50 protein-coding genes (2 of these 50 cut by a window edge) are annotated in these 56,977 nt (G+C 72.7%); 35 read left to right on the top strand and 15 right to left on the bottom strand.

Features of this window, described 5'->3' with window-relative positions; genetic code table 11:
• The 3 genes from IQ279_RS10970 to IQ279_RS10960 all read left to right on the top strand — a co-directional run.
• On the top strand, positions 1–1,305 hold the 3' portion of the coding sequence (locus IQ279_RS10970) for a M20/M25/M40 family metallo-hydrolase (protein ID WP_206348197.1). 33 nt of this gene lie to the left of the window's left edge; only the last 1,305 of its 1,338 coding nucleotides appear in the window; the start codon falls outside the window, past its left edge; it ends in the stop codon at positions 1,303–1,305.
• Between the two features lie 163 nt (positions 1,306–1,468).
• Positions 1,469–1,702 (top strand): chaplin, encoded by a 234-nt coding sequence (locus tag IQ279_RS10965; RefSeq protein ID WP_093851602.1) that lies wholly within the window; start codon positions 1,469–1,471, stop codon positions 1,700–1,702.
• A gap of 167 nt (positions 1,703–1,869) precedes the next feature.
• The gene (locus IQ279_RS10960; RefSeq protein ID WP_206348196.1) at positions 1,870–2,733 is read left to right on the top strand and encodes a chaplin; all 864 of its coding nucleotides are present in this window, start codon (positions 1,870–1,872) and stop codon (positions 2,731–2,733) included.
• A gap of 88 nt (positions 2,734–2,821) precedes the next feature.
• On the opposite strand, the gene IQ279_RS10955 is transcribed toward IQ279_RS10960, so the two are convergent.
• Positions 2,822–3,010, bottom strand: a complete 189-nt coding sequence (locus tag IQ279_RS10955) for a DUF5703 family protein (protein ID WP_093662929.1) — start codon at positions 3,008–3,010, stop codon at positions 2,822–2,824.
• A gap of 47 nt (positions 3,011–3,057) precedes the next feature.
• Here IQ279_RS10955 and IQ279_RS10950 point away from each other — a divergent pair, with 47 nt between their 5' ends.
• Entirely contained in the window at positions 3,058–3,765 is a 708-nt protein-coding gene (locus IQ279_RS10950; protein WP_206348195.1) for a hypothetical protein, read from the top strand.
• A gap of 67 nt (positions 3,766–3,832) precedes the next feature.
• On the opposite strand, the gene IQ279_RS10945 is transcribed toward IQ279_RS10950, so the two are convergent.
• Positions 3,833–5,842, bottom strand: coding sequence for a helix-hairpin-helix domain-containing protein (locus tag IQ279_RS10945; RefSeq protein WP_206348282.1), 2,010 nt, complete (start codon positions 5,840–5,842; stop codon positions 3,833–3,835).
• 74 nt (positions 5,843–5,916) lie between these two features.
• Positions 5,917–6,900 carry an aldo/keto reductase gene (locus IQ279_RS10940; protein WP_206348194.1) on the bottom strand — a complete coding sequence of 328 codons (984 nt, stop codon included), beginning with the start codon at positions 6,898–6,900 and terminating at the stop codon, positions 5,917–5,919.
• A 75-nt stretch (positions 6,901–6,975) separates the two neighbouring features.
• Between IQ279_RS10940 and IQ279_RS10935 the strand changes: the two genes are divergently transcribed.
• Both IQ279_RS10935 and IQ279_RS10930 read left to right on the top strand, forming a co-directional pair.
• On the top strand, positions 6,976–8,028 hold the full coding sequence (locus IQ279_RS10935) for an LLM class F420-dependent oxidoreductase (protein ID WP_206348193.1): 1,053 nt from the start codon (positions 6,976–6,978) through the stop codon (positions 8,026–8,028).
• A 277-nt stretch (positions 8,029–8,305) separates the two neighbouring features.
• On the top strand, positions 8,306–9,214 hold the full coding sequence (locus IQ279_RS10930; RefSeq protein ID WP_206348192.1) for a ferritin-like domain-containing protein: 909 nt from the start codon (positions 8,306–8,308) through the stop codon (positions 9,212–9,214).
• Here IQ279_RS10930 and corA read toward each other — a convergent pair.
• Entirely contained in the window at positions 9,192–10,184 is a 993-nt protein-coding gene (gene corA / locus IQ279_RS10925) for a magnesium/cobalt transporter CorA (RefSeq protein WP_206348281.1), read from the bottom strand. The two genes, IQ279_RS10930 and corA, sit on opposite strands and share 23 nt — an antisense overlap.
• 98 nt (positions 10,185–10,282) lie before the next feature.
• Here corA and IQ279_RS10920 point away from each other — a divergent pair, with 98 nt between their 5' ends.
• The 4 genes from IQ279_RS10920 to mshC all read left to right on the top strand — a co-directional run bounded on the left by IQ279_RS10920 (position 10,283) and on the right by mshC (position 13,945).
• Complete coding sequence (locus tag IQ279_RS10920) at positions 10,283–10,987, top strand: histidine phosphatase family protein (protein WP_206348191.1); 705 nt, start codon at positions 10,283–10,285, stop codon at positions 10,985–10,987.
• Between the two features lie 87 nt (positions 10,988–11,074).
• Positions 11,075–11,665, top strand: a complete 591-nt coding sequence (locus IQ279_RS10915; RefSeq protein ID WP_206348190.1) for a DUF3090 domain-containing protein — start codon at positions 11,075–11,077, stop codon at positions 11,663–11,665.
• Positions 11,629–12,549, top strand: coding sequence for an SCO1664 family protein (locus tag IQ279_RS10910; RefSeq protein ID WP_206348189.1), 921 nt, complete (start codon positions 11,629–11,631; stop codon positions 12,547–12,549). Before IQ279_RS10915 ends, IQ279_RS10910 begins: the two co-directional genes overlap by 37 nt.
• Positions 12,550–12,715: 166 nt before the next feature.
• A complete protein-coding gene (gene mshC, locus IQ279_RS10905) occupies positions 12,716–13,945 on the top strand; it encodes a cysteine--1-D-myo-inosityl 2-amino-2-deoxy-alpha-D-glucopyranoside ligase (protein WP_206348188.1) in 1,230 nt (409 codons plus the stop codon).
• A 91-nt stretch (positions 13,946–14,036) separates the two neighbouring features.
• On the opposite strand, the gene IQ279_RS10900 is transcribed toward mshC, so the two are convergent.
• From IQ279_RS10900 to IQ279_RS10880, 5 genes are all read right to left on the bottom strand, one after another.
• The gene (locus IQ279_RS10900) at positions 14,037–15,104 is read right to left on the bottom strand and encodes a PAC2 family protein (RefSeq protein ID WP_206348187.1); all 1,068 of its coding nucleotides are present in this window, start codon (positions 15,102–15,104) and stop codon (positions 14,037–14,039) included.
• A 235-nt stretch (positions 15,105–15,339) separates the two neighbouring features.
• Positions 15,340–16,959: a glycerol-3-phosphate dehydrogenase/oxidase gene (locus IQ279_RS10895; protein WP_206348186.1), complete on the bottom strand. Its 1,620-nt coding sequence runs from the start codon at positions 16,957–16,959 to the stop codon at positions 15,340–15,342.
• A 5-nt stretch (positions 16,960–16,964) separates the two neighbouring features.
• A complete protein-coding gene (gene glpK / locus IQ279_RS10890) occupies positions 16,965–18,482 on the bottom strand; it encodes a glycerol kinase GlpK (RefSeq protein WP_206348185.1) in 1,518 nt (505 codons plus the stop codon).
• A gap of 70 nt (positions 18,483–18,552) precedes the next feature.
• Positions 18,553–19,341 (bottom strand): MIP/aquaporin family protein, encoded by a 789-nt coding sequence (locus IQ279_RS10885; protein ID WP_206348184.1) that lies wholly within the window; start codon positions 19,339–19,341, stop codon positions 18,553–18,555.
• Between the two features lie 384 nt (positions 19,342–19,725).
• Positions 19,726–20,490: an IclR family transcriptional regulator gene (locus IQ279_RS10880; protein WP_206348183.1), complete on the bottom strand. Its 765-nt coding sequence runs from the start codon at positions 20,488–20,490 to the stop codon at positions 19,726–19,728.
• A 223-nt stretch (positions 20,491–20,713) separates the two neighbouring features.
• Here IQ279_RS10880 and metH point away from each other — a divergent pair, with 223 nt between their 5' ends.
• The 4 genes from metH (at position 20,714) to IQ279_RS10860 (ending at position 28,864) form a co-directional block, all read left to right on the top strand.
• A complete protein-coding gene (metH, locus tag IQ279_RS10875) occupies positions 20,714–24,268 on the top strand; it encodes a methionine synthase (protein ID WP_206348182.1) in 3,555 nt (1,184 codons plus the stop codon).
• 100 nt (positions 24,269–24,368) lie between these two features.
• Positions 24,369–25,193: an HAD family hydrolase gene (locus IQ279_RS10870; RefSeq protein WP_206348181.1), complete on the top strand. Its 825-nt coding sequence runs from the start codon at positions 24,369–24,371 to the stop codon at positions 25,191–25,193.
• A gap of 387 nt (positions 25,194–25,580) precedes the next feature.
• Positions 25,581–27,179 carry an ABC transporter substrate-binding protein gene (locus tag IQ279_RS10865; RefSeq protein ID WP_206348180.1) on the top strand — a complete coding sequence of 533 codons (1,599 nt, stop codon included), beginning with the start codon at positions 25,581–25,583 and terminating at the stop codon, positions 27,177–27,179.
• A gap of 92 nt (positions 27,180–27,271) precedes the next feature.
• On the top strand, positions 27,272–28,864 hold the full coding sequence (locus tag IQ279_RS10860; protein WP_206348179.1) for an ABC transporter substrate-binding protein: 1,593 nt from the start codon (positions 27,272–27,274) through the stop codon (positions 28,862–28,864).
• Positions 28,865–28,969: 105 nt separating this feature from the next.
• Here IQ279_RS10860 and IQ279_RS10855 read toward each other — a convergent pair whose 3' ends face one another.
• Together IQ279_RS10855 and IQ279_RS10850 are read right to left on the bottom strand one after the other, a co-directional pair.
• Positions 28,970–29,641, bottom strand: coding sequence for a response regulator (locus tag IQ279_RS10855; protein WP_101257219.1), 672 nt, complete (start codon positions 29,639–29,641; stop codon positions 28,970–28,972).
• Between the two features lie 95 nt (positions 29,642–29,736).
• Positions 29,737–30,741: a RecB family exonuclease gene (locus IQ279_RS10850; RefSeq protein WP_206348178.1), complete on the bottom strand. Its 1,005-nt coding sequence runs from the start codon at positions 30,739–30,741 to the stop codon at positions 29,737–29,739.
• Between the two features lie 90 nt (positions 30,742–30,831).
• Between IQ279_RS10850 and IQ279_RS10845 the strand changes: the two genes are divergently transcribed.
• The 3 genes from IQ279_RS10845 to IQ279_RS10835 all read left to right on the top strand — a co-directional run bounded on the left by IQ279_RS10845 (position 30,832) and on the right by IQ279_RS10835 (position 33,934).
• On the top strand, positions 30,832–32,061 hold the full coding sequence (locus tag IQ279_RS10845) for a site-2 protease family protein (RefSeq protein ID WP_206348177.1): 1,230 nt from the start codon (positions 30,832–30,834) through the stop codon (positions 32,059–32,061).
• Between the two features lie 122 nt (positions 32,062–32,183).
• Positions 32,184–33,083, top strand: a complete 900-nt coding sequence (locus tag IQ279_RS10840; RefSeq protein ID WP_206348176.1) for a tRNA (adenine-N1)-methyltransferase — start codon at positions 32,184–32,186, stop codon at positions 33,081–33,083.
• Positions 33,084–33,247: 164 nt separating this feature from the next.
• On the top strand, positions 33,248–33,934 hold the full coding sequence (locus IQ279_RS10835) for a hypothetical protein (protein ID WP_307792301.1): 687 nt from the start codon (positions 33,248–33,250) through the stop codon (positions 33,932–33,934).
• A gap of 47 nt (positions 33,935–33,981) precedes the next feature.
• Here IQ279_RS10835 and IQ279_RS10830 read toward each other — a convergent pair whose 3' ends face one another.
• The gene (locus IQ279_RS10830; protein WP_206348175.1) at positions 33,982–34,293 is read right to left on the bottom strand and encodes a ferredoxin; all 312 of its coding nucleotides are present in this window, start codon (positions 34,291–34,293) and stop codon (positions 33,982–33,984) included.
• A 278-nt stretch (positions 34,294–34,571) separates the two neighbouring features.
• Here IQ279_RS10830 and arc point away from each other — a divergent pair, with 278 nt between their 5' ends.
• From arc to prcA, 5 genes are all read left to right on the top strand, one after another.
• A complete protein-coding gene (gene arc / locus IQ279_RS10825) occupies positions 34,572–36,338 on the top strand; it encodes a proteasome ATPase (RefSeq protein WP_206348174.1) in 1,767 nt (588 codons plus the stop codon).
• Positions 36,339–36,597: 259 nt separating this feature from the next.
• The gene (dop, locus tag IQ279_RS10820) at positions 36,598–38,109 is read left to right on the top strand and encodes a depupylase/deamidase Dop (RefSeq protein ID WP_206348173.1); all 1,512 of its coding nucleotides are present in this window, start codon (positions 36,598–36,600) and stop codon (positions 38,107–38,109) included.
• A gap of 206 nt (positions 38,110–38,315) precedes the next feature.
• Positions 38,316–38,534 (top strand): ubiquitin-like protein Pup, encoded by a 219-nt coding sequence (locus IQ279_RS10815; RefSeq protein ID WP_206348172.1) that lies wholly within the window; start codon positions 38,316–38,318, stop codon positions 38,532–38,534.
• A 125-nt stretch (positions 38,535–38,659) separates the two neighbouring features.
• Positions 38,660–39,505 carry a proteasome subunit beta gene (gene prcB / locus IQ279_RS10810; protein ID WP_206348171.1) on the top strand — a complete coding sequence of 282 codons (846 nt, stop codon included), beginning with the start codon at positions 38,660–38,662 and terminating at the stop codon, positions 39,503–39,505.
• 22 nt (positions 39,506–39,527) lie between these two features.
• Positions 39,528–40,328, top strand: a complete 801-nt coding sequence (prcA, locus tag IQ279_RS10805) for a proteasome subunit alpha (protein ID WP_206348170.1) — start codon at positions 39,528–39,530, stop codon at positions 40,326–40,328.
• Positions 40,329–40,380: 52 nt separating this feature from the next.
• Here the strand turns inward: prcA and IQ279_RS10800 are convergent, their stop codons facing one another.
• Entirely contained in the window at positions 40,381–41,475 is a 1,095-nt protein-coding gene (locus IQ279_RS10800) for a LacI family DNA-binding transcriptional regulator (protein WP_307792300.1), read from the bottom strand.
• 147 nt (positions 41,476–41,622) lie between these two features.
• On the opposite strand from IQ279_RS10800, the gene IQ279_RS10795 reads away from it, so the two are divergent.
• From IQ279_RS10795 to IQ279_RS10745, 11 genes are all read left to right on the top strand, one after another.
• A complete protein-coding gene (locus IQ279_RS10795) occupies positions 41,623–42,918 on the top strand; it encodes an MFS transporter (protein ID WP_206348169.1) in 1,296 nt (431 codons plus the stop codon).
• 9 nt (positions 42,919–42,927) lie between these two features.
• A complete protein-coding gene (gene pafA / locus IQ279_RS10790) occupies positions 42,928–44,289 on the top strand; it encodes a Pup--protein ligase (protein ID WP_206348168.1) in 1,362 nt (453 codons plus the stop codon).
• A 199-nt stretch (positions 44,290–44,488) separates the two neighbouring features.
• On the top strand, positions 44,489–45,499 hold the full coding sequence (locus tag IQ279_RS10785; RefSeq protein WP_206348167.1) for an FKBP-type peptidyl-prolyl cis-trans isomerase: 1,011 nt from the start codon (positions 44,489–44,491) through the stop codon (positions 45,497–45,499).
• Positions 45,500–45,578: 79 nt separating this feature from the next.
• A complete protein-coding gene (locus IQ279_RS10780) occupies positions 45,579–45,950 on the top strand; it encodes an FKBP-type peptidyl-prolyl cis-trans isomerase (protein WP_101257209.1) in 372 nt (123 codons plus the stop codon).
• A 114-nt stretch (positions 45,951–46,064) separates the two neighbouring features.
• Positions 46,065–47,048: a helix-turn-helix transcriptional regulator gene (locus IQ279_RS10775; RefSeq protein WP_206348166.1), complete on the top strand. Its 984-nt coding sequence runs from the start codon at positions 46,065–46,067 to the stop codon at positions 47,046–47,048.
• Positions 47,049–47,139: 91 nt separating this feature from the next.
• A complete protein-coding gene (locus IQ279_RS10770) occupies positions 47,140–48,102 on the top strand; it encodes a helix-turn-helix transcriptional regulator (protein WP_206348165.1) in 963 nt (320 codons plus the stop codon).
• A gap of 84 nt (positions 48,103–48,186) precedes the next feature.
• Positions 48,187–48,384 carry a hypothetical protein gene (locus IQ279_RS10765; RefSeq protein ID WP_206348164.1) on the top strand — a complete coding sequence of 66 codons (198 nt, stop codon included), beginning with the start codon at positions 48,187–48,189 and terminating at the stop codon, positions 48,382–48,384.
• Positions 48,385–48,655: 271 nt separating this feature from the next.
• Complete coding sequence (gene tatA / locus IQ279_RS10760) at positions 48,656–48,949, top strand: Sec-independent protein translocase subunit TatA (RefSeq protein WP_206348163.1); 294 nt, start codon at positions 48,656–48,658, stop codon at positions 48,947–48,949.
• A gap of 136 nt (positions 48,950–49,085) precedes the next feature.
• Complete coding sequence (gene tatC / locus IQ279_RS10755) at positions 49,086–49,994, top strand: twin-arginine translocase subunit TatC (RefSeq protein WP_241027927.1); 909 nt, start codon at positions 49,086–49,088, stop codon at positions 49,992–49,994.
• Positions 49,995–50,011: 17 nt separating this feature from the next.
• Positions 50,012–50,929: a diacylglycerol kinase gene (locus tag IQ279_RS10750; protein ID WP_206348161.1), complete on the top strand. Its 918-nt coding sequence runs from the start codon at positions 50,012–50,014 to the stop codon at positions 50,927–50,929.
• Between the two features lie 45 nt (positions 50,930–50,974).
• Positions 50,975–53,779, top strand: coding sequence for a DEAD/DEAH box helicase (locus IQ279_RS10745; protein WP_206348160.1), 2,805 nt, complete (start codon positions 50,975–50,977; stop codon positions 53,777–53,779).
• A gap of 83 nt (positions 53,780–53,862) precedes the next feature.
• On the opposite strand, the gene IQ279_RS10740 is transcribed toward IQ279_RS10745, so the two are convergent.
• Both IQ279_RS10740 and IQ279_RS10735 read right to left on the bottom strand, forming a co-directional pair.
• Positions 53,863–54,762 (bottom strand): siderophore-interacting protein, encoded by a 900-nt coding sequence (locus tag IQ279_RS10740; RefSeq protein WP_206348159.1) that lies wholly within the window; start codon positions 54,760–54,762, stop codon positions 53,863–53,865.
• A 99-nt stretch (positions 54,763–54,861) separates the two neighbouring features.
• Positions 54,862–55,770 carry a 5'-3' exonuclease gene (locus IQ279_RS10735; protein WP_206348278.1) on the bottom strand — a complete coding sequence of 303 codons (909 nt, stop codon included), beginning with the start codon at positions 55,768–55,770 and terminating at the stop codon, positions 54,862–54,864.
• A gap of 432 nt (positions 55,771–56,202) precedes the next feature.
• Here IQ279_RS10735 and IQ279_RS10730 point away from each other — a divergent pair, with 432 nt between their 5' ends.
• The gene (locus IQ279_RS10730) at positions 56,203–56,643 is read left to right on the top strand and encodes an OsmC family protein (RefSeq protein ID WP_307792299.1); all 441 of its coding nucleotides are present in this window, start codon (positions 56,203–56,205) and stop codon (positions 56,641–56,643) included.
• Positions 56,640–56,977, top strand: partial view of a helical backbone metal receptor gene (locus tag IQ279_RS10725; RefSeq protein ID WP_206348158.1) — the 5' end (the start) only. The gene runs 421 nt beyond the window's last position; 338 of the gene's 759 nt are visible here — the first part of the coding sequence; its start codon is at positions 56,640–56,642; its stop codon lies beyond the right edge, outside the window. Before IQ279_RS10730 ends, IQ279_RS10725 begins: the two co-directional genes overlap by 4 nt.

Below are 56,977 nucleotides of genomic sequence, written 5' to 3'. Positions count from 1 at the left end.
GACGCGGTCAGGGGCGAGGACGAGGTCGTCGACCTGTGCCGCGACCTGATCCGGATCGACACCAGCAACTACGGCGACCACTCGGGACCGGGCGAACGGGCCGCGGCCGAGTACGTGGCGGAGAAGCTCGCGGAGGTGGGACTGGAGCCGGAGATCTTCGAGTCGCACCCGGGCCGGGCGTCGACCGTCGCCCGGATCGAGGGCGAGGACCCCTCCCGGCCCGCGCTCCTCATCCACGGGCACACCGACGTCGTCCCGGCCAACGCCGAGGACTGGACCCATCATCCGTTCTCCGGCGAGATCGCCGACGGCTGCGTGTGGGGCCGCGGAGCGGTCGACATGAAGGACATGGACGCGATGACGCTGGCGGTCGTGCGCGACCGGCTGCGCAGCGGCCGCAGGCCTCCGCGCGACATCGTGCTGGCCTTCCTCGCCGACGAGGAGGCGGGCGGCACCTGGGGGGCGAAGCACCTGGTCAAGCGGCATCCGGAGCTCTTCGAGGGCGTGACCGAGGCGATCGGCGAGGTCGGCGGCTTCTCCTTCACCGTCAACGAGAAGCTGCGGCTGTATCTGGTGGAGACCGCCGAGAAGGGCATGCACTGGATGCGGCTCACCGTGGACGGCACCGCCGGACACGGCTCGATGACCAACGACGACAACGCGATCACCGAGCTGTGCGAGGCGGTCGGGCGGCTGGGCCGGCACAAGTTCCCGGTCCGGGTGACCAAGACGGTGCGCTCCTTCCTCGACGAGCTCTCCGACGCCCTCGGCGTGGAACTGGACCCGGAGAACATGGACGAGACCCTGGCCAGGCTCGGCGGCATCGCCAAGCTGATCGGGGCGACGCTGCGCAACACCGCGGCCCCGACGATGCTGGGCGCCGGCTACAAGGTCAACGTCATCCCCGGCCAGGCCACTGCCCATGTCGACGGGCGCTTCCTGCCCGGTCACGAGGAGGAGTTCCTGGCCGACCTCGACCGGATCCTGGGCCCGCGCGTCAGGCGCGAGGACGTGCACGCCGACAAGGCGGTGGAGACCGGCTTCGACGGCGGCCTGGTGGACGCCATGCAGTCCGCGCTGAAGGCCGAGGACCCGATCGCGCGGGCCGTGCCGTACATGCTCTCCGGCGGCACCGACGCCAAGTCCTTCGACGACCTGGGCATCCGCTGCTTCGGCTTCGCCCCGCTGAAGCTCCCGCCGGAGCTGGACTTCGCCGGGATGTTCCACGGAGTGGACGAGCGGGTGCCGGTGGAGGGGCTGAAGTTCGGCGTGCGGGTGCTGGACCGCTTCCTGGACCAGTGCTGACCGGCGCCCGGCGCCGTACGGACCGGCCTTACCGGCAATCGTCCATGTGTGCGCGTGTGACCGGAACGGGTGAATGCGTCATCGGGCCGTAGCCCGCTTCCTCCGGTGTCGTTACAGGGAGTGCGGTCCGCGGCTGGGATCGCATTGCCAACAAGGAGGAAGAATGATCAAGAAGGTCGTCGCCGTCGCGGCTGCCACCGGTGGTCTCGTGCTCGCGGGCGCGGGTGTGGCCGCCGCCGACTCCGGTGCCCAGGGCGCTGCCATCGGTTCCCCCGGTGTCATCTCCGGCAACGTCATCCAGGCGCCGATCCACGTCCCGGTGAACGTCTGCGGCAACACGGTCAGCGTGATCGGGCTGCTGAACCCCGCCTTCGGCAACTTCTGCGTCAACGACTGACGTCGCGTCCGGGCCCGAGAAGGGCCTGTGCGCGGCGGCCCCGGAGCGCGCGCCATGCGCTCCGGGGCCGCCGTTTCGGCGGGCGGGGAGTCGAGAAGTGCCTCCTGTCCGCGCACAACCCGTAGACCGCAAGCCACCCGCACATCACAGGGCAAGGGGAAGTACACATGCGACAGGTCACAAGGAAGGGCCTGATCACCATCGCCGCGGCCGGCGGCGTGCTGGCCATGTCGGGCGGCCACGCCGCCCACGCGGACGCCGAGGCCCGGGGTGTGGCCGCGGGCTCGCCGGGCGTGCTGTCCGGCAACACCGTCCAGGCCCCCGTGCACGCGCCGGTGAACGCCTGCGGCAACACCGCGACCGTCGGCGGCGGCCTCAACCCGGCCTTCGGCAACAAGTGCGCCAACGTGGACGACCACCGCGGCGGCCACCACCAGGGCGACCGCGACGGCGGCGGGCACCGGGGCGGGCACGAGGGCGGCCACCAGGAGGACCGGGGCGGGCAGCACTGGGAGCAGGGCGGCGAGCAGGGCAAGAGCCACGGCGAGAACAAGAAGCAGCACGGGAAGCACGCCGGCGACGGCGGCGCCAGGGCCGAGGGTGTGGCCGCGGGCTCGCCGGGCGTGCTGTCCGGCAACACCGTCCAGGCCCCCGTGCACGTCCCGGTGAACGTCTGCGGCAACTCCGTGAACGTGGTGGGCGCGCTCAACCCGGCCGCCGGCAACGAGTGCGCCAACGTGAGCGACCACAAGCCGTCCCCGGAGAAGCCCGGGCCCGAGCACCCGGAGAAGCCGAAGCCGGAGAAGCCCGGGCCCGAGCACCCGGAGAAGCCGAAGCCGGAGGAGCCCAAGCAGCCGGAGAAGAGGGACGAGCCCCGTGCCGAGGCCCCCGAGAAGCCCGCTCCCCAGGTCATGGGCGGCGAGCTGGCCCAGACCGGCAGCAGCGGGCTGGGCACGGTCGTCCCGGTCGGCGCCGGGGTGCTGCTCGGCGGCGCCCTGCTCTACCGGCGCGCCCGCGCCATGCGGGGCTGACCGGCGCCGGGAATCACGGCCGGAAGCACGGCGAGGAGCGGGCTCCGCCCCTTACGGGGGTCGGGGTCCGCTCCTTCCGCTTCGCGCGTCACCAGGTGGCGCGCAACTGGCGGATGATCCGCCGCCGCAGCCGCACCTGGCGGCTGCCGTCGGAGTTGAGCCTGAGGCGGTCCAGTTCCCAGTGTCCGTACTCGGCGTGTTCGGTCAGCAGACGTGTGGCGGCCTTGCGGGAGACCCCACGCGGGACGTACACATCACGAAATTCGTATTCCGGCATCACAACCATTGTGCGTGCGGGGCCCCGGTACGGATAGCGTCTGCACTATGTCTGATGCTGCGCAGCCCGGTGCTGCCGAGGTACGAGCCGCCGCCGAAGCGTTGAAGACCGCGCTGGACCGTCACCTCGAAGCCGTCGAACGACGGTCCGCCGAGGGGGGCTCGGGCGCCGGGGCCGCTCGGGCCGAGGCCGCCGTCCACGCCGCCTTCGACGAACTCGCCGCGGCGGGCGAGGCGTACGACGAGCTGTTGTACGACGTCTACGACGAGGTCACACCCTTCGAGATCCCGGGCGGCGACACCATGCCCGCCTACGCGGGGCCGGAGGAGCCCAGCACCATCGGCGTCCTCATCCGCCGCGACTACACGGTGGTGGAGCCGCGGCGGCTGATGGCCCAGGCGCAGCGCGTCACCGCGCTCGACCCGGACTCGGCCGACGCGGACGAGGAGGCGCTGGAGGGCCCCTTCGCCGGGAGCGGGGTACACGCCGCCCTCAGTGTGCTGTTCGGCGAGTACGAACCCGACGAGATCGCCACGCGGCACGAGGAGTTCGGCCTGGAGGAGGGCGACTCCACGCTCTGGGTGATCGCGGGCGACGAGCCCGCCGAGCCGGGGGAGTGGCTGGGCTCGCCCTTCGACGGGGCCGACCCCGAGCAGGTCGTGTGCCGCTTCGACGTCAGCACCGTCTTCGACGAGGAGGAGGACCTCTACGGCGAGGACGGGGACGCCGGGCCTGTGGTCCGGGCCGCGCACTGACCCCGGCCCGCTCCCGCCGCCGGGGCGCCGGTCCGCGCCCCGGCGGAAGGAGCGCGCCGCCGGCGGGTCAGTCCACGGCCTCCGGCGGCGGGGCCGCCTGTGCTGCTTGAGCCGCCTGCGCGCGCAGCAGCGTGCGCAGGCGTGTCGTGCGCTCCGGTGCGGGAATCCGTTCCACCGCCCGCGGCAGCGCCTGATCCACACCGTGCACCACGGACAGATGCCGCTCGCCGCGGCCGAAGGCCGTGTACACCCAGGCGCGGTCGAGGGCCGGGACCGCATCCCCCGGAAGCACCACCACGGCCGCAGGCCAGCGCGTCCCGACGGCCTGGTGAGCGGTAATGGCCCAGCCGTGCCGCACCGTCCGCGCCACCCGCTCGCGCGGGACGGTGACGGCGCGGCCGCAGCAGTCCAGACGCAGCCCCTCCTCGTCGCCCGACACCACCGTGCCCAGCACGGTGTGCCCGGGGGCGGGGGAGTGGGCCACCCGGTCGCCCGGGTCGAAGCCGCCGAACCGGCCGGGACCGGGGTTGAGCCGCTCCTTGAGCGCGGCGTTGAGGACCCGGGTGCCCGCGGCGCCGCCGTGGCCGGGCGTGATCACCTGCGTCAGCCCGGCGGGCACCCCCAGCGCCCGTGGCACCGAGTCGGCGACGAGCTGCACAGTTCGGTGCACCGCCTCCCCGGCGTCGCGCACCGGGACGATCACCACCTCCCGGCCGGGCGCCTCCACCTGGTTCAGCTCGCCGATCCCGATGCCCGAGACCAGCTCGCCGACCGGCCCGGGGTCCGGGGTGCGGGAGACCACCTGCGGGCAGACGCGCGCCGCCAGCAGATCGGCCGGCACCTGGCCGGCGCCCGCGGAGCCGAGCAGGTGCGGATCGCCGCTGAGGACCAGCCGCGCACCGTCCGGCACCGCCTCGACCAGCATCGCCGCGCGTTCGGCGTCGAGCTGGGGGGCGTCCAGCACGGCGAGCAGGTCCAGCGCGTACGCGCCCTCCTCGTCACGCCCCGGGCCCTCCCGGCCGGCCAGCAGCCCGTCGACGGTGACGGCCGCCGGACCCATGCTGCCGTCCGGGCCGTCCCCGCCCTGACCGTCCCCCGGATCGCCGTCCCGGCCGCTCCCGCCGCCGCCCTCGGTGTCCAGCAGCGCCGCCAGCCGCCGCCTGCCGTCCTCGCTGTGCGCGGCGGCGTACGCCCGCAGCCCCAGTGCCCGGGCCACGGCCACCAGCGCCGCCGGCTCGGCGCGGGCGGCCTCGCCGCCGGTGTGCGCCACCAGGCCGTGGCGGGCGGCGGCGCGCACCAGTTCGGCCGCGGACGGGCCGGGCGCCCTGCCCGCGGCCTCCTCCCAGCGGGCCGCCTCCTCCTCACCGGGCGGGATGAAGGTGCTGCTCAGCCGGGCCAGGCCCTCGGCCAGGCTCTCCTCGGCCAGCGCGTGGCGCTCCAGGCCGACGAGCAGCCGTACGGGCCGCCCGCCCTCCTCTTCATCCCCGTCCGCCCCGGCGCTCCCGGCATCGGCCTCCCCGGCGGCGGCGCCCTCCTCACCGGCGTCCTCGAAGGCCAGCACCGCGCCCGCGTCGACCGCCTCGCCCACCGCCGCCTCCGGCTCCGGTACGCCGTACCGGGCCAGCCCCTCGGCCAGTGTCCGGGCGCCGAGCACCGTGTGCCCGGACAGCGCAGCCCGCTCCAGCAGCCACACCGCCAGGGCCCGGCAGCGCCGCTCGTCGCCGGGGCCGCCCCGGGGCCCCAGCAGCGCCCGCGCGAAGCCGTCCGCCTGCTCCGGCGCCACGCCCGGAACGGCCAGCAGCTCCCACGGGTCGGCGCGCAGCACCTCCTCGGCGCCCTCGCCGAAGGTCTCCACCACGGCCGTGCCCAGCGCCGCGGGCGCGCCGCCCTCGGCCAGCAGTGCGGTGACGCCCTCGGGCACCGTCACCGGGCCGCCGCCCGGTGCGGCCTGCGGACCGCCGGGGACGCCGGGCCGGGCGGCCGGGGCGGCGCGCCGGGGCCGGGACGCGGGCTTCGGCTCGGCGAAGAACTCGGCGGCCGAGCGCTCGCCGCTCTCCACGGCCCGTACGGCGGCCATGAGCTCCGCGGCCTTGTCCGGGGCGCCGGGTGCGGTCTGGTGAGCCTGATCGGCGTTGTCGGCGCCGGACGCGGTCAAAGCGTGCTCCAGTCGTGATCGGGATAGCGGTGCACCGGGGCCGACACATCGTCCAGCGCCCGGCAGATCTCGTCGGGAAGCGTAAGGCCCTCCACTGACAGAGCCTCGACGAGCTGCCGCGAGGTACGCGGGCCGATGACCGGCGCGGCCACTCCCGGCCGGTCGCGCACCCAGGCCAGCGCCACCTGGAGCGGGGTGACGGCCAGCCCGTCGGCGGCCGTGGCGACCGCGTCGACGACCCGTGCCGCCGCGTCGTCCAGATAGGGCTCCACGAAGGGCGCCAGATGCTCCGACGCCCCGCGCGAGTCCGGCGGGGTGGAGTGCCGGTACTTGCCCGTGAGCACGCCCCGGCCCAGCGGCGAGGACGCCAGCAGCCCCACCTCCAGGTCCAGCGCGGCCGGCAGCACCTCCCGCTCCACACCGCGCTGGAGCAGGGAGTACTCCATCTGGACACCGGCCAGCCGGGTGTGCGCCCCCGGGGCGGCGAGCTGCCAGGCGGCTGCCTTGGCCAGCTGCCAGCCGCAGAAGCCCGCCACCCCCGCGTAGCGGGCGCGGCCGCTGGCCACCGCGGTGTCGAGGGCCTGGAGGGTTTCCTCCAAAGGGGTGAAAGGGTCGTAGGAGTGGACCTGCCACAGATCGACGTAGTCGGTGCCCAGCCGCTCCAGGGAGGCGTCCAGCGCGTCCAGCAGATGGCCGCGAGAGCAGTCGGAGCGCCGCTCGGGGTCGGGCACGCCGCCCGCCTTGGTGGCGATCACCAGGTCCCGGCGGGGCACGAGGTCCTGCACCAGCCGGCCCAGGAGGTACTCGGCACCGCCGTCGGCGTACACGTCGGCGGTGTCCACCAGCGTCCCGCCGGCCTCCCAGAAGGCCTTCAGCAGGTCCGCCGCCTCCCGTTCCCCGGTGTCCCTCGCCCAGGTGAGCGTACCGAGCCCGATCCGGGATACGCGGAGGCCGGTGCGGCCCACGTGCCTGTGCTTCATGGGCGTTGAGAGTACTTGCGGCCGCGCGCTAGAGTCCCGGCGACGGGCACGTTACCGATCGGTAAGGGGACGCGGATGAGGCTCGGGATCAACCTCGGTTACTGGGGCGCCGGGATGGACGCCGACAATCTCGCGGTCGCCCAGGAGGCCGACCGGCTGGGCTACTCCGTGTGCTGGGCCGCCGAGGCCTACGGATCGGACGCCCCCACCGTCCTGGCCTGGGTGGCGGCCCGGACCGAGCGGATCGACGTCGGCTCGGCCATCCTCCAGATTCCCGCCCGCGCCCCCGCCATGACGGCCATGACCGCCGCCACCCTCGACTCCCTCTCGGGCGGGCGCTTCCGCCTGGGCCTGGGCGTCTCCGGGCCGCAGGTGTCCGAGGGCTGGTACGGGGTGCGGTTCGACAAGCCGCTCGCCCGCACCCGCGAGTACGTGGAGATCGTCCGCAAGGCGATGTCCCGCGAGCGGCTGACCCACTCCGGCGAGCACTGGACGCTGCCGCTGCCCGACGGTCCCGGCAAGCCGCTGAAGCTGACCGTCCACCCCGTCCGCGAGCGGATCCCGCTGTACATCGCCGCCATCGGCCCGAAGAACCTGGAGCAGACCGGCGAGATCGCCGACGGCGCCCTGCTGATCTTCTTCGCCCCCGAGCACGCCGAGGAGACCACGCTCGGCGCGCTGCGGGCCGGGCGCGAGAAGGCGGGTCTGACGATGGAGGGCTTCGACGTGGCGCCCACCGTGCCGCTGGCCGTCGGGGAGGACATCGACGCCCTGGCCGACACCTTCCGCCCGTACACCGCGCTGTACGTCGGCGGCATGGGCAGCCGCGAGCAGAACTTCTACAACCGGCTCGCCCGGCGCATGGGATACGAGAAGGAGGCCGCCGAGATCCAGGACAGGTACCTGTCCGGCGACAAGGACGGCGCCGCGGCCGCCGTGCCCCGGCAGCTCATCGACTCCACCACGCTGCTCGGTCCCGTCGAGCGGATCGCCGACCGGATGCGGGCCTACGCCGAGGCCGGGGTGACCACCCTGTCGCTGACACCGGCCGGCTTCACCCTGGAGGAGCGGATCGCCGCGCTGCGAGTCGGAGTGGAGGCCCTGGAGCGGTCCGGGGCCGCCTCCTAGGAAGCCGCCGCGCCCGTCGTGAACGCCACGCGGGGTGCGGCCGGACCGAGCCGTCCGGCCGCACCCCGCGCCGGGGCGTGTCCACGGCAGTGGTGGGGGCTCGGGGGTCCTCCCCGCCACGGCCGTCTCCCGGCACAACGGCACGGAGCCGCCGGGGTTACGCCCGGCACGGCGGACACCTCCGTTCGGCGCAGGGGCGGAGGTGAGCTGTTGCCGCCGCCCGCCCGCACCGGTTGACTCGGATTTCTGCGGATACGTCCACGGAAGGTGTCGGGCCATGCTGCGCAGAAGGGACCTGGTGCGGGAGGTCCTCGACGACGACGCGTCCTTCCGGCTGCTGTGCTCGCTGGCCGTCGCGGCCCAGGCGCGCAACGGCCGGGAGAACCGCCGGATCGCCGCCCTCGTCCCCCGGGGCCGTCGCGACCTCGCCCCCGCGATGGCCCGGTACGGCGAGCTTCAGGAGCGGCACGCACGGCTGCTGGCCGGGCTGCTCGCCGCCTGCGGTCCGGAACCGGCCGAGGTGCCCCCCGAGGCGGACCACGCCGCACTCCTGGAGCGGCGGGGGAGCTGCCCGGCACACGTCCGGATGAGGTGCGGGCAGCCCCTGAGCGAGCGGGACGTCCTCGCCCACCTCGCCCACGGGCACGCGGCCGCGGCCCGTGCCACCGCTTGGCTCGCCCGTCTTGCCGGGCACGCCTTCGTCCGCCCCGGGGCCGGCGAGGCGGTCCGGGAGGTCTTCCGCGCCGAACGGGAGTACCTGGCCTGGTGCCGCGAGGGGATGCTGGGCTTCGCCCGCGCCGGCCACGTCGCCGCCGTCGAGCTGGTGCTCAGGGAGAACGCGCTGGCGGAGGCCCGTGCCCACCGCGATGCCGCCCTCGCCGTACTGGCCCGCACCGGCCACCTGCTGGGCTGGAGCATGGCCAGGTCGGTGGTGCTGGAGGGGGGCGTCCAGGCCCGGTACGTCCACGAGCGGCTGGTCGCCCGGCGCCGTGCCGTGTGCCTGGACCCGCTGCCCGCCCTGCCCGAACCGGAACCCGGGCCCCGGCGTGAAACGGCGCGGCCCGATCCGGGCGCCGGGTCCGATGCGGAGTCCGGAAACGGTGCGGAGTCCGGGTCCGGCGCGGCGCCCGGGACCGGGACGCGCGCCCCGTCCGGGGACGCGGCTACAACCAGCCCCGGCGCTTGAAGAGCCGGTAGAGGCCGGCGCTCACCGTGACCATCACCACCACCACCCCCGGGTAGCCCAGCGGATGGGCCAGCTCGGGCATGTGGTCGAAATTCATGCCGTACACCCCGGCGATCATGGTGGGCACCGCCGCCATGGCCGCCCACGCCGAGATCTTGCGCATGTCGTCGTTCTGCCGGACGCCCACCTGCGCCAGATAGGCCGACAGGATGTCCGACAGCAGCCGGTCCAACGCTTCCACCTGCTCGTTCGCCCGGGTCAGATGGTCGCTGACGTCGCGGAAGAACGGGCGCGAGTCGGCGTGCACGAACGGTACGCCGATGCCCGCCAGCCGCTCCATCGGTTCCGCCAGCGGCCCGGTGGCCCGGCGGAACTCCAGCACCTGGCGCTTGAAGGCGTAGATGCGGCTCGCCACGGTGCCGCGCGCGGTCCCGCCGGGAGTGAAGACCTCCTCCTCCAGCTCCTCCAGGTCGATCTGCAGTTCGGAGGCCACCTCCATGTAGTGGTCGACCACCGCGTCGCTCACCGCGTACATCACGGCCGTCGGACCGTGCTGCAGCACCCCCGGGTCCCGCTCCAGCCGTTCGCGCACCGAGCCCAGCGGGTTGGTCGCACCGTGCCGCACCGACACCACGAAGGAGTCGCCGAGGAACAGCATCAGCTCCCCGGTGGCCACCGTGTCGGCCGCCTCGTCGTAGTCCACCGGCTTGAGCACCAGGAACAGCGAGTCCTCGTAGACCTCCAGCTTGGGCCGCTGGTGGGCCGACAGGGCGTCCTCCACCGCCAGCGGGTGCAGCCCGAACTCCCGGGAGACCTGGCCGAATTCCTCCTCGGTGGGCTCGTGCAGCCCGATCCACACGAAGGCGTCCCGGTCCGCGCGGGCCGCCCGGAGGGCCTCGGCGAGACCGGACGGATCCCCGGTGCGGCGCCCGTCCCGGTAGATCGCACAGTCCACAATCACACCCACGATTCTCCCCCGCCGACCCGGCGGCGTGTGCGGCGGCCGCCCGCCCGGTCCCCGCGCCCCGCCCCTACTCGGCCCCACCGCCCTCGCCTACGCTGGCTGCCATGCCCACGCTGCTCCTCGTCCGGCACGGCCGGTCCACCGCCAACACCTCCGGACTGCTGGCCGGACGCACCCCCGGCGTCGAGCTGGACGAGCTCGGCGCCGCCCAGGCCGCCGCCCTCCCCGCGCGCCTGGCGGCGCTCCCGCTGGCCGCCGCCGTCCACAGCCCGCTGGAGCGCTGCCGCCAGACCCTGGCGCCGCTGGCCGCCGCCAGGCCGGACCTGCCGCTGCACACCGAGGAGCGCGTCGGCGAGTGCGACTACGGCGACTGGACCGGCCGCAAGCTCGCCGAGCTGAACGAGGAGCCGCTGATGGCCACCGTCCAGCAGCACCCCTCGGCCGCGGCCTTCCCCGGCGGCGAGACGATGCGCGGTATGCAGGCCCGGGCGGTGGAGGCCGTACGGGAGTGGAACGAGCGGATCGAGCGGGAGCACGGGCCGGACGCCACCTATCTGGTGTGCTCGCACGGCGACATCATCAAGTCGCTGGTCGCCGACGCCCTCGGCATGCACCTGGACCTCTTCCAGCGCCTCCACGTCGAGCCCTGCTCGGTCACCGCCGTCCGCTACACCCCGCTGCGCCCCTTCCTGCTGCGGCTGGGCGACACCGGCGACCTCGCCTCGCTCGCCCCGCGCGAGGCGGACGCCGCGCACGGCACGCCGCAGGCGGGCGGCGACGGCGGCGCGGTCGTCGGGGGCGGCGCCTGACACGGTGGCGGGTGCGGTGGTCGGCACGGTGATCGCCGGGCGCAGTAGGGTGCCAGTGTCCCAGCAGTCGACCGATGGAGCAGGAACGTGTCCCGTCAGGTGTTCCTCTACGACCCCCCGGAACGCTTCGTGGCCGGCACGGTCGGGCTGCCTGGCCGCCGGACGTTCTTCCTCCAGGCGTCCGCGGCCGGCCGCACCACCAGCGTCTCCCTGGAGAAGGCGCAGGTCGAGGCGCTGGCCGAGCGCATAGACGAACTCCTGGACGAGGTCGTGCGGCGTACCGGCGGCAGCGCCCCGGTCCCGGCCGTCGCGCCCGCCGAGACGGCCGACAACGCCCCTCTGCGGACTCCGGTGGAGGAGGAGTTCCGGGTCGGCACCATGGCGCTGGCCTGGGACGGCGAGGACGAGTGCGTGATCGTGGAGGCGCAGGCGCTCGTCGAGATCGAGGCCGACTCCGACGAGGACCTGGCCGAGGCCGAGGAGAGGCTGCTGAGGGACGACGAGAACGGCCCGCCGGTGCTGCGTGTGAGGATCAGCGGCACCATGGCCCGGGCCTTCGCCAAACGCGCCATGGAGGTCGTCAAGGCCGGCCGTCCGCCCTGCCCGCTGTGCAGTCTGCCGCTCGACCCGGAGGGACACGTATGCCCGCGCCAGAACGGATACCGCCGCGGCCTGTGAGGCCGGAGGCGGACCCCGGCGGCGCACCGCCGGCCGAACTGCTCGCCCGCGGTGAGCTGACGGTGCGCGGACGCCTCGGTGGCGCCTCCAACACGGTGCTGTACTGCACGGTCGCCGAGGCGGACGCGGAAGACGGGGACGGCGGGCGGGAGGTGCCCTGCGTCTACAAGCCGGTGCGCGGGGAGCGCCCGCTGTGGGACTTCCCCGACGGCTGCCTCGCCCGGCGCGAGGTGGCCGCCTACGAGGTCTGCGAGGCCCTGGGCTGGCATCTGGTGCCGCCGACCGTGCTGCGCGACGGCCCGTACGGCGAGGGCATGTGCCAGCTGTGGATCGGACCCCGGCCGGACGGGGCGCGGGAGCGGGACGGGCGGGAGGAGCCGGGAGGCGGCGGGCCCGCCGCCGCCGAACTGCTCGCGCTCGTGGAGGAGGGAGAGCCGGGACCGGGCTGGAAGCCCGTCGTCCCGGTCGGCGTGGACGGGGACCGCACCGCGCTGCTGGTGCACGCCGACGATCCCCGCCTGCGCCGGCTGGCCGTCCTCGACGCGGTGATCAACAACGCCGACCGCAAGGGCGGGCATCTGCTGACCGGCCCGGACGGAGAGCTGTACGGCATCGACCACGGTGTGACCTTCCACACCGACGACAAGCTGCGCACCCTGCTGTGGGGCTGGGCGGGCGAGCCGCTGTCGAAGGAGGCGCTTCAAGCGCTGCGCGGCCTGTCCGCCGCCCTGGCCGACGGCGGGCCGCTCGCCACCCGGCTGGCCGAGCTGATCACCTCCGCCGAGCTGGACGCCCTGCGCAAGCGGACCGGCGCCCTGATCGCCGCCGGCCGCCACCCGCTGCCCGGCGGCGACTGGCCCGCGATCCCATGGCCGCCCGTCTGACCCGCCCGGTCCCGCCGCCCGGTCGCCTTTCCGCCCGGCCGCCCGTGCGGATGGATCCGGCCGGCGACGCCTCGTCAAGCGGGCCACACCGGCCGCGGCACCCGGTTCAGGCCATTGCGCGCATCCCGTTCGTGGACGGCATCGCGTGCCGGTTACGCTCATGACCATGCATGCCTGGCCCGCTTCCGAGGTGCCCGCCCTGCCAGGTCAGGGCCGAGACCTCAGCCTCCACGACACCGCGACCGGCGGACGGGTGACCCTCGCCCCCGGTCCCGTCGCCCGCCTCTACGTCTGCGGCATCACGCCGTACGACGCGACCCACATCGGGCACGCGGCGACCTACAACGCGTTCGACCTCGTGCAGCGCGTGTGGCTCGACACCAAGCGGCAGGTCCACTACGTGCAGAACGTCACCGACGTCGACGACCCGCTGCTGGAGCGGGCCACCGCCACCGGTGAGGACTGGACGGCGCTGGCCGAGCGCGAGACGGCCCTCTTCCGCGAGGACATGACCGCCCTGCGGATGCTCCCGCCCAGGCACTACATCGGGGCCGTGGAGTACATACCCCGGATCGTCCCCGTCATCGAGCGGCTGCGGGAGACCGGCGCCGCCTACGACCTCGACGGCGACGTCTACTTCTCCGTCGCCTCCGACCCCCACTTCGGCGGGGTGTCCGGTCTGGACGCCGAGACGATGCGGCACCTGTCGGCCGAGCGCGGCGGTGACCCGGACCGCCCGGGCAAGAAGAACCCGCTCGACCCGCTGCTGTGGACGGCCGCCCGCGAGGGTGAACCCTCCTGGGACGGCGGCTCGCTCGGCCCCGGCCGTCCCGGCTGGCACGTCGAGTGCGTCGCCATCGCGCTGGACCACCTGGGTATGGGCTTCGACGTCCAGGGCGGCGGCTCCGACCTGGCCTTCCCCCACCACGAGATGGGAGCCTCGCACGCGCAGGCGCTCACCGGTCGGTACCCCTTCGCCCGCGCCTACGTCCACGCCGGGATGGTCGCCCTCCACGGCGAGAAGATGTCCAAGTCCAAGGGGAACCTGGTCTTCGTCAGCGCGCTGCGCCGCGACGGGACCGACCCGGCCGCCGTCCGCCTGGCCCTGCTGGCCCACCACTACCGCGCCGACTGGGAGTGGACGGACGCCGTCCTCGACGAGGCGGTGGCCCGGCTCGGGCGCTGGCGGGCGGCCGTCTCCCGGCCCGACGGCCCGTCGGCCGACGCGCTGGTGGAAAAGATCCGCGCCGCCCTCGCCGACGACCTCGACGCCCCCGCCGCGCTGGCCGCGGTCGACCGCTGGGTCGAGCGCCAGAACGCGGACGGCGGTACGGACACCGGCGCGCCCGGTCTGGTGTCACGGGCCGTGGACGCCCTGCTGGGCGTCGCGCTCTGAGCATCCGGTCGCGCGACGGAAGGTGTCGGGGGCGCCCGCCGAACGGCGGGCGCCCCCGACACCTCGTGCCGTACCGCTGCGCCCTGTTTGCTCAGCGATCCTTCTCCGGGCCCTGAGGGCCGCCCTCCTCGCCTTCCGCGCCGTCCCCGCCTTCCGCACCGCCGTCCCCGCCTTCGGAGCCCCGCGCCCCGCGCTCCGGACCGCCCTCCGGCGGCCTCGCCGGACGTGTACGCCCCCCGGCCGAGGTGTCGCGCAGGTAGGAGCCGCCCTCGGCGGCCGTACCGCCCCCGGCGTGGCCGCCGGGCTGGCCGTCCCGCCGCCGCAGATAGCGCTCGAACTCCTTGGCGATCGCCTCGCCCGACGCCTCCGGCAGCTCCGCGGTGTCCCGGGCCTCCTCCAGCGACTGCACGTACTCGGCCACCTCACTGTCCTCGGCGGCGAGCTGGTCCACGCCCAGCTGCCAGGCCCGGGCGTCCTCCGGCAGCTCGCCCATCGGGATCCGCACGTTCAGCAGGTCCTCCAGCCGGTTGAGCAGGGCGAGGGTCGCCTTCGGGTTGGGCGGCTGCGAGACGTAGTGCGGCACCGCGGCCCACAGGCTCACCGCCGGCACGCCCGCGTGACCGCACGCCTCCTGGAGGATGCCGACGATGCCGGTGGGGCCCTCGTACCGGGACTCCTCCAGATCCATCGTGCGGGCCAGGTCCGGGTCGGAGGTGACGCCCGTGACCGGGACCGGCCGGGTGTGCGGGGTGTCACCGAGCAGCGCGCCGAGCACGACGACCATCTCCACGCCCAGCTCGTGGGCGAATCCCAGGATCTCGTTGCAGAAGGACCTCCAGCGCATGCTCGGCTCGATACCGCGCACCAGCACCAGATCACGGGCGCGGCCCCGGCCGTCGGAGTCGCCGACCCGTACCACCGACAGGCGGGTCGTCGGCCAGGTGATCCTGCGCACACCGCCCTCCAGCCACACCTGGGGGCGGTTGACCTGGAAGTCGTAGTAGTCCTCGGCGTCCAGCGCCGCGAACACCTCGCCCTTCCACTCCCGCTCCAGATGCGCGACCGCGGCGGAGGCGGCGTCACCGGCGTCGTTCCAGCCTTCGAACGCGGCCACCATGACCGGGTCGACCAGCTCGGGAACTCCCTCGAGCTCGATCACCCAGTGCCTCCTTCCGGCCGACCGGAGCACTCGCTCCGTACCGGCTGACGTTCCATTACCGTGCGGGCCCAGCCTACGGCGTGACCGTGCCCGCGCCGCAGCCATGGCACTCCTTCCCGGGCGGTTGCGGCGGTGATCCGTCCGGATAACGCCGCAACCGCCCACGGCGCGCGGGCCCGTACGGCGGGCGGCGAGCCGCGCCGTACGGGCCCGCGGAGCACCGGGGCGCGGGAGGTCAGGGCCGGCGCCCCTCCAGCACCTTCGCGACCCCGTCGCGGACCTCCCCGGTGTCCAGACCGCGGACGGTCAGCGTGGTGCGGCGGCGCAGCACGTCGTCCGCCGTCGCGGCCCACTCGCGGTCGCGGGCGTAGACGACCTGCGCCCAGATCTCCGGGGCGTCCGGGTGGACGCGCTCGCCCAGCGCCGGGTCCTCGTGCACCAGGCGTGCGATGTCGAACGCCAGCGCTCCGTAGTGGGTCGCCAGGTGCCTGGCGGTCAGCGGGTCGAGCCGGGTGCCCGGCTCGCGGTCCACCAGCAGCCGGTGGGCGACCGCGTCCGGGTTGGCCACACCCGGCAGCGGCACCCGCCGCACCAGCTCGGAGACCGGCACGGCGTCCTCGGCGAAACCGGTCCGCGCGGTGCCCGGCAGCGCCGCCAGCTTCCGCAGGACGGTGCGGCCGATGTGCCGGTAGGTGGTCCACTTGCCGCCCGCGACCGAGAGCATCCCGCCGCGGCCCTCGGTGAGGACCGTCTCCCGCCTGGCCGACTCCACACCGCCCGGGCCGCCGGGCAGCACCCGCAGGCCCGCGAAGGCGTAGGTCACCAGGTCCGGTGAGAGCTGCTCGTCGCGCACGGAGAAGGCGGCCTCGTCCAGGATCTGCCGGACGTCGGCGTCGGTGGCCGACACCTCGGCCGGGTCGCCCTCGTATGCCTCGTCGGTGGTGCCCAGCAGCAGATGGTCCTCCCAGGGGAGGGCGAAGGTGATGCGGTACCTGTCGACGGGCGTGGCCAGCGCCGCCCGCCACGGCGCCGTACGCCTCAGCACCAGGTGCGCGCCCTTGGACAGCCGGACGCTGGGCGCCGCGCCCGCGTACTCCATCCGCCGCAGGTGGTCCACCCACGGTCCGGTGGCGTTGAGCACCAGCCGGGCGTCCACCTTGAACTCCGTGCCGTCCAGCCGGTCCTTCAGCTCCGCGCCGGTGACCCGGCCGTGGGTGAAGCGCAGACCGGTGACCTCGGCGTGGTTGAGGACGACCGAGCCGCAGTCCACGGCGGCGCGGACGGTCATCACCGCGACCCGGGAGTCGTTCATCTGGTGGTCGCCGTAGACCGCGACCGCCTTGAGGCCGTCGGTGCGCAGCGCCGGGTTGTCGGCGGCGGCCTTCGCCGGGGAGATCAGCCGGCCCACTCCGTCCCCGAAGGCGGACAGGGCGGAGTAGGCGAAGACGCCCGCGCCGAGCTTGGCCGCGCCGTGCGGGCCGCCCCGGTAGACCGGCAGGTGGAAGGTGAGCGGGCTGACCAGGTGCGGGGCCACGTCCTTGGCCAGCACCCGCCGCTCGTGGTGGTTCTCGGCGACCAGCCTCACCGCGCCGGTCCGCAGGTAGCGCAGCCCGCCGTGGACCAGTTTGGAGGAGGCGGAGGAGGTGGCGCCGGCGAAGTCGCCGGCGTCCACCATCGCCACCCGCAGCCCCGACTGCGCCGCGTGCCAGGCGACCGAGGTGCCCAGGATGCCGCCGCCGACGACCAGCAGGTCGAAGACCGCGCTCTCCAGCACCTCCCGCCTCTCGGCACGGCCCGGGTCCGGGCCGGCGGCCGGGCGCGCCCCGAGGGTGGGGGCGCTTTTGAGGGTGTTCATGTGGATCAGTTCTCCTCTTCGAGCCAGCCCATGGTCCGCTCCACGGCCTTGAGCCAGTTCTTGTACTCGCGTTCGCGGGTGCCCGCCTCCATCCGGGGCGTCCACTCCGCGGCCCGCCGCCAGTTGGCGCGCAGGGCGTCGGTGTCCGGCCAGAAGCCGACGGCCAGGCCGGCCGCGTAGGCGGCGCCCAGGCAGGTGGTCTCGGCGACCATCGGCCGGACGACCGGGGCGTCCAGGACATCGGAGATGCACTGCATCAGCAGGTTGTTGCTGGTCATGCCGCCGTCCACTCTCAGGGCGGTCAGCTCGACGCGGGAGTCCTTCTCCATCGCGTCGACGATCTCGCGGGTCTGCCAGGCCGTCGCCTCCAGCACCGCGCGGGCGATGTGCGCCTTGGTGACGTAGCGGGTCAGGCCCGCTATGACGCCCCGGGCGTCAGAGCGCCAGTAGGGGGCGAACAGCCCGGAGAAGGCGGGGACGAAGTAGGCGCCGCCGTTGTCCTCGACCGAACTGGCCAGCGTCTCGATCTCGGCGGCGCTGTTGATCAGGCCCATCTGGTCGCGCATCCACTGGACCAACGAACCGGTGACCGCGATCGATCCCTCCAGCGCGTACACCGGGTCCTGGTCGCCGATGCGGTACCCGACGGTGGTCAGCAGGCCGTTGTAGGAGTTGACGGCCTCGGAACCGGTGTTGAGCAGCAGGAACGTACCGGTTCCGTACGTCGACTTGGCCTCGCCCGGTGAGAAGCAGGTCTGGCCGAACAGCGCGGCCTGCTGGTCGCCGAGCGCGGAGGCCACCGGAACGCCCGCCAGTGCCCCGCGGGCCTCGCCGTAGACCTCGGCGGAGGAGCGGATCTCGGGCAGCACCGCCATGGGCACGCCCATGGACTCGCAGATGCGCGGATCCCAGTCCATGGTGCGCAGGTTCATCAGCAGGGTGCGGGAGGCGTTGGTGACGTCGGTGACGTGCACGCCTCCCTCCGTGCCGCCGGTGAGGTTCCAGATCACCCAGGAGTCCATGGTGCCGAAGAGAATCTCGCCGGCCTCGGCGCGCTCGCGCAGTCCTTCGACGTTGTCCAGCAGCCAGCGGATCTTCGGGCCCGCGAAGTAGGAGGCGAGCGGCAGGCCGGTCTCGCGGCGGAAGCGGTCCTGCCCGACGTTGCGGCCCAGCTCCCGGCAGAGCGCGTCGGTGCGGGTGTCCTGCCAGACGATGGCGTTGTGGACCGGCTCGCCGGTGGCCCTGTCCCACAGCAGCGTCGTCTCGCGCTGGTTGGTGATGCCCAGCGCCCGTACGTCCTCGCGCGTGATGCCGGCCTTGTCCAGGGCCTCGGTGATCACCTCCTGGACGTTGGTCCAGATCTCGGCGGCGTCGTGCTCGACCCGGCCGGGCTCGGGGAAGATCTGCTCGTGCTCCTTCTGGCCGACCGAGACGATGCGGCCGTCCCGGTCGAAGACGATGCAGCGGCTGGAAGTGGTGCCCTGGTCGATGGCGGCGATGAACTCGCGGCGGGTGTCGCTCATGTCGGGGTGCTCCAAGGGTGGGCGGCGGGATGGTGCCGGGGGATCGGAGGGAGTGGGGGCGGGGAGGAGGTCAGGCGAACGCGAGCCGGTAGAGGAGGCCCGCGATCGCTCCGCCCAGCAGGGGGCCCGCCACCGGGACCCAGGCGTAGCTCCAGTCCGATCCGCCCTTGTTGGGCAGCGGGAGCAGGGCGTGCACGATGCGCGGTCCGAGGTCGCGGGCGGGGTTGATCGCGTACCCGGTCGGGCCGCCCAGTGAGAGGCCGATGCCGACGACGACCAGGGCGGTGACGAGGACGCCGGTGCCGGACAGGGCCAGCCCCTCGGTGAGGCCCTGGGTGAGGATGGCCAGGACCAGCACGGCGGTGGCGATGGTCTCGGTGGCCGTGTTCTGCACGGGGTTGCGGATCTCGGGGGCGGTGGAGAAGACCCCGAGCACCGGGCCGGGGGCGTCGGAGCGCCGCCGGTCGGCGGCGGCCGTCGTCTGGGCGCCGGGGCCGCCGACGACCTCGCGGTCGGTCAGGTGCGCCAGGAACTGGCCGTAGTAGGAGACCCACACCAGGACGGCGCCCGCCATGGCGCCGAGCAGCTGGCCGGCGAAGTAGACGGGCACCTTGTCCCACTCCCCGCTCTGCACGGCGATGCCCACGGTGACCGCAGGGTTGAGGTGGGCGCCGGAGAGGCCCAGGGAGATGTAGGCGGCGGTGAGGACGGCGAATCCCCAGCCGAAGGTGATGGCGGCCCAGCCGGCGCCGGCGGCCTTGGATCGTCTGAGCGTGACGGCGGCGCAGACGCCGCCGCCCAGCAGGATCAGGACGGCGGTGCCGATGACCTCGCCCAGGAATATGTCGGAGCTGGACACCCGCGACTCCTTTGCTCTTGTCCGGAGGGAGCCAGATGGAAGAGGTGGGGGAGGCGGACCGAGTTCCGTTCGCTGTTCGACATTGTCGACCGCCGAACGGCAGTTTTACCTCAGTCGAACATCTCGTCAAGGGCGTGGGTGGCGGATCGTGACGGCGGACACGGGCCGCACGGCCGAAACCGTGCTGAAGCGGCCGGACGGGACCGGGCGAGCGGGGGTGTGCACGGGGCGCCTTCGGACACTGCCCAGGGGCGACTGCTCCGAACCGGGCGGAGACTCGAATCGAAAAATAATATGCCAAGCAGATGAATGAACTTCCGATGCCGACGGACCGGGGCGAACCGGGCGGGCCGGCGAGAGCGGGACGAGGTGAAGCGCGACGGGTCAGAAACGGCCCGCGCCCAGGTCGCGCGACACCGCCCGCGCGCAGTCCCGCACGGCCGCCACCAGCCGCGGCTGTATCTCCCCGTCCGAGCACACCCGCTCCACCGCGCCGGTGACGGCCACGGCGCCCACCGGCATCCGGCGCCGGTCGTGCACGGGGGCGGCGATGGAGGCGACCCCCTCCCAGGTCTCCTCGACATCCGCGGCCCAGCCGCGGGACCGGGTCAGCTCCAGGACCTCCTCGAACGACTCCGGATCGGTGATCGTGTGCGCGGTCAGCGCCTCGCGCCCGGAGTCCATCGCCTCGCTGTGGGCCACCGGGTCGTACGCCGCCAGCACCTTGCCCAGCGCGGTGCTGTGCAGTGGCTGCATCGCACCCACCTCCAGTACCTGCCGGCTGTCGTCGGGGCGGAAGACGTGGTGCACGATCAGTACACCCTGCTGGTGGAGCACGCCCAGGTAGACGCTCTCTCCACTGGAACGGGCCAGGTCGTCGGTCCACACCAGGGCGCGGGCCCGCAGTTCGTGGACGTCCAGGTAGCTGTTGCCCAGCCGCAGCAGCTCCGCACCCAGCTGGTACCTGCCCGAGGCGGGATCCTGCTCGACGAAGCCCTCCTGCTGGAGGGTGCGCAGCAGGCCGTGGGCGGTGCCCTTGGCCAGGCCCAGGGTGGAGGCGATGTCGGACAGCCCGAGGCGCCGCTCGCCCCCGGCGAGCAGTCGCAGCACCGCCGCCGCCCGCTCCAGCGACTGGATGGTCCGGGCCATCGCGCACCTCTCCTCTGTTCGCTTCTCCAGGTGGGCCTGAAGACGGCATTCGACAATGCCGAACGCTATCGGATCATGCCGATACCGCGGTAGCCGTCCGAAGTCCGGCGTCCACGCCTCGGGACACTTGCGGCTCTCACGGTGCCGACGGATACCCTGACCCGGTGCGCTTCCCGATGGAAGACGCAAAGCCGACAGCCGTCGCATCTCTGGGAGCCCTTCCATGGCAGCTTCGCCGACCCCGCACGACCTCGACCCGACGCCGACCGCCGGACCCGCCTCCGCCGGTACGTCGAAGACCCCCCGCGCCGATGCCCTGCGTGAGGCGCTGTCCTCGCGGGTGGTGGTGGCCGACGGGGCGATGGGCACGATGCTGCAGGCGGCCGATCCGTCGCTGGAGGACTTCCAGCAGCTGGAGGGCTGCAACGAGGTCCTCAACGTCACCCGCCCCGACATCGTGGCCTCGGTGCACGAGGCGTACCTCGCGGTGGGTGTGGACTGTGTGGAGACCAACACCTTCGGCGCCAACCACGCGGCGCTCGCGGAGTACGACATCGCCGACCGGGTGTACGAGCTGTCCGAGGCCGGGGCCCGGGTGGCGCGCGAGGTGGCCGACACCTTCACGCGGGACACGGGGCGCCAGCGGTGGGTGCTGGGGGCGATGGGGCCGGGCACCAAGCTGCCCACCCTCGGCCATGTCGAGTACCGCACGCTGCGGGACGCCTATCAGCGCAATGCCGAGGGTCTGCTGGCGGGCGGGGCGGACGCGCTGCTGGTCGAGACGACCCAGGACCTGCTGCAGACCAAGGCCGCGGTGCTGGGGGCGCGCCGGGCGCTGGATGCGGCCGGGCTGTCGGTGCCGGTGATCTGCTCGGTGACGGTGGAGACGACCGGCACGATGCTGCTGGGCAGTGAGATCGGTGCGGCCCTGACGGCGCTGGAGCCGCTGGGCATCGACATGATCGGGCTGAACTGCGCCACCGGCCCGGCGGAGATGAGCGAGCATCTGCGGTATCTGGCCCGCCACTCCCGCGTTCCGCTGTCCTGTATGCCGAACGCGGGGCTGCCGGAGCTGACCGCCGACGGTGCGCGCTATCCGCTCACGCCGGGCGAGCTGGCGGATGCGCAGGAGTCGTTCGTGGCCGAGTACGGGCTGTCGCTGGTGGGCGGGTGCTGCGGGACGACGCCGGAGCACCTGAGGCAGGTCGTCGAGCGGGTGCGGGGGGCGGCGCCGGCCGGGCGGGAGGTGCGGCCGGAGCCGGGGGCGGCGTCGCTGTACCAGGCGGTGCCGTTCCGGCAGGACACCTCGTATCTGGCGATCGGGGAGCGCACCAACGCCAACGGGTCGAAGAAGTTCCGCACCGCCATGCTGGAAGGGCGGTGGGAGGACTGCGTGGAGATCGCGCGGGAGCAGATCCGCGAGGGTGCGCACATGCTGGATCTGTGCGTGGACTACGTCGGGCGTGACGGTGTGGCGGACATGGCCGAGCTGGCCGGGCGGTTGGCGACGGCCTCCACGCTGCCGATCGTTCTGGACTCCACCGAGCCGGCGGTGATCGCGGCGGGGCTGGAGAAGCTGGGCGGCCGCGCGGTGATCAACAGTGTGAACTACGAGGACGGCGACGGGCCCGGCTCCCGGTTGGCGAAGATCACGGCTCTGGCGGCCGAGCACGGCGCGGCGCTGATCGCGCTGACCATCGACGAGGACGGGCAGGCCCGCTCGGCCGGGCACAAGGTGGCGGTGGCCGAGCGGCTGATCGCCGACCTGACAGGGAACTGGGGCATCCGGGAGGAGGACATCCTCATCGACTGCCTGACGTTCACCATCTGCACCGGCACCGAGGAGTCCCGCCGCGACGGGGTGGCCACCATCGAGGCGATCGGTGAGCTCAAGCGGCGGCATCCGCGGGTGCAGACCACGCTGGGGCTGTCGAACATCTCCTTCGGCCTGAACCCGGCCGCCCGGATGGTGCTCAACTCCGTCTTCCTGGACGAGTGCGTGAAGGCCGGCCTGGACTCGGCGATCGTGCACGCCTCCAAGATCCTGCCCATCGCGCGGATCCCCGACGAGCAGGTCCAGGTGGCGCTGGATCTGATCCACGACCGGCGGGCGGAGGGCTACGACCCGCTGCAGCGGTTCCTGTCGCTGTTCGAGGGCGTGGACACCAGGAGTGTGCAGGCCTCCCGGGCCGAGGAGTTGGCCGCGCTGCCGCTGGAGGAGCGGCTGCGGCGCAGGATCATCGACGGGGAGCGGAACGGCCTGGAGGCCGACCTGGACGCGGCCCTGGAGACGCGTCCGGCTCTGGACATCGTCAACGACACCCTGCTGGCGGGCATGAAGGTGGTCGGGGAGCTGTTCGGTTCCGGGCAGATGCAGCTGCCGTTCGTGTTGCAGTCGGCCGAGGTGATGAAGACGGCCGTCGCCTACCTGGAGCCCCACATGGAGAAGACCGAGGGCGAGGAGGGCAAGGGCACGATCGTGCTGGCCACGGTGCGCGGAGACGTGCACGACATCGGCAAGAACCTGGTCGACATCATCCTGTCCAACAACGGCTACAACGTGGTCAACCTCGGGATCAAGCAGCCGGTGACGGCGATCGTGGAGGCGGCCGAGGAGCACCGCGCGGATGTGATCGGCATGTCCGGGCTGCTGGTGAAGTCCACAGTGATCATGAAGGAGAACCTGCAGGAGCTCAACGCCCGCGAGCTGGCCGCGAGGTATCCGGTGATCCTGGGCGGGGCCGCGCTGACCCGTGCCTACGTCGAGCAGGACCTGCACGCCCTCTATGAGGGCGAGGTCCGCTACGCCCGTGACGCCTTCGAGGGGCTGCGGCTTATGGACGCGCTGATCGGCGTCAAGCGCGGCGTGCCGGGGGCGAAGCTGCCCGAGCTGCGGCAGCGCCGGGTCAGGGCGGCGGCCGCCCAGCCGGCCGAGCCGGCCGAGACCGGCCCGGTGCGCTCGGACGTGGCCACCGACAACCCGGTGCCCACCCCGCCCTTCCTCGGCACGAAGGTGGTCAAGGGCATCCAGCTCAAGGAGTACGCGAGCTGGCTGGACGAGGGCGCGCTGTTCAAGGGCCAGTGGGGGCTGAAGGCACCGCGTACCGGGGACGGGCCCACCTACGAGGAGCTGGTCGAGCGCGAGGGCCGCCCGCGGCTGCGGGGCTGGCTGGAGCGGCTGCACACCGAGAACCTGCTGGAGGCCGCGGTGGTCTACGGCTACTTCCCCTGCCACGCCGAGGGCGACGACCTGGTGGTGCTGGCCGAGGACGGGTCCGAGCGGTGCCGGTTCACCTTCCCCCGCCAGCGCCGCGGGCGCAGGCTGTGCCTGGCGGACTTCTTCCGCCCCGCCTCCTCCGGCGAGAAGGACGTGGTGGGTTTCCAGGTGGTCACCGTCGGCTCCCGCATCGGGGAGGCCACCGCCGACCTGTTCGCCGCGGACGCCTACCGCGACTACCTGGAGCTGCACGGCCTGTCGGTGCAGCTGGCCGAGGCGCTGGCCGAGTACTGGCACGCCCGGGTCCGTGCCGAGCTCGGCTTCGCCGGCGACGACCCCGACGCGATCGAGGACATGTTCGCCCTGAAGTACCGCGGCGCCCGCTTCTCGCTGGGCTACGGGGCCTGCCCGGACCTGGAGGACCGCGCCAAGATCGCCGAGCTGCTCCGGCCGGAGCGGATCGGGGTGAAGCTGTCCGAGGAGTTCCAGCTCCATCCCGAGCAGTCCACCGACGCCATCGTTCTGCACCACCCCGAGGCCAAATACTTCAACGCGCGATAGTTCGCGGGCCGACGTAGACTGATCTGTCCGGTACAGGCCGGTCGTCCGCATCCGTCAGGTGCGGGCGACCGGCCTTCGCGTCCCCGTAGGAGGCACACGGATGACTCGTCCCCTATCCCGCGCCGAGGTCCCGCCCGCCTTCGGCGGCAGCGCTCCGGCTCCCGTCTCCGCGCCCGTACGGGTTCCCGGCGGAGGGGGGAGACCGGCCGCGGCGGGCGCGTCCGCCGCCGCTTCGCCCGCAGCGTCCACCGTGGCCGGGGCCGCCGCGGCCGGTCTTCAGGCCGTTCTGCTGGACATGGACGGCACGCTGGTGGACACCGAGGGATTCTGGTGGGAGACCGAGGTCGAGGTGTTCGCCGAGCTGGGGTACACGCTGGCCGACGAGCACCGTGAGGTGGTGGTCGGCGGGCCGATGTCCCGGAGCGCGACCTATCTGATTCAGGCCACCGGGGCGGATGTCTCCCTGGGAGACCTGACGGTGCTGCTCAACTCCAAGTTCATCGAGCGGGTCGAGCGCGGGGTGTCCCTGATGCCCGGTGCCCGGCGGCTGCTGACGGAGCTGGCCGCGCACGACGTGCCCGCCGCCCTGGTGTCGGCCTCGCACCGGCGGGTCATCGACCGGATGCTGGTCTCCCTGGGGCCGGAGCACTTCGCGCTGACCCTGGCGGGGGACGAGGTGGAGCGGACCAAGCCGCACCCGGACCCGTATCTGCTGGCCGCCTCGCGGCTGGGGGCGCACCCGGGGCGCTGTGTGGTGGTGGAGGACACCGCGACCGGTGTGGCCTCGGCGGAGGCCGCGGGCTGTCATGTGGTGGCGGTGCCGTCGGTGACGCGGATCGAACCCGCGCGCCGGCGCACGGTCGTGCCGTCCCTGGAGGAAGTGGATCTGCCTTTTCTGCACTCCCTGATCGCTTCCGCGTACTGAGCGTGCGCCGTTCGCTGCACGATGAATGCATCGAAAACCGTGAGCAGCGGGCCGTTCATTATCAGTGACGAATGCGGTGGCCGAATTCCTGCTTTTCGCCTGGCGGTTGAACGCGTGACTTTCATCACGCGATGCCGGGGCGCGGGACGGGGGCCGGGGTGGCGCCGAGGGCGGTTGGCCCCTTTTCCGTGCTTCCATGTGTCCCGTTTGATGCCCACTCGCGCCGATCGCTCCGGCGTCCGGTTATCGGATCGTGCGATGGAGTTATCGGAGCGTGATAATTCCACGCCGGTGGTCCCGGGAAGTGGCGGACCCCACGGCTACTAATGTCTGTGTCCCGGCCGGAGAATTCGGCGACAACCCGGCTGGACGAGGAGACCGTCACCGATGAACCGCAAGACGCTGCTGCTGCCCGCCCTCGCGGGCCTGCTGGCCCAGCTGATCGTTGCATGCGGCAACGACAGCGCCGGCGGCGGAAACGGCGGAACGATCGTCGTCGGTACCACCGACCTGATCGAGGCCACGGCGAAGGCGCCCGCTCCGCTCGACCCCGCGGCGGTCTACGACGTCAGCACGTGGAACATCTTCCGCAACACCTTCCAGACCCTCCTGCGTCTGCCGCGGGCGGGCACCCAGCCGGAGCCGGAGGCCGCGCAGGAGTGCGGATTCGCCGACCAGCGCAGTACGCAGTACCGCTGCACCCTCCGCGAGGGACTCACGTTCTCCAACGGGCACGAGCTGACGGCCGAGGACGTGGTGTTCTCCGTCAACCGCATGCTCGGCATCGACGACTCCGGCGGCCCCGCGTCGCTGCTGAGCAACCTCGACCGGGTCGAGGCGCCCTCCGGAAACGAGGTGGTCTTCCACCTCAAGAAGCCCGACGCCACCTTCCCCCAGAAGCTCGCCACCCCCGCGGCGGCGATCCTGGACAGCGAGGTCTACTCGGCCGACAAGCTCCACGAGGGGTACTCGCTCACCGGCTCCGGCCCCTACGTCCTGGAATCCTTCGACGCCGAGGGCGGCCGGGCGGTCCTCGCTCGCAACGAGGGCTACAAGGGCGACCTGGAGCTGCGGAACAACCGTGTCGAGCTGCGCTTCTTCGACGACTCCAAGGCGATGGAGAAGGCCCTGCGCGACGGCGACATCGACGTGATGAACCGGAGCCTGTCGCCCGAGCAGATCGACCGGCTCGGGAGCGACAAGGGCGACGGCATCGACGTCGTCGAGATGTCCGGCCAGGAGATCCGCTACCTCGTCTTCGCCACCGACGACCCGGTCGTCGGCCGCAAGGCCGTGCGCCAGGCCATCGCCCGGACCGTCGACCGCGGCGAGCTGGTGCGCGATGTGTACGCCCGGACCGCCGAGCCCCTGTACTCCATCGTCCCCAGCGGGCTGACCGGCCACCACAACTCCTTCTTCAACGTCTACGGCGAGCCCGACGTCAAGGCGGCCCGCACCGTCCTCGAACGCGCCGGCATCGACACCCCGGTCGAGGTGGAGCTCACCTACACCACCGACCACTACGGCCCCGCCACCGCCGAGGAGTTCGAGGTGCTGGCCGAGCAGCTCAACGACTCCGGACTGTTCCGGGCGGAGACCAAGGGCGTGCCGTGGAAGACCTACCGGCCCGCCTCGGCCGAGCAGGAGTACGCGGTCTACGGCATGGGCTGGTTCCCGGACTTCCCGGACCCGGACAACTTCGTCGCGCCCTTCTTCGCCGAGGACAACTTCCTGGGCTCCCCGTACGAGAACAACGAGATCCGCGAACAGCTCATCCCGCGCACCCGGGTCGAGGAGCGGCGCGACGAGGCGGTCGACGACTTCGTCCGCGTCCAGGACATCGTCGCCAAGGAGGTGCCCGTGCTGCCGCTGTGGCAGGGCAAGCAGTACGTCGCCGCCCGCGACGGGGTCACCGGGGTGGAGTGGGCACTCAACTCCTCCTCCGTGCTCCAGTTGTGGGAGCTGGGCAGAGGCGTCCAGGACTGAGCTTCTCCCGCGCCGCCCCCGGGGCCGGGGGCGGCGCGGGGCTGTGCGAACGGGGGTTCGGAGAACGGCACACCACGGATGAGGATGCGAACGTGAGGAAAAGGGCCCGTTTCCGGGCGCTTGCGGTAGGTACGACCCTGGTCGCCGCACTGCTCACCGGCTGCGGTGACGAGCAGGGCACGGGCGCCGGGCAGGGGGAGCGGATCGTGATGGGCATGACCGACGAGGTCATGGCCGTCGACCCCGCCTCCGGTTACGATCCGGGGTCCTGGCTGGTCTTCAACAACGTCTTCCAATCGCTGCTCAGTTTCCCCAGGAACGGGACGGAGCCCCAGCCGGAGGCCGCGCGGAGCTGCGAGTTCACCGACGACGGCAGCCAGGTCTTCCGGTGCGTCCTCAAGGACGGGCTGAAGTTCACCAACGGCAACGCGCTCACCTCGAAGGACGTGAAGTTCTCCTTCGAGCGGACCCTGCGCATCGACGACCCCGACGGCCCGGCCGTGATGCTGTCGGGCATCGAGAGGATCGAGACCCCGGATGCGGGGACGGTCGTCTTCCGCCTCGCCTCGCCCGACGCCACCTTCCCGCAGAAGATCGCCTCCGGCGCCGGCTCGATCGTCGACCACCGCGCGTACCCGGCCGACGAACTGCGCACCGACGGCAAGGCCGTCGGCTCGGGCGTGTACCGGCTGGACTCCTACGGCGACAAGGAGGCCGTCTTCTCCGTCAACCCGGACTACGTCGGGCCCGCCGAGGTGAAGAACTCCGGTATGACCATGAGGCTCTTCCACGGCGACCAGGCGGCGCTGAAGGAGGCTCTCAGCGACGGCGAGGTGGACCTGGCCTACCGCGGCCTGGCCATGGACGACATCGCCGACCTGGACGCGGCGGCGAGCGCCGAGAACGGTGTGGAGGTCGTCGAGGGCACCAGTGCCGAGGTCCACCACCTGGTCTTCAACACGGAGCACCCGGTCACCGGCAAGCCGGGGGTGCGCAAGGCCATCGCGCACCTGCTGGACCGCTCCACGCTGATCCGCGACGTCTACCGGCGCACCGCCGAACCGCTGTACTCGATCGTGCCCGCCGGGATCACCGGCCACAACACGGCCTTCTTCGACGCCTACGGCAGTCGCCCGCAGCCGGCCGAGGCCAAGGCGGCCCTGCGCGCCGAGGGCATCACGGAGAAGGTGGAGCTGACCCTGTGGGCCACCCCCGTGCGCTACGGCCCCGCCACCGTCCGGGAGTTCGAGGAGATCGCCCAGCAGCTCAACGCCAGCGGCCTGTTCGAGGCCAAGGTCGAGAGCGTGGAGCTGGATGAGTACGAGAAGGGCATCGAGGCGGGCGAGTACGGGGTGTACGTCAAGGGCTGGGTCCCCGACTACCCCGACGCCGACAACTTCACCGCGCCCTTCTTCGGCGAGGACAACGTGCTGGGCAACGGCTACGAGGCCGGACGGATCACCTCCAAGCTGCTGCCGCGCACGGCCGCGGCGAGCGACCGCGCCGCCACCGTCGAGGACTTCGGCGAGATCCAGGACATCGTCGCCCGGGACCTGCCGATCCTGCCCGTCTGGCAGGGCAAGCAGTACGCCGTGGCGCACGAGGACATCTCCGGGCTGGAGTGGACGCTGGACGCCTCCACCGTCTTCCGCTTCTGGGAGATCGGCAAGGGCAGCGCGGGCTGACCCCGCTCCCTCCCCGGAACCCGGAACCGGCACCGCCGCCGGTGCGCCGCCCGCCGCCTCCCCGCGGCGGACGGCGCACCGGCGACGCCGGTCCTGGTGGGCGCCCTACCGGTCGCCGGGGCGGACCAGCCCGCTCTCATAGGCGTAAACGGCCGCCTGCACCCGGTCGCGCAGGCTCAGCTTGGTCAGCACATGGCCGACATGGGTCTTCACCGTCGTCTCGCTGACGAAGAGGTCCGCGGCGATCTCGGCGTTCGACAGACCGCGCGCCACCAGCTTGAGCACCTCGACCTCGCGGTCGGTGAGCGTGCCCAGCGCGTCGGGCACCTCCTCCTCGCCCGAGGGCAGCTTCCCGGCGTACTTGTCCAGCAGACGCCGGGTGATGCTGGGGGCGAGCATCGCCTCGCCGGCCGCCACCACCCGGATCGCCTGCACCAGCTCGGCGGCCGGGGCGTCCTTGAGGAGGAAACCGGACGCGCCCGCGCGCAGTGCCTCCACCACGTACTCGTCCAGGTCGAACGTGGTGAGTACCAGCACCTTGGCGGGGCCGTCCCGCTCCGGGCCGGTGATCTGCCGGGTCGCCTCCACGCCGTCCATCCGCGGCATCCGGATGTCCATCAGGACCACGTCCGGCTGGAGGGCCCGCACCTGCTCCAGTGCCTGCAGGCCGTCCCCGGCCTCGCCCACCACGGCGATGTCGCCCTCGGCCTCCAGGATCATCCGGAAACCAGTGCGCAGCAGCGGCTGGTCGTCGACCAGCAGGACGCGGATTGCCACGGGAACTCCTATCGGGAACGAGGGCTCGGCAGGCCCATTCTCGCCCAGCCGGCCGTGCCCTCCGACCCGGGGAGGGGCCCGGTCGGCCGCCGCCGTCAGGACCTCTCGCCGCCCTCCCCGCCGGCGCCCGTGCCGTCACCCGTGTCGCCGCTCCCGCCGCCGTCCGGATCCAGCGGCAGCCGGGGCTGGATCATCAGCGGATACGGCGGGGGAGTGCCCCCGAACTCCGGGCACAGCGCCTGGTGGGCGCACCAGCCGCACAGCGGGCCCGGCCTGGGCCGCCAGTCGCCGGTCTCGGTCGCCTGCCGGATCGCCTCCCACAGGGCCAGCAGCTTGCGCTCCACACCGCGCAGGTCGTTCTCGTCCGGGTCGTAGGTGAGCACATCGGTGCTGCCCAGGTAGACCAGTTGCAGCCGGCGCGGAACCGTGCCGCGCAGCCGCCACAGCACCAGGGCGTAGAACTTCATCTGGAACAGCGCCTCGGCCGTGTACTGAGGCCGGGGCGCCTTTCCGGTCTTGTAGTCGACGATGCGGACCTCACCGGTGGGCGCCACGTCCACCCGGTCGATGATGCCGCGCAGCCGCAGCCCGGACTCCAGGCGGGCCTCCACGAACAGCTCACGCTCGGCCGGCTCCAGTCTGGTGGGGTCCTCCAGGGAGAACCACCGCTCGACCAGCTCCTCCGCCTGGGCCAGCCACCGCGCCAGCTCGGTGCCGTCGGCCGCGCCCTCGCCCGGGACCGCCCGGCCGTCCTCCGTGAACAGCTCCGCCAGCTCCGGCCGCTTCGCCAGCAGCCGCTCCCACTCCCGCCCCACCAGCGAGCGCGCCCGGCGTACGCTGCGCTCGGCGGCCGGGGAGTCGAACAGCCGCTCCAGCACCGCGTGCACCACCGTGCCCCGGGTGGCCGCGGGCGTCGGTTTCTCGGGCAGCCTGTCGATCACCCGGAAGCGGTACAGCAGCGGACACTGCATGAAGTCGGCGGCCCGCGAAGGTGACAGGGAGTTGGGCGGCGAGGCGGGCGAGGACGCCTTGCCGGATGCCGGATGGGAGACCATGGACACGACCCTACGGCCCGCCACCGACACACCGCCGCTTACCATCGATGGCGTACCCCTTCGCACCCTCCCCCGCACCACAAGGCCGCGGGGACCGACCACCGGGTGCGAGGGCATCTTCTACGAGGGGAACCCGTGGCGGACACGGACAACGGCGGGCGGCCGGAGCCCGGCCCCGGCGAATCGGCGGACGGCAGGCCGAAGCGCCCGCGGGAGAGCGGCGGCGGCATTCTCATGGGCCGCCCCTTCGGCGTGCCCGTGTACGTGGCGCCGAGCTGGTTCGTCGTCGCCGCGCTGATCACCTGGGTCTTCGGCGGCCAGCTGGAGCGCGTGCTCCCGGAGCTGGGCGGCGCCCGCTACCTGGTGTCCCTGTTCTTCGCGGTCGCCTTCTACGCCTCGGTGCTGGTCCACGAGCTGGCCCACACCGTCGCCGCGCTGCGCTTCAAACTCCCGGTGCGCCGCATCCAGCTCCAGTTCTTCGGCGGGGTGTCGGAGATCGAGAAGGAGAGCGAGACCCCGGGCCGGGAGTTCGTCCTGGCCTTCGTCGGCCCACTGCTCTCCCTGGTGCTGTCGGGCGTGTTCTACCTGGCGCTGTTCGCGGTCGAGCCCGGCACCGTGCCCGCGGTGCTGCTGGCCGGGCTGATGGTCTCCAACCTCATCGTCGCGATCTTCAACCTGCTGCCGGGTCTGCCCCTGGACGGCGGCCGGATGCTGCGCGCGGTGGTGTGGAAGATCAGCGGCAGGCCGATGACCGGCACCGTCGCCGCCGCCTGGACCGGCCGTGCGCTCGCCGTCGCCGTCCTGATCGGGATGCCGCTGCTCAGCTACGCGGGGGGCTACGGCGCCGAGGAGGGCTTCGGCGGGGTGGACTCCATCACCGACGCCCTGCTCGCCGCGATCCTCGCCGCGATCATCTGGACCGGCGCCGGCAACAGCCTGCGCATGGCCAGGCTGCGCGAGCGCCTGCCCGAGCTGAACGCCCGGGCCCTGACCCGCCGTGCCGTCCCCGTCTCCGCCGGCACCCCCCTGTCGGAGGGGTTGCGCCGCGCCAACGAGGCCGGGGCCAGGGCCCTGGTGGTCGTGGACGGCCAGGGGGAGGCGGTCGCCGTGGTCCGCGAGGCGGCTATCGCCGGGGTGCCCGAGCACCGGCGCCCCTGGGTGGCGGTGAGCACCCTGGCCCAGGACCTCACCGAGGGCATGCGGGTGTGGGCCGAGCTGGCCGGCGAGGAGCTGCTGGAGCACCTGCGCGCCACCCCCGCCACCGAGTACCTGGTGGTGGAGGGGAACGGCGAGATCTACGGGGTGCTGTCGGCCGGCGACGTCGAGCGGGCCTTCGTGGCGGCCATGGCCAAGCCGGCCTCCTGAACTTCCGGGAACCTCGTCCCGTACGCCCCGTCCGCCTCTCCGGGGCCGCCCGGGGGAGGGACGCGGGGGAGGGGCGGGCCTCGATTACGGCCGGAGGGCGTGCCTGGACTACCCTTGCCCCCATGTCCGAACCGACCGGTGCCGCCCGCCGTCGCGGGCCCTTCCAGGTCGGGGACCAGGTCCAGCTCACCGACCCCAAGGGACGCCACTACACCTTCACGCTCGAGGCGGGGAAGAGCTTCCACACCCACAAGGGAGCCTTCCCCCACGACGAGCTGATCGGTGCTCCCGAGGGCACGGTCGTCCGTACCACGGGAAACGTCGCCTACCTCGCGCTGCGTCCCCTGCTCCCCGACTACGTCCTGTCCATGCCGCGCGGCGCTGCCGTCGTCTACCCCAAGGACGCGGGGCAGATCCTCGCGATGGCCGACATCTTCCCCGGCGCGCGCGTCGTCGAGGCCGGCGTCGGCTCGGGCTCGCTGAGCACCTTCCTGCTGCGGGCCGTGGGCGACCAGGGCATGCTGCACTCCTACGAGCGCCGCGCCGACTTCGCCGAGATCGCGCAGGCGAACGTCGAGCGGTACTTCGGCGGCCCGCACCCGGCCTGGCGGCTGACCGTCGGAGACCTCCAGGACAACCTGTCCGACACCGAGGTCGACCGGGTCATCCTGGACATGCTCGCCCCCTGGGAGTGCCTGGAGGCCGTCTCCAAGGCCCTCGTCCCCGGTGGCATCCTGTGCGCCTACGTCGCCACCACCACCCAGCTCGCCCGCACCGTGGAGTCCATCCGCGAGCACGGCACCTTCAATGAGCCGGCCGCCTGGGAGACCATGGTGCGCACCTGGCACGTCGAGGGTCTGGCCGTCCGCCCCGACCACCGCATGATCGGGCACACCGGCTTCCTGCTCACCGCCCGCCGGCTCGCCGACGGGGTGGAGCCCCCGATGCGCCGCCGCCGCCCGGCCAAGGGCGCCTACGGGGAGGACTACAGCTGTCCGGGCAGCGGCTCGGGCCGCGGCTGATACGGCTCTTTTCCGCCATCCGCGGCGTATGCGGGGGCGGCCCTGTGCGGGCCGGGCGGGAGACGGGGCGGCGGCGAAGCGCACCCGGCCGTTCCACCGCGGTGTGACGTATGGCACGATGCTGGGCACCCCCGGCCGCCCGCACCTCACAGGAGCCGTCCCGCGTGCAGCTTCCGGCAGACTCTGCGCCCGCTCCCTCCGCCTCGCCCCTCCCCGGCACCGCCTCCCGCGTCCCGCCCCAGCCCGGTCCGGCCGGGGCCTCTGGGACGGACCGGACACCGTCCTCCACCGCGTCTTCCCCCGAGGCCCCCGCCCACACCCGGACCCGCGCGCCGCACTGGTTCGCCACCGCCGCGGCGCTGGGCGCACTGCTGGGCGCGGTCGCGCTGCTGGAGCCCGCCGGCGCCGACGCCACCCAGCCGCGGGAGACCTCCGCGGTGGCTCCCGGGCCGGACGCGGACACGGCCCGCTACCCGCTGGAGTGCGGCCCCGCGGAGGCCGAGGTGATCGACAGGGCGGCCGTGGACTTCGACGGCGACGGCCGCGCCGAGACCGTCGCGGTGGTCCGCTGCGCCGCGGGGCTCGGCACCCCGCCCAGCGGGGTGTACGTCCTGGCGCACCCCGCGAGCGAGGGAGGCGGACCCCGGATCGCCGAGACCCTGGTGGATCCGGAGGAGGGGATGGCTGTGCAGGACCTGGCCGTCCGCGACCGCACGGTGTCCGCCAGACTGCTGGGCTACTCGTCGCCGGACGTGCCCCGCTGCTGCCCCGACCAGGCGCGGGACGTCGAATGGCAGTGGCGGGGCGGGAAGTTCGTGCTGGAGGCGGCGCCGACCGCGCGGAGTGTCTGAGCGGTCACGCGACACCCGGCGCGGCCGGAGGCCGCAGCGCCGCCGTACTACCCGGCGTCGGGGCCGTACACCTCGACGCCGTCGGCCGCCCGGCGCACGTGGATGCACTCGCCCGGGCACTCCCTGGCCGAATCCACCACGTCGCTGAGCAGTGGGAGGGGGACGGGGGCGGTGGCGCCCGGCTCGGTGCGCAGCTCCGCCTCCTCGCCCGCGGGGGCGGGGCCCTTCACGTAGGCGAGCCCGTCGATGTCCAGCTCGAAGACCTCGGGCGCGTACTGCGCGCAGATCCCGTCGCCGGTGCAGAGTTCCTGGTCGATCCAGACTTCCAGTTCTGCGGTCTGCTCGTTGTGCGAGCCCATGTTGCTGCCTGCCGTTCCTGCGCTCGTGACCGGACCGTGTGACGGATTGTCGGTGTGATCTTGGCGGAATAGAGCCACCCGTGACGGGGGTTGACGCTTCAGACGATACAACCGGCCGCTTTCCGGAGAGGTTGGGTGGGTATTCACCCGGGGTAAGGGAGTGCGCAAGGGTGAAGATCAGACACACCCCGACCGTGTTTGTGATCTAGGGGTTTCAACCCCCACGGGTCCAGGTAGGGTCAGGAAGCGTCCAGCTCCCCTTGGAGGAGGTGAGGACCGTGGCAGCCCACGACGACGACATCAACCGCGGCATCCGGCCCGAACGGGGTTCCGACGACCCGGCAGGCCAGGTTGCCCATCTCGAGCAGGAGATCGCCGTCCTGCGCCGCAAGCTCGCCGACTCTCCGCGCCACACTCGGATTCTCGAGGAGCGGATCGTCGAGCTGCAGACGAACCTGGCCGGTGTGTCCGCACAGAACGAGCGGCTCGCAGGCACCCTCCGTGAGGCCCGTGACCAGATCGTGGCCCTCAAGGAGGAGGTCGACCGGCTGGCCCAGCCGCCGGCCGGCTTCGGAGTTTTTCTGCAGGCGAACGAGGACGGTACGGCCGACATCTTCACCGGCGGGCGCAAGCTCCGGGTGAACGTCAGCCCCAGTCTCGACCTCGGTGAGCTCAGGCGTGGCCAGGAGGTCATGCTGAACGAGGCGCTCAATGTGGTCGAGGCCATGGAGTTCGAACGCGCCGGGGACATCGTCACCCTCAAAGAGGTCCTGGAGGACGGCGAGCGCGCTCTGGTGATCGGGCACACCGACGAGGAGCGCGTGGTCAGGCTCGCCGAGCCCCTTATGAACGCCACGCTCCGGGCCGGTGACGCGCTGCTGCTGGAGCCGCGCTCGGGGTACGTCTACGAGGTCGTGCCCAAGAGCGAGGTGGAGGAGCTCGTCCTCGAAGAGGTCCCGGACATCGATTACAACAAGATCGGTGGCCTGGGCGGTCAGATCGAGCTGATCCGCGACGCGGTGGAGCTCCCTTACCTCTACCCGGACCTGTTCAAGGAGCACGAACTCCGCCCGCCCAAGGGCGTCCTGCTCTACGGCCCGCCCGGCTGCGGCAAGACCCTCATCGCCAAGGCCGTGGCCAACTCCCTTGCCAAGAAGGTCGCCGAGGTGACCGGGCAGCCCCAGGGGAAGAGCTACTTCCTCAACATCAAGGGCCCCGAGCTGCTGAACAAGTACGTCGGCGAGACCGAGCGGCACATCCGGCTGGTCTTCCAGCGGGCCCGGGAGAAGGCGAGCGAGGGCACGCCCGTCATCGTCTTCTTCGACGAGATGGACTCCCTGTTCCGCACCCGCGGCTCCGGCGTCAGCTCGGACGTGGAGAACACCATCGTCCCGCAGCTGCTGTCGGAGATCGACGGCGTGGAGGGGCTGGAGAACGTCATCGTCATCGGTGCCTCCAACCGCGAGGACATGATCGACCCGGCGATCCTGCGACCGGGACGCCTCGATGTGAAGATCAAGATCGAACGTCCGGACGCCGAGGCCGCCAAGGACATCTTCTCGAAGTACCTGACCCCGAACCTCCCGCTGCACGCGGACGACCTCACGGAGCACAACAAGGACCCCGAGGCCACCGTCGCCGGGATGATCCAGTCGGTCGTCGAGCAGATGTACGCCGAGTCCGAGGAGAACCGCTTCCTGGAGGTCACCTACGCCAACGGTGACAAGGAGGTCCTGTACTTCAAGGACTTCAACTCCGGCGCGATGATCCAGAACATCGTCGACCGGGCCAAGAAGATGGCGATCAAGGCCTTCCTCGACCACAACCAGAAGGGCCTGCGGGTCTCCCATCTGCTCGCCGCGTGCGTGGACGAGTTCAAGGAGAACGAGGACCTGCCCAACACCACCAACCCCGACGACTGGGCCCGCATCTCCGGCAAGAAGGGCGAGCGGATCGTCTTCATCCGCACCCTCGTCACCGGAAAGCAGGGCGCGGACACCGGACGCTCCATCGACACGGTGGCCAACACCGGTCAGTACCTGTAGAAGACACCGTCCGGCTGCGGATGCCCGTGTCACCGTCGACAGGCGGGGCGGGCGTCCGCAGCCGGATCTTTTCGGACCGATCTCCACCGAGGAAACACGGGAAGTCCGCAGTGATCTCCCAACCGGGGCCCGACCGCCCTAGGCTCGTCCGTACCGCCGCCATGCGGAGTGCGGGACCAGGGGCCGCGAACGGGCCGGATGCGCAGCGGGACTTGAGCGGTGGCCCAAAGGCGGGCCGCCGCCGGGCAAGGAGGGCCGCATGACCGTACGGCGAGTGATGGGCATCGAGACGGAGTACGGGATCTCCGTCCCCGGTCACCCGAACGCCAATGCCATGCTCACCTCGTCCCAGGTCGTCAACGCCTACGCGGCGGCGATGCACCGGGCGCGCCGCGCCCGCTGGGACTTCGAGGAGGAGAACCCGCTGCGGGACGCCAGGGGCTTCGACCTCGCGCGCGAGGCCGCCGACTCCAGCCAGCTCACGGACGAGGACATCGGCCTGGCCAACGTGATCCTCACCAACGGCGCGCGGCTGTACGTGGACCACGCGCACCCCGAGTACAGCGCCCCGGAGGTCACCAATCCGAGGGACGCCGTGCTGTGGGACAAAGCCGGCGAGCGGATCATGGCCGAGGCCGCCCGGCGCGCCGCCGAGGTGCCCGGCGCCCAGCCGATCCACCTCTACAAGAACAACACCGACAACAAGGGCGCCTCCTACGGCTGCCACGAGAACTACCTGATGAAGCGGGAGACCCCCTTCTCGGAGATCGTGCGCCATCTGACGCCCTTCTTCGTCTCCCGCCAGGTCGTCACCGGGGCCGGGCGCGTCGGGATCGGGCAGGACGGCTCCGAGCACGGCTTCCAGATCAGCCAGCGGGCCGATTACTTCGAGGTGGAGGTCGGCCTGGAGACCACCCTCAAACGGCCGATCATCAACACCCGGGACGAGCCGCACGCCGACGCCGAGAAGTACCGCCGGCTGCATGTGATCGTCGGTGACGCCAACCTGTCGGAGATCTCCACCTACCTCAAGCTCGGCACCGCCTCCCTGGTGCTGTCCATGATCGAGGACGGCTTCATCGCCGTCGACCTGGCCGTCGACCAGCCCGTGCGCACCCTTCACCAGGTCAGCCACGACCCGTCGCTGCGCCGGCCGATCAGGCTGCGCAGCGGACGGACGCTCACCGCCGTACAGCTCCAGATGGAGTACTACGAGCTGGCCCGCAAGTACGTGGAGGAGCGCTGGGGGCAGGACGCGGACGAGCAGACCAGGGACGTGCTGGCCCGCTGGGAGGACGTCCTGGTGCGTCTGGAGAGCGATCCGATGAGCCTGGCGGGCGAGCTGGACTGGGTCGCCAAGCGGGAGCTGATGGAGGGCTACCGGCGCCGCGACGGCCTGGACTGGGACGCGGCCCGGCTGCACCTGGTGGACCTGCAGTACGCCGACGTACGCCCCGACAAGGGGCTGTACAACCGCCTGGCGGCCCGCGGCCGGATGAAGCGGCTGCTGGACGAGGCGGAGGTGGAGCGGGCCCGCTCCCAGCCTCCTGAGGACACCCGCGCCTACTTCCGGGGCCAGTGCCTGGAGCGGTACGCCGACGCGGTGGCCGCGGCCTCCTGGGACTCGGTGATCTTCGATCTGCCGGGTCGGGACTCCCTTCAGCGGGTACCCACCCTGGAGCCGCTGCGCGGCACGCGCGCCCACGTCAGCGAGCTGCTCGACCGCTGCGGTACGGCGGAGGAGCTGGTCAGGGCGCTGTCCGGAAAGTGAACCGGGGGAGAGGGGACGGCTGAAAGCCTCCGGACGCGGGAATCATGGAGACGGCTTCCGAACGCCGGCGACGGCGGCGTGGCAGAGGCATGGCAGTGGCATGGCGGCGGCACGGTGGGAAGTGCCACCGAGCAGGAGAAGGGCCGATGTCAGGCCCGGCTTGTAGGGTCTGATCTTGTACCGTCCAACCGAGCGGGGTGAGGTATATGGCGACCAAGGACACCGGCGGCGGTCAGCAGAAGGCGGCACGCACCACCGAGGAGGTCGACGAGCAGACGCAGGACGCGCAGGTCTCGGAGGACCTCAAGGAGCGCCAGGAGGCGCTGTCGGACGAGGTGGACTCCGTGCTGGACGAGATCGACGACGTACTCGAGGAGAACGCCGAGGACTTCGTGCGCTCCTTCGTGCAGAAGGGCGGCGAGTAGGGCGTGCCCGTCCGTCCCGCACCCCCGCGACGGCGGGGGTGCGGGACGGATGACATCCGCCGCCACGGGTAAGGTCCGTGCAGGATTCTCAAGATCCGGTCTCACGATCTGGTGGAAGGAAACGTGTGGAAGCCAACACCCGTAGCACAGGGCGTCTGCCTGCTGCCTTCCTGACGCCGGGCTCGTCCTCGTTCATGGACTTCCTGTCCGAGCACGCGCCCGAGCAGCTCCCCGGAAACCGTCCGCTCCCGCCCGTGAAGGGCGCCGTCGAGGCGCCGCACGGCACGACGATCGTCGCGGTCACCTTCCCCGGCGGCGTGGTGCTGGCCGGCGACCGGCGCGCGACGATGGGCAACATGATCGCCCAGCGCGACATCGAGAAGGTCTTCCCGGCCGACGAGTACAGCGCCGTCGGCATCGCCGGGACCGCCGGACTCGCCGTGGAGATGGTCAGGCTCTTCCAGCTGGAGCTGGAGCACTTCGAGAAGGTCGAGGGCACCCAGCTGTCCCTGGAGGGCAAGGCCAACCGCCTGTCCACGATGATCCGCGGCAATCTCGGCATGGCCATGCAGGGCCTGGCGGTGATCCCGCTGTTCGCCGGGTACGACGTGGACCGGGGCAGGGGTCGTATCTTCTCCTACGACGTGACCGGTGGGCGATCCGAGGAACAGGGCTTCGCGGCGGTCGGCTCCGGCTCGGTCTTCGCACGCGGTTCGCTCAAGAAGCTGCACCGCGACGACCTGGGCGAGCGGCAGGCGGCCACGGCCGTCGTCCAGGCCCTCTACGACGCCGCCGACGACGACTCCGCCACCGGCGGTCCCGACCTGGTGCGCCGGATCTACCCCGTCGTCACGGTGATCACCGAGGACGGCTTCCGCAGGCTCACCGAGGAGGAGGTCGCCGAGATCGCCCGCTCGGTGCACGACGGCCGGCTCCAGTCGCCCAACGGGCCCCAGGCCCCTGTGCTCTAGATCAGGAAGGGACCGATAGCCGGTGTCGACGCCGTTCTATGTCTCACCCCAGCAGGCCATGGCGGACCGCGCCGAGTACGCCCGCAAGGGCATCGCGCGCGGCCGCAGCGTGGTCGTGTTGCAGTACGCCGACGGCATCGTGTTCGTCGCCGAGAACCCCTCTCGGGCACTGCACAAGGTCAGCGAGATCTACGACCGGATCGCCTTCGCGGCGGTGGGCAAGTACAACGAGTTCGAGAACCTGCGCATCGGCGGCGTCCGCTACGCCGACCTGCGCGGCTACACCTACGCACGCACGGACGTCACCGCGCGGGGCCTGGCCAACGTCTACGCCCAGACACTGGGCACCATCTTCTCCAGCGCGGCGGAGAAGCCGTACGAGGTGGAGCTGATCGTCGCCGAGGTCGGGGAGGGCCCCGAGGACGACCAGATCTACCGGCTGCCGCACGACGGCTCCATCGTCGACGAGCACGGCTCGGTGGCGGTCGGCGGCAACTCCGACCAGATCGGCAGCTACCTCGAACAGCGCCACCGGGACGGGATGACCCTGGCCGAGGCCCTCAAGCTGGCGGTGGAGTCCCTGAGCCGGGACAGCAACGGCGGCGAGCGCACCCTCACGGCCGACCAGCTGGAGGTCGCCGTCCTGGACCGCACCCGGCCCCAGCAGCGCAAGTTCAAGCGTGTGCTCGGCCGGCAGCTCTCCCGGCTGCTGGAGGAGGAGGGTGCGTCCGCGCCCTCCGGTGACTCCTCCGAGGAGTCGTCCGGTGAGTCGTCCGGCGGGGCCTCCTCGGGGGAGGCCTCCGCCTCCGACTCCGAGGAGTAGCCTGCGCGCATCCCTCCCGCTTCCGCCGGCCGCCCGTGGGCCCCGGCCGTGCTCAGTGCCGGCCGGGGCCCACGGGCGTGTCCGGGGGCGGAGCGGTGGAGTCCCGCACGGTCAGCCGCACCGGCAGGGTCGTCACCCGGGCGGGGGATCCGGAACCGCCGGCCGCCCGTGGGCCCCGGCCGTCCAGCACGGCACCTTCCTTCCGGCCGTCCAGCACGGCCAGCAGAGCCCGCATCCCGGCCGCCCCCGCCTCCTCGGCGGGCAGCCGCACCGTCGTCAGCTCCGGCTCGACCGCCCGGGCGAGCGACAGATCGTCGAAGCCGGTCACCGAGACGTCCTGCGGCACCCGCAGCCCCAGCCGCCGCACCGCCTTGCACGCGCCCGCGGCGAGCACGTCGTCGTCGCACACCAGCGCGGTCGGCCGGGGGACCGCCGCCAGCGCCTGCGTGGCGGCGCGCGTCCCGGCGGCCACGTCCAGGCCGGCCGCCCAGGTGGGCGGTGGCGGGCAGCCGGCCGCGTCCAGAGCCTCGGCCAGCGCCGCGGCCCGCACCTCGAAGGTCCAGGAGTCCACCGCCGCGGCGATGTGGGCCACCCGGCGATGGCCCAGCTCCAGCAGGTGCCCCACCGCCTGCCGCATGCCGTCGGCGATGTCGAGGTTGACGGTGGCCGCCGCCTGGGTGTTCTCGGGATCGCTGTCGAGCATCACCAGCGGCAGTTCGCCGCCTGAGCGCAGGGCGGCCGGCGCCTCGGAGGCCATCGAGGAGGCGATCACGCCGTCCAGGGCGGCGCCGGCGGAGTCGAAGGGGTCCCGGGCGGGCCCGACGCCCTCCGGGGAGGGGTAGAGCACCACCCCGAGGCCGTGCTCGGCGGCCACCCGAGCGGCGCCCGCGTGGAGCCGGGCGAAGAACTCGTTGGCCAGCGCCGGGACCACCAGCAGCGCGGTACGGGTGCGCCCCAGCCGCAGGCTGCGCGCGGCCAGGTTCGGCCGGTAGCCCAGCTCCCGTGCGGCCTCCCGCACCGCCTCGGCCTTGCCCGGTGAGACCCGGCCGCGCCACTTGCCGCCCAGCACCAGGGAGACGGCCGCCTGGGAGACACCGGCGATACGCGCCACGTCCCGGCTCGTGGGCCGGGGTCGGTCGGTGGTCACTGGCCGGCTCCCGGAGTGGACGGACGGTATGGGCGGCGCCCGGGCCGACGTGGACCCGGGGGCTGGTTCATGGTACGTATAACGGAGCGCGTTATACGTAACACTCACCCAGGCCGCCGGAGGGATCCGGGGAGGAGGAGCCGATCCATGGCGACGGGCTACGCCGAACTGCTGCGCGTCAGACACGCCGCGCGGCTGCTCACCGGCACCCTGCTCGGCCGGCTGCCGAACGCCACCGCCGCCCTGGCGATCGTGCTGTTCACCCGCGCGGAAGGCGGCAGCTACACCCTGGCCGGCGTGCTGTCGGCCGTCTACGGGCTGTCCAACGCCGTCGGCCAGCCGCTGCTGGGCCGGGCGGTGGACCTGTGGGGCCAGCCGCCGGTGATGCTGCCCGCCGCGCTGCTCTCCGGACTCGGCATGGCCACCCTCGCACTCGCCGGCATCGAACCGCTACCCGTCGCCTACGCCGCGACGGCCGTCGCCGGCCTGTTCACCCCGCCCCTGGAAGGCGGTCTGCGCGCCCTGTGGCCGTCCGTCCTGAAGCACCCCGACCGGGTGCACGCCGCCTACGCGCTGGACGCGGTGGCCCAGGAGGTGATGTTCACCCTGGGGCCGCTGGCCGTCACGGTGCTGGTGGCCCTCTGGAGCGAGGCCGCGGCCCTGCTGGTGATCAACGCTCTGGGAGTGCTCGGCGCCCTGTCCGTGGTGGTCTCGCCGCCCTCACGCCGCTGGCGCTCCGAGCCGCGCGAGGCGCACTGGCTGGGGGCCCTGCGCTCCGGTGGCCTGCTCGCCCTGCTCGGCTCGTTCTTCTTCGTCGGCCTCGCCCTGGGGACGATCGCCGTGGCCGCGGTCGCCTACGCCGACGGCCACGGCGACGAACTGATCTCCAGCTATCTGCTCTCGGCGCTGGGCGCCGGCGCCCTGACCGGCGGCCTGGCCTACGGAGCCCGCACCTGGGCGGGGGAGCCCGAGGCCCGGCTGCGCGCCCTGGTGGCCGCCCTGGCGGCCGGCTACCTGCCGCTGGCGCTGGCGCCGGGCCCCGTGGCGATGACCTTCCTGGCCGGGATCGCGGGCCTCTTCCTGGCCCCCTCGCTGGCCTGCGCCTTCGTGGTGGTGGACCGGCACGCACCGGCCGGCACGGTCACGGAGGCGTTCTCCTGGCTGGTGACGTCCTTCGGGGTCGGAGCCGCGGCGGGGACGGCCGTGGTGGGCCCGGTCATCGAACGGGGCGGGGCACCCGCGGGCTTCCTCGTAGCCGGTGCGGGCGGTCTGGCCGCGCTGCTGGTCCTGCTGGTCACCCGGCGTGTCCTGGCGGCCCCCGCCCTGGTCGCGCACCCGGCTCCCGCTCCGCCGCCCGCCCCGTCCTCCGGCGCCGCCACCCGGATGGAAAGTGATCGGAACGGGGGCGCCGGAGCCGGTTTCAAAACCGGGCATCAGGCGTAAAGTTCATTCATGGACCGCCGAATCTTCGGGCTGGAGAACGAGTACGGCGTCACGTGTACGTTTCGGGGACAGCGGCGCCTGTCTCCTGACGAAGTGGCGCGGTACCTCTTCCGCCGTGTCGTGTCATGGGGCCGCAGCAGCAACGTCTTCCTCCGCAACGGCGCCCGCCTCTACCTGGACGTGGGATCGCATCCGGAGTACGCCACTCCGGAGTGCGACAACGTGACCGAGCTGGTCACCCACGACAAGGCGGGCGAGCGCATCCTCGAAGGACTCCTCGTCGACGCCGAGCGGCGCCTCCACGAGGAGGGCATCGCGGGCGACGTCTACCTGTTCAAGAACAACACCGACTCGGCGGGCAACTCCTACGGCTGCCACGAGAACTACCTCGTGGCCCGGCACGGGGAGTTCTCGCGCCTGGCGGACGTCCTCATCCCGTTCCTGGTGACCAGGCAGCTCATCTGCGGCGCCGGCAAGGTGCTCCAGACCCCGCGCGGCGCGGTCTACTGCGTCAGCCAGCGGGCCGAGCACATCTGGGAGGGCGTCAGCTCCGCCACCACCCGGTCCCGGCCGATCATCAACACCCGCGACGAGCCGCACGCCGACGCCGAGCGCTACCGCCGCCTCCACGTCATCGTCGGCGACTCCAACATGTCCGAGACGACCATGCTGCTCAAGGTCGGCGCCACCGACCTGGTGCTGCGCATGATCGAGGCCGGCACGGTCATGCGCGACCTCACCCTGGAGAACCCGATCCGGGCGATCCGCGAGGTCAGCCACGACATCACCGGCAGGCGCAAGGTCCGGCTGGCCAACGGGCGCGAGGCCTCCGCACTGGAGGTGCAGCAGGAGTACTACGAGAAGGCCGCCGACTTCTGCGAGCGCCGGGGTATCCGCACGGGCGTGGTGGACCAGGTGCTGGAGCTGTGGGGCCGCACCCTGGAGGCGGTCCGCACCCAGGAGCTCGACAAGGTCAACACCGAGATCGACTGGGTGATGAAGTACCAGCTCATCGAGCGGTACCGGGCCAAGAACAACATCACCATGTCCCATCCCCGGATCGCCCAGATAGACCTCGCGTACCACGACATCCACCGCCGCCGGGGGCTGTACTACCTGCTGGAGCGGAAGGGGCAGGCCGCCCGGATCTGCAACGACGTGAAGATCTTCGAGGGCAAGTCCGTGCCGCCGCAGACCACCCGTGCCCGGCTGCGCGGCGACTTCATCCGCCGGGCCCAGGAGCAGCGCCGCGACTTCACGGTGGACTGGGTGCACCTGAAGCTGAACGACCAGGCCCAGCGCACGGTGCTGTGCAAGGACCCGTTCCGCTCGGTGGACGAGCGAGTGGAGAAGCTCATCTCCGGCATGTGAGCCCGTCGGGCGGTGCGCCCGGGACCGCGGCACACTGACGCGGCCCCGGGCGCGTACCGCCGGCCCGGGACCGGATCCGCGTCCGGGGCCGGGAACGAAATCGGTCCTTCCGGAAGTTATGGGAGGTGGGCCGGGCGGCCCGTAGAGTGGCCGGCACGCCCGGAACGCCCGGACACCTCCTACACCACGAGTTGGACAGATGCTGCAATCTCGAGGGGGACGCCCCCCACACCCCCGCCCCCTGGCGAAGGCCGGCCGCCGCGTCGCCGCGGCCCTGGTCGTGCCCGCCATGCTGTTCACCGCGGCGTGCGGCTCCGACGGATCCGAGGGCTCCTCCGAAGCCGCCACCAAGGTCTCCGGCAAGGTCGGCGAGGAGCCGAAGCTCACCGTCGCCGAGGACGCCGAGGCCCCCGACAAGGCCGCCGTGCGGACCGTCACCGAGGGCAAGGGCGACAAGCTGGCCGAGGGCGACTTCGTCCGCATCGACATCCTGATGACCAGCAACGGCCAGGAGCTGATCAACACCTGGAAGCAGCAGCCGGAGGGCGCCTCCGCGGGTGACGCCCGCCGCCAGGAGGTCCTCCGTCTCGGTGAGGCGCAGGGACTTCCCGAGCCGGTCGCCCAGTCCCTGGTCGGCGAGCGGGCCGGCAGCCGCGTCCTGATCGAGGGCACCGCCAAGGCGATCATGGGCGACTCGATCAACCCGCAGCTGGGGATCGACGGGGCCGACAGCATGGTCTGGGTGATCGACGCGGTCGCCTCCGCCAAGACCGACGCCAAGGCCGAGGCCGACGGAGAGCAGGCGGCCTCCGAGGAGGGCATGCCCGAGGTGAAGGCCAACGAGCAGAAGGCCGCCACCATCACCGTCCCCAAGGGCGAGAAGGCTCCCGGGAAGCTGAAGGAGCAGGTGCTGATCGAGGGCGACGGGCCCGAGGTGGAGGTCGGCGACGGCCTGATCGCCCAGTACACCGGGGTCAAGTGGGAGGACGGGAAGAAGTTCGACTCCTCCTGGGACCACGGCGGCGCCACCGCCTTCCAGATCGGCACCGGCAAGGTCGTCAAGGGCTGGGACGACGCCCTGGTCGGCAAGAAGGTCGGGGACCGCGTCCTCCTGGTCATCCCGCCGGACCTCGCCTACGCGAGCAACCCGCAGTCGGAGCTGGCCGAGAACACGCTGGTGTTCGTCGTGGACATCGTCGGCAAGGTCTGACGATCTTCCTCGTCGGCGGCCCGCCGGGTCTGCGAGACTGTTCCGGTTGACCGATGGAAACGTTCGTAGGAGCAACTTCGTGAGCATCGACAAGCCCGAGATCGACTTCCCGGGCGGCGAGCCCCCGGCCGACCTGGAGATCAAGGACATCTGGGAGGGCGACGGACCGGTCGCCAAGGCCGGCGACACCGTCTCCGTGCACTACGTGGGCGTCGCCTTCTCCACCGGCGAGGAGTTCGACGCCAGCTGGAACCGCGGCACCCCGCTGAGCTTCCAGCTCGGCGTCGGCCAGGTCATCTCCGGCTGGGACCAGGGCGTGCAGGGCATGAAGGTCGGCGGGCGCCGCCAGCTGATCATCCCGCCGCACATGGCGTACGGCGACCGCGGCGCCGGCGGCCGGATCAAGCCGGGCGAGACGCTCATCTTCGTCTGCGACCTGGTCTCCGTCTGAGACCGTCCGAGCACCCGCCCGGGCCCCCGCCGTACGGCGGGGGCCCGGGCTTTGTACCGGGCACGTCCGGAGCGGTACGGTCGACGATCGGGACAAGTACGAAAGAGGGCGTCGATGGCCATTGCCAAGGCCGAGCGGCTGATGAATCTGGCGCTGTGCCTGCTGGGGACGCGGCGCCCGCTGACCAAGCGCGAGCTGCGGGCCTCGATCGAGGCGTACCTGGAGGTCGGCGGGGGCCCGGGCAGAGGCGGCGAGGACGCCTTCAACCGGATGTTCGAGCGGGACAAGGACGATCTGCGCGAGCTCGGTCTGGTGATCGAGACGGTGGAGAACCTGGAGGGCGAGATCGCCTACCAGGCCCGCCGTGACAGCAACCGCCTCCCGCCCGTCGCCCTGGACGCCGAGGAGGCCGCCGCCCTCACCCTGGCCGCCAAGGTCTGGCAGCAGGCCCGGCTGGCCGGGGCCGCCAGCGGCGCCCTGCAGAAACTGCGCGCCGCCGGGATGCCGCTGGCCGACACCGGCACGGAGGACCCGTACGGCGGCCACAGCGCCCTGGAACCGCGCATCCCCGTGCGCGAGGCCGCCTTCGAACCGCTGATGCTCGCCTGCCGCGACCGGCGCCCGGTCACCTTCGCCTACCGCAAGTCCAACGCCGCCCGCCCCGGGACCCGGCACGTGGAGCCGTGGACGCTGGAGTGCTGGCGCGGCCACTGGTATCTGGCCGGCCACGACCGCGACCGGGGCGCCGAGCGGGTCTTCAGGCTCTCCCGTATCACCGGGCCGGTCCGCTCCCGCGCCGGGGTCTACACCGCCGAGGTGCCCGACCACGTCACCGTCCGCGAGACCGTCGAGCGGTGGGCCGGGGAGATCGCCACCGCCACCGCCCGCATCCGGCTGCGGCAGGGCGCCGGCTACCCGCTGCGGGCCAGGGCCCTTCGGACGCGCGAGGCCGGCGACGGCTGGGACGAGCTGGAGATCCCCTACGGCCATGGGCTGGACGCCTGGCTGGTGGAGTTCGGGCCGGACGTGGTCGTGCTGGAGCCCGCCGAACTGCGGACCGACGTGGTGGACCGGCTGCGCGCCGTGGCCAAGGGATGACCGGCCCCGGCAAGGGGCCGCACAGGACCGGCCGGCCCGGCACGGGGCCGGCGAGGGCTTGAGGGAACTCAGGGGAAGAGGCACCACCGACATGGCCACCAACGCCATCGACCAGACCCGCCGGATGCTGTCCCTGGTGACGTATCTGCGCGAGCGGCCCGGCGCCCGCGTCGAGGACGTCGCCCGCGCCTTCGGCATCACCACCGACGAACTGATCTCCGACCTCCACGTCCTGCCGATGTGCGGCACGAGCTTCCGCGGCGGGGACCTGCTGGACATCGACACCGACGGCGAGCGCATCTGGTGGCACAACGCCGACGCGGTGGGCTCCAGCACGGGCGAGCCGCTGCGGCTGGCCGCCGACGAGGCCACCGCGCTGCTGGTGGCCGCGCGGGCCGTCGCCACCCTGCCGGGGCTGCGCGAGAGCGACCGTGAGGCCCTCCAGCGCGCCACGGCCAAGATCGAGGCGGCGGCGGGCGAGAGCGCCGGGGCCAGTTCCCGGCTGTCGGTCAGCTTCGAGTCCGAGGGCGGGGTCTTCGCGGACGTCGACCGGGCGATCTCCGAGCGCCGCAGGCTGTGGATCCGCTACTACTCGCCGACGCGCGACACGCTGACCGAGCGGGAGATCGACCCGATCCGGCTGTTCGCCGTCGGCCACACCTACGTCGAGGCCTGGTGCCGTCTGTCCGAGGCGCACCGCACCTTCCGGCTGGACCGGGTGGCCGAGATCAGGCTGCTGGACGAGCCCTCCGACCCGCCGCCGGTGGAGCTGCGAGACCTTTCCGAGGGGCTGGTCCAGCCCTCCGCCGAGGACCCGCAGGTGGTGATCGAGGTGGGTCCGGGCGGGCGCTGGGTGGCCGAGTACTACCCGCACGACAGCGCCGAGGAGCTGCCCGAGGGCGGGCTGCGCATCACCCTGCGCGCGCCCGATCCGGCTTCCCTGCGCCGCCTGGCCCTGCGGCTGGGCCGCGACGGCCGGATCGTCTCCCCGGGCGAGCTGGCCGACAGCGCCCGGGACGCGGCGCGGGCCGCGCTGGCCGCGTACGGCGACTGAGGGCCGGCCGGGCCCGGTCCGGCGGGTTCCGGCCGGGGACGGGGCGTTCCCGCTCCGGCCGCGGCCGTCCACTACGCTCGCCCCATGCTCTGGCCCATGGTCTTCCTCACGCTCGCCTTCTGCGGATTCGCCGTGCTCGGCGTCCTCGCCGTCCGGGTTGGGCTGGAGGTACGGCGCTTCGCCCGGGCGGTCGGCGACGGCTGCGAGCATCTCGCCAGGGCCGCCGATGACCTGGAGCGGGCCGCGACCCCCCTGGCCGCACGGGCGCGGATCGAACGCTGAACGGAGCGCCGGCGGTGTGCCGACCGCATGCCGGTGCATGCCCCCCGGGGCACCGCCGGGCGTCGCCCCCTCCATGTCCGGACTCCGGGGCGGTACCCTTCAAGACGGTGTGGACGTGGTGTCCGTGACCGGCACCGGGATGACGCGGAGGCATTGCCCCGCGTTCACCCCCCGGGGTTACGATCGCTGCCAGCGCACCAGTACGAGGAAGCCCGTCCGAATCAGTAGGGCAGGCACGGACACCGCCGCCCCGGCGAGAAGGTAGTGGCACATGATCGGCAACCTCAGGCCCATGGAGATCGTACTGATCCTCCTCGTCGTCCTGCTGCTGTTCGGCGCCAAGAAGCTCCCCGACATGGCCCGTTCCCTCGGCAAGTCGGCCCGCATCCTCAAGAGCGAGGCCAAGGCCATGAAGAAGGAGAACGAGACCGCCCAGCAGGACGCCTCCGCCCAGCAGGACGCCTCGGCGCAGCAGGCCGCGCCCAGGACGATCCAGGCCGCGCCCGGCGACGTCACCAGCTCCCGCCCGGTTAACGAGCCCGGCCAGCAGACCACCAAGAACTGACCCGGTCCCAGGCCCGGAGACGGGCCCGGTGCCGCTAGAGCCCAGACACCCGGCACACCGCCACTGACACCGAGGACGTGGGTTGCTCAAGTCCGCCCGCAGACAGGGGAAGCCGCAGAGGGATCCCGAGGGGCGCATGCCGCTCGCGGAGCACCTGCGGGAGCTGCGCAACCGCCTGATGAAGTCGGTGCTGGCCATCCTGGCCGTCACCGTCATCGGGCTGGTGTACTACAAGCAGATCGCCGACTTCCTCACCGAGCCCCTCCGCGACGCCGTCGGCTGCACCGCGGGCTTCGGCCGGGCCGCGGAGAAGGGCGAGGCCTGCGCCGAGATCACCATCAGCGGTGTGATCGCGCCCTTCACCCTCATGCTGAAGGTTGGACTCACCACCGGCATGGTGCTGGCCTGCCCGGTCTGGCTCTACCAGCTGTGGGCCTTCCTCGCCCCCGGCCTGCACAGCCACGAGAAGAAGTACGCACGCTCCTTCGTCGCGGCCGGCGTGCCGCTCTTCCTCGGCGGCGCCTACCTCGCGTACATCGTCCTGCCGACGATGGCCGCCACCCTGATCGAGTTCACCCCCGAGGGCACCGGAAACCTCGTGCCCCTGGACGAGCTCCTCGACATCATCACGCGGATGGTGATCGTCTTCGGGCTGGCCTTCGAGCTGCCCCTGGTGCTGGTGATGCTGAACTTCGGCGGCGTCCTCACCGGCCGCAGGCTGCTGGGCTGGTGGCGGGTCATGGTCGTCTCCATCACCCTCTTCGCGGCTGTCGCCACCCCCAGCGGCGACCCGCTGACCATGGGCGCCCTGGCCGCGCCGATCGTGCTGCTGTACTTCATCGCCGTCGGGGTCTCCCTGTTCAACGACCGCCGCCGCAGTCGCAAGGACCCCTACGCCGGACTGAGCGACGACGAGGCGTCCCCGCTCGACCACACCCCGGAGAAGGTCGGCGCGATCGAACCCGTCGACGGCCCCTCCGCACTGCCCGAGGGCACCTCCGAGGGCGGTCCGACCAGGCGCAACGGTTACGACGACGCCACCTGAGCCGGTATGGTCCGCGCGTGACCGGTGAGATCACCCTGTTCGTCAACCCCACCGCGGGCGGTGGCCGCGGTGCGGGAGCCGCCCAGCCCGCCGCACGCGCCCTGCGCGCGGCGGGCTTCTCGGTGCGCACGGTCGTCGGCGCGGACGCCGACGACGCGCTCATCCGGGCACGCCGGGCCGTACGCGGCGGCACCGGCGCGCTGATCGCCGTCGGCGGGGACGGGATGGCCTCCCTCGCCCTCCAGGCGGTGGTCGGCACCGACACTCCCCTGGGCGTGGTGGCCGTCGGAACCGGCAACGACATCGCCCGTTCCCTGGGCCTGCCCGTGCGCGACCCGGCCGGGGCGGGACGGGTGATCGCGCGGGCCCTCAAGGAGGGCCGGAGCCGGAGCATCGACCTCGGCCGGGTCGGCGGGCGCCGGTACGGCAGCGTGCTGGCCTCCGGCTTCGACTCCCGCGTCAACGACCGGGCCAACCGCATGCGGTGGCCCGCCGGGCGCCTGCGCTACGACGCGGCGATACTCGCCGAACTGGCCGGGCTGCGGACCATCCCGTACCGCCTCACACTCGACGACGGCCCGCCGCTGGAGATCGACGCGACACTGGTCGCGGTCGGCAACGGCCCCTCCTACGGCGGCGGCATGCGGATCTGCGCGGACGCCCGCCTCGACGACGGCCTGCTGGACGTCACGGTGGTGGGGGAGTGCGGCCGCGCCACCCTGCTGAGGGTCTTCCCGCGCGTCTACCGGGGCACCCACCTCGCCCACCCCGCGGTCACCGTGCACCGGGCGGCGAAGGTGACCCTGGAGGCCGCCACGCCCGGGGAGAAGGTGACCGGCTACGCCGACGGCGAGCCGCTGGGACCACTGCCGCTCACGGTCGAGGCGGTCCCGGCGGCGGTCCGGGTACTCGCCCCGGAGCCCGCCGGGCCGTAAAGACCGGGTGCTGTGTCGGTGGCGGCCGGTAGGCTCGTAAGTACGATGACCGAGGACATGTCCCCAGCAGAGCGCTACGCCGCCGCCCGGGTCCGCGCCGCCGAGCAGGCCACCGCTCTGGCCCCCTTCCGCGAGATGTACGACTTCGAGCTGGATCCGTTCCAGATCGAGGCGTGCAGGGCACTGGAGGCCGGCAAGGGCGTGCTGGTCGCCGCGCCCACCGGATCCGGCAAGACGATCGTGGGCGAGTTCGCCGTCCACCTGGCCCTCACCCGGGGCCGCAAGTGCTTCTACACCACGCCCATCAAGGCGCTGTCCAACCAGAAGTACAACGACCTGGTCAAACGCCACGGCGCGCGGAACGTCGGCCTGCTGACGGGCGACAACAGCATCAACTCCGGCGCGCCGGTGGTCGTGATGACCACCGAGGTCCTGCGGAACATGCTCTACGCCGGCTCGCAGGCGCTGGCGGGCCTGGGCTACGTGGTGATGGACGAGGTGCACTACCTCTCCGACCGGTTCCGCGGCGCGGTCTGGGAGGAGGTCATCATCCACCTCCCCGACTCGGTGACGCTGGTGTCGCTGTCGGCCACCGTCTCCAACGCCGAGGAGTTCGGCGACTGGCTGGACACCGTCCGCGGCGACACCGAGGTGATCGTCTCCGAGCACCGGCCCGTGCCGCTGTGGCAGCACGTGCTGGCCGGGCGGCGGATGTACGACCTGTTCGAGGAGAAGAACGGCCGCCGCGAGGTCAACCCGGACCTGCTCCGCATGGCCCAGCTGGAGAACAGCCGCCTGCCCTCCGCCCGCGAGAGGCGCCGCGGCAAACCGGTGCGCGAGGCCGACCGGGAGCGCGAGCGGCGCCAGCGCAGCCGGATCTGGACGCCCGGCCGCCCCGAGGTGATCGACCGGCTCGACTCCCAGGGGTTGCTCCCGGCGATCACCTTCATCTTCAGCCGCGCCGGCTGCGAGGCGGCCGTACAGCAGTGCCTGTACGCAGGGCTGCGGCTGAACGACGCCGGGGAACGGGCGCGGGTGCGCGAGCTGGTGGAGGAGCGCACCGCCTCCATCCCCGACGAGGACCTGCACGTCCTGGGCTACTTCGAGTGGCTGGAGGGGCTGGAGCGGGGCATCGCCGCGCACCACGCGGGCATGCTGCCGACCTTCAAGGAGGTCGTGGAGGAGCTGTTCGTCCGCGGCCTGGTCAAGGCCGTCTTCGCCACCGAGACCCTCGCCCTGGGCATCAACATGCCCGCCCGGTCGGTGGTGCTGGAGAAGCTGGTCAAGTGGAACGGCGAGCAGCACGTCGACATCACCCCCGGCGAGTACACCCAGCTCACCGGCCGCGCCGGACGGCGCGGCATCGACATCGAGGGCCACGCGGTGGTGCTGTGGCAGCGCGGCATGGACCCGGGCGCGCTGGCGGGGCTCGCCGGCACCCGCACCTACCCGCTGCGCTCCTCCTTCCGCCCGTCGTACAACATGGCGGTCAACCTGGTCTCGCAGTTCGGGCGGCACCGCTCGCGCGAACTGCTGGAGACCTCCTTCGCGCAGTTCCAGGCCGACCGCGCGGTCGTCGGCATCTCCCGGAGGGTGCAGCGCAACGAGGAGGGCCTGGAGGGCTACCGCGAGGCGATGACCTGCCACCTGGGGGACTTCGAGGAGTACGCGCGGCTGCGGCGCGAGCTGAAGGACCGTGAGACCGAACTGGCCCGGCAGGGCGCCCTCCAGCGGCGCGCGGCGGCGGCCGACTCCTTGGAGAAGCTGCGGCCGGGTGATGTGATCCACGTGCCCACCGGAAAGTTCGCCGGTCTGGCGCTCGTGCTGGACCCGGGTGTTCCGGCCGGGCGCAGCCACGGCCACCGCGGCTGGGACCACGACGGCCCGCGCCCGCTGGTGCTGACCGCCGCCCGCCAGGTCAAGCGGCTGGCCTCGATGGACTTCCCCGTCCCCGTGGAGCCGCTGGAGCGGATGCGGATCCCCAAGTCGTTCAACCCGCGCAGCCCGCAGTCCCGCAGAGATCTGGCCTCCGCGCTGCGCACCAGGGCCGGCCACCACGAGCCGGGGCGCACCCGCCGCGGGCAGCGCTCGGAGGCCGCCGACGACGCCGAGATCGCACGGCTGCGCAAGGCGATCCGCGCCCACCCCTGCCATGGCTGCGACGAGCGCGAGGCGCACGCCCGCTGGGCCGAGCGCTACCACCGCCTCAAGCGCGACACCCGGCAGCTGGAGCGCCGCATCGAGGGCCGCACCAACACCATCGCCCGCACCTTCGACCGCGTCTACGCGCTCCTGTCAGATCTGGGCTATCTGCGCGGCGACGAGGTGACCGACGACGGCAGGCGGCTGGCCCGGCTCTACGGCGAGTTGGACCTGCTGGCGAGCGAGTGCCTGCGCGAGGGCGTCTGGGAGGGGCTGTCCCCGACCGAACTGGCCGCCTGCGCCTCGGCCCTGGTGTACGAGGCGCGCTCGGCCGACGACGCCCTCCAGCCGGTGCTGCCCGGAGGGAAGGCCAAGGACGCGCTGGGCGAGATGGTCCGCATCTGGGGCCGGCTGGACGCCCTGGAGGAGGAGCACCGGATCAACCAGTCCGAGGGCGTGGGCCAGCGCGAGCCCGACCTCGGCTTCGCCTGGGCCGCCTACCGCTGGGCGGAGGGCGACAGCCTGGACTCGGTGCTGCGGGAGGCCGAGATGCCGGCCGGCGACTTCGTGCGCTGGTGCAAGCAACTGGTCGACGTGCTCGGCCAGATCGCCGCGGCGGCGCCCGAGGGCGGCACGGTGGCGCGCAACGCCCGCAGGGCGTCCGAGAAGGTGGTGCGCGGCGTGGTGGCGTACACCTCCGTCGGCTGACGGGCGGGCCACGGCGCGTACGGTCCGGCCTCAGACCGGACCGTACGCGCCGGGCGGGGCCGGGGTGTGGCTTCGGCGCGCGGTCAGCGTGCGGGCGCGCCGCCCTCCGTTCCGGCCGGAGCGGAGGGAGAGGCGGAGGAGGCGGGTGCCTTCTCCTGTTCCGCCTCCACCTGCACGTTCCACTCCCGCTTCGACGCCTGCCAGCCGTCCTCGTCATGGCCCAGGCGCCAGTAGCCGGAGACCGACAGCCGCTCGCGCGGCACACCCCGCTCGGTGCGCAGATGGCGGCGCAACTCCCTCACCCAGCCCGCCTCGCCGTGGACGAACGCCTGCACGTCGCCGGGCGGGAAGTCCAGTGCGCGCACCGCCTGGACCAGACGGGCGCCGACCCGCCCGGAGCCGCGGTGCAGCCAGCGCAGTCCGGCGTTCGGGGGCAGGGCGAGGTCCTGTTCCTCCTCCGGGCCCGCGACCTCGACGAAGGCGTGCACCGGAGCCCCGCCGGGTACCGCCTCCAGCGACGCGGCGACGGCGGGCAGCGCGCTCTCGTCGGCCACCAGCAGGTGCCAGTCGGCCTCGGAGGAGGGGCGGTAGCCGCCGCCGGGGCCGAGGAAGAGGACCTCCTCGCCCGGCTCGGCGCGCGCCGCCCAGGGCCCGGCCAGCCCCTCGTCGCCGTGGACGACGAAGTCCACGGTCAGCTCGCACGCCTGCGCGTCCCAGGCGCGCACGGTGTAGGTGCGGGTGACGGGCCACTGGTCGCGCGGCAGCCGGGCGCGGATGTCGGCGAGGTCGAAGGGTTCGGGGTAGCGCACGCCCTCCGCCGGGAACAGCAGCTTGACGTAGTGGTCGGTGTACGCGCCGGCCGGGAAGCCGGCCAGGGACCGACCGCCGAGCACCACGCGGACCATGCCGGGCGACAGGCGCCGGGCGCGCACCACCCGGGCCCGGTTCAGGCGGGGTGTGCGGCGGGTCGGACGGTCTGCCACGGCGCTCTCCTCATGAGGTTAGGTATACCTAACCCTACGGGGGCGTCCGCCGGTACGCCACGGTCTGCCGGGTCGTGATGCCGGGCCCCGTGAGGGCACTCAGCCGGCCAGGGCGTCCAGCAGTCGCCGCAGCGAGCCGCCCAGTCCCCACCGCTCGGCCAGTTCCTCCAGCTCCTGTGCGTGCAGCGGCTCGGCCGGAAGCGCCGGGTCGAACTCCGGCAGCGCCACGTCCCCGGCCACCCGCACCACCTTCGGCGCCACGGCCAGATACTCCCGCGCCGCCTCCAGCTTCCGCCGCTGCGCCGGCGTCAGCCCGGAGGCGGGATCGCCGACGGCGGCCAGGATGCCCTCCAGATCGCCGTACGACTGAAGCAGCCGGGCCGCGGTCTTCTCGCCGACGCCGGCCACACCCGGCAGCCCGTCGCTCGGGTCACCGCGCAGCAGGGCCAGATCCGCGTACGCCGACCCGCTCACCACGCCGTACTTCTCCCACAGGGCCGCCTCGTCGACGACCGCGGGGTCGCCCATGCCCTTGACGGGGTAGAGCACCCGCACCCCGCGCGCGTCGTCGACGAGCTGGAACAGGTCGCGGTCGCCGGTGACGACGTCCACCGGACCGCCGGCCCGGCGGACGAGGGTGCCGATGACGTCGTCGGCCTCGTAGCCGTCCGCGCCGACCCGGGCGATGCCGACCGCGTCCAGCACCTCCTCGATCACCGGGACCTGGGGGGAGAGGGTGTCGGGCGTCTCTTCCGTGTCCGGTCCCTCGGAGGACTCCTCCACCACCCGGTGCGCCTTGTAGGACGGGATCAGCTCGACCCGCCAGTGCGGCCGCCAGTCGTTGTCCATGCAGGCGACCAGATCGCCGGGGCGGTGGTCGCGCACCAGGCGGGCGATGAAGTCCAGCAGTCCGCGCACCGCGTTGACCGGGGTGCCGTCGGGCGCCCTGACCGACTCGGGGACCCCGAAGTAGGCGCGGTAGTAGAGGGATGCGGCATCGAGAAGCATCAGGCGTCGCGTGGTCACGCCCCGATCATGCCGCACCCCTCCGACAACGAGGCCCCGCGGCGGGGAGAGCCCCGCCCCGCCGCGGGGCGCCGGGGCGGCGCACCCGGCGCCCCGTCAGCCGGGGTCCACCCCGTTCGCCGCCTCCCCCGGCCTCCGGCCGGGTGGTGTCCCCGGGCACGCACTCCTCCGGCCTCCGGCAGGGGGAGCCCCCATGCCTCGTCGGCCGAGAGCCCTGGTGGGAACAACCGCATGCGGCTTCCGGCCGCCTTGCGATCGCGTCCCCCCCCCCGGTCCTGCGGGCCCGGGAGCCCCGGCACCTGGGGCGCCCCGGCCGGAGGCCGGGGGAGACACCTCGCCACCGGGCAGACCCCGGTTGACGCGGCACTAGGCTGACCGCATGGCAGCCACCCACCACTACGAACTCACCCTGCAGTGGACGGGAACCTCGGGGCCGGGACGGAGGGTTACCGGGCGTACAGCCGGGACCACGAGATCCTGGCCGCCGGCAAGCCGCCCCTGCCCGGCTCCGCCGATCCCGCCTTCCGCGGCGACGACGCCCGCTGGAACCCCGAGGAACTGCTGGTCTCCTCCCTCTCCCAGTGCCACATGCTGTGGTACCTGCACCTGTGCGCGGCCGCGGGCGTGGTGGTCACCGGCTACACCGACCGGCCCGTGGGCACCATGACCATGGACGCGGCCGGTGGCGGTGGACGGTTCACCGAGGTGGTGCTGCGGCCGGAGGTGTCCGTGGCCGGGGAGCCGATGCGGGAGAGGGCCCTGGCCCTGCACGGCGAGGTCGGGGCGGTGTGCTTCATCACCCGCTCCGTCGCCTTCCCCGTGCGGCACGAGCCGACGGTGGCGGTGGGGTCGTGACGCGCACCGTCCGCCGCGTCGTCTCGCTGGTGCCGTCGCTGACCGAGGCGGTGGCCGCCACCGGCCCGGAACTTCTGGTCGGGGCCACCGACTGGTGCAGCCGTCCGCCCGGTCTGGACGTGGTGCGGGTGCGGGGTACCAAGAACCCCGACCTGGAGCGGATCGCGGCCCTCCACCCCGACCTGGTCATCGCCAACGAGGAGGAGAACCGCTCCGCCGACCTCGCCGCCCTGCGCGGCGCGGGCGCCGAGGTGCTGGTCACCGAGATCCGTACGCTCCCTCAGGCGTTCGCCGAACTGGACCGGGTGCTCACCGCCGGATGCGGGCTGCCCCG

The organism is Streptomyces verrucosisporus, assembly GCF_017114865.1.
GTDB lineage: Bacteria > Actinomycetota > Actinomycetes > Streptomycetales > Streptomycetaceae > Streptomyces > Streptomyces fenghuangensis.
This window is presented reverse-complemented; position numbering and strand designations above follow the sequence as displayed.

What these genes read in the sequence shown, in the direction of transcription:
- IQ279_RS10735 (WP_206348278.1), bottom strand. Translation starts at nt 55,770, where the DNA reads ATGCTTCTCGATGCCGCATCCCTCTACTACCGCGCCTACTTCGGGGTC.
- IQ279_RS10940 (WP_206348194.1), bottom strand. Translation starts at nt 6,900, where the DNA reads ATGAAGCACAGGCACGTGGGCCGCACCGGCCTCCGCGTATCCCGGATC.
- IQ279_RS10770 (WP_206348165.1), top strand. Translation starts at nt 47,140, where the DNA reads ATGGCCACCAACGCCATCGACCAGACCCGCCGGATGCTGTCCCTGGTG.
- IQ279_RS10745 (WP_206348160.1), top strand. Translation starts at nt 50,975, where the DNA reads ATGACCGAGGACATGTCCCCAGCAGAGCGCTACGCCGCCGCCCGGGTC.
- IQ279_RS10870 (WP_206348181.1), top strand. Translation starts at nt 24,369, where the DNA reads ATGACTCGTCCCCTATCCCGCGCCGAGGTCCCGCCCGCCTTCGGCGGC.
- IQ279_RS10815 (WP_206348172.1), top strand. Translation starts at nt 38,316, where the DNA reads ATGGCGACCAAGGACACCGGCGGCGGTCAGCAGAAGGCGGCACGCACC.
- IQ279_RS10955 (WP_093662929.1), bottom strand. Translation starts at nt 3,010, where the DNA reads ATGCCGGAATACGAATTTCGTGATGTGTACGTCCCGCGTGGGGTCTCC.
- IQ279_RS10765 (WP_206348164.1), top strand. Translation starts at nt 48,187, where the DNA reads ATGCTCTGGCCCATGGTCTTCCTCACGCTCGCCTTCTGCGGATTCGCC.
- IQ279_RS10840 (WP_206348176.1), top strand. Translation starts at nt 32,184, where the DNA reads ATGTCCGAACCGACCGGTGCCGCCCGCCGTCGCGGGCCCTTCCAGGTC.
- IQ279_RS10920 (WP_206348191.1), top strand. Translation starts at nt 10,283, where the DNA reads ATGCCCACGCTGCTCCTCGTCCGGCACGGCCGGTCCACCGCCAACACC.
- IQ279_RS10965 (WP_093851602.1), top strand. Translation starts at nt 1,469, where the DNA reads ATGATCAAGAAGGTCGTCGCCGTCGCGGCTGCCACCGGTGGTCTCGTG.
- IQ279_RS10930 (WP_206348192.1), top strand. Translation starts at nt 8,306, where the DNA reads ATGCTGCGCAGAAGGGACCTGGTGCGGGAGGTCCTCGACGACGACGCG.
- IQ279_RS10950 (WP_206348195.1), top strand. Translation starts at nt 3,058, where the DNA reads ATGTCTGATGCTGCGCAGCCCGGTGCTGCCGAGGTACGAGCCGCCGCC.
- pafA (WP_206348168.1), top strand. Translation starts at nt 42,928, where the DNA reads ATGGACCGCCGAATCTTCGGGCTGGAGAACGAGTACGGCGTCACGTGT.
- IQ279_RS10960 (WP_206348196.1), top strand. Translation starts at nt 1,870, where the DNA reads ATGCGACAGGTCACAAGGAAGGGCCTGATCACCATCGCCGCGGCCGGC.
- IQ279_RS10785 (WP_206348167.1), top strand. Translation starts at nt 44,489, where the DNA reads ATGCTGCAATCTCGAGGGGGACGCCCCCCACACCCCCGCCCCCTGGCG.
- IQ279_RS10795 (WP_206348169.1), top strand. Translation starts at nt 41,623, where the DNA reads ATGGCGACGGGCTACGCCGAACTGCTGCGCGTCAGACACGCCGCGCGG.
- IQ279_RS10775 (WP_206348166.1), top strand. Translation starts at nt 46,065, where the DNA reads ATGGCCATTGCCAAGGCCGAGCGGCTGATGAATCTGGCGCTGTGCCTG.
- IQ279_RS10935 (WP_206348193.1), top strand. Translation starts at nt 6,976, where the DNA reads ATGAGGCTCGGGATCAACCTCGGTTACTGGGGCGCCGGGATGGACGCC.
- IQ279_RS10945 (WP_206348282.1), bottom strand. Translation starts at nt 5,842, where the DNA reads ATGGCCGCCGTACGGGCCGTGGAGAGCGGCGAGCGCTCGGCCGCCGAG.
- IQ279_RS10865 (WP_206348180.1), top strand. Translation starts at nt 25,581, where the DNA reads ATGAACCGCAAGACGCTGCTGCTGCCCGCCCTCGCGGGCCTGCTGGCC.
- IQ279_RS10910 (WP_206348189.1), top strand. Translation starts at nt 11,629, where the DNA reads ATGCCCGCGCCAGAACGGATACCGCCGCGGCCTGTGAGGCCGGAGGCG.
- IQ279_RS10895 (WP_206348186.1), bottom strand. Translation starts at nt 16,959, where the DNA reads ATGAACACCCTCAAAAGCGCCCCCACCCTCGGGGCGCGCCCGGCCGCC.
- IQ279_RS10850 (WP_206348178.1), bottom strand. Translation starts at nt 30,741, where the DNA reads ATGGTAAGCGGCGGTGTGTCGGTGGCGGGCCGTAGGGTCGTGTCCATG.
- metH (WP_206348182.1), top strand. Translation starts at nt 20,714, where the DNA reads ATGGCAGCTTCGCCGACCCCGCACGACCTCGACCCGACGCCGACCGCC.
- tatA (WP_206348163.1), top strand. Translation starts at nt 48,656, where the DNA reads ATGATCGGCAACCTCAGGCCCATGGAGATCGTACTGATCCTCCTCGTC.
- glpK (WP_206348185.1), bottom strand. Translation starts at nt 18,482, where the DNA reads ATGAGCGACACCCGCCGCGAGTTCATCGCCGCCATCGACCAGGGCACC.
- IQ279_RS10880 (WP_206348183.1), bottom strand. Translation starts at nt 20,490, where the DNA reads ATGGCCCGGACCATCCAGTCGCTGGAGCGGGCGGCGGCGGTGCTGCGA.
- dop (WP_206348173.1), top strand. Translation starts at nt 36,598, where the DNA reads ATGACCGTACGGCGAGTGATGGGCATCGAGACGGAGTACGGGATCTCC.
- mshC (WP_206348188.1), top strand. Translation starts at nt 12,716, where the DNA reads ATGCATGCCTGGCCCGCTTCCGAGGTGCCCGCCCTGCCAGGTCAGGGC.
- tatC (WP_241027927.1), top strand. Translation starts at nt 49,086, where the DNA reads ATGCCGCTCGCGGAGCACCTGCGGGAGCTGCGCAACCGCCTGATGAAG.
- IQ279_RS10830 (WP_206348175.1), bottom strand. Translation starts at nt 34,293, where the DNA reads ATGGGCTCGCACAACGAGCAGACCGCAGAACTGGAAGTCTGGATCGAC.